The following is a 57,118-nucleotide window of genomic DNA, read 5'->3' on the forward strand; positions in this document are numbered from 1 at the left end:
GCTGGTGATCACCGGCAAGCAGGCCATCGACAGCGACAACAACCAGACCGGGCAGATGCTCGCCGCGCTGACCGGCTACGCCCAGGGCACCTTCGCCTCCAAGGTGGAAGTCGCCGGCGACAAACTCAAGGTCGTCCGCGAGATCGACGGCGGCCTGCAGACCCTGGAGCTGGCCCTGCCGGCCATCGTCACCACCGACCTGCGCCTCAACGAGCCGCGCTACGCCTCGTTGCCGAACATCATGAAGGCCAAGAAGAAGCCGCTGGAGACCGTCAAACCGGCGGATCTGGGCGTATCGGTCGCCTCGACCCTGAAGGTGCTCAAGGTCGAGGCCCCGACCGAGCGCCAGGCGGGGATCAAGGTGGGCTCGGTGGCCGAGCTGGTGGAGAAGCTGAAGAACGAGGCGAAGGTGATCTGAGATGGCAATCCTGGTAATAGCCGAACACGACAACGCGGTCCTGGCGGCCGCGACCCTGAACACCGTCGCCGCGGCCCGGGCCATCGGCGGGGAGATCCATGTGCTGGTGGCCGGCAGCGGCTGCAGTGCCGTCGCCGAGAGCGCCGCGAAGATCGCCGGGGTGGCCAAGGTGCTGGTCGCCGACGACGCGGCCTATGCCCATCGGCTGGCCGAGAACGTCGCGCCGCTGATCGCCAACCTGGCCAAGGGCTACGGCCACGTACTGGCGCCGGCCTCGACCAACGGCAAGAACTACCTGCCGCGGGTCGCCGCGCTGCTCGATGTCGACCAGCTCTCCGAGATCGTCGCGGTGGAAAGCGCCGACACCTTCAAGCGGCCGATCTACGCCGGCAACGCCATCGCCACCGTGCAGTCCACCGCGCCGATCAAGGTGATCAGCGTGCGCACCACCGCCTTCGACGCGGCGGCGGGCGAGGGCGGCAGCGCGTCCATCGAGGCGGTGGCCGGCGCGGGCGAGGCGGGCACCTCGCGCTTCGTCGGCGAGGAGCTGGCCAAGTCCGACCGTCCGGAGCTGACCTCGGCGAAGGTGGTGATCTCCGGCGGGCGCGGCCTGCAGAGCGGGGAGAACTTCCAGCTGCTGTATGCCCTGGCGGACAAGCTGGGGGCGGCGGTGGGTGCCTCGCGCGCCGCGGTGGATGCGGGTTTTGCGCCCAACGACATGCAGGTCGGACAGACCGGCAAGATCGTCGCGCCGGACCTGTACATCGCGGTGGGGATTTCCGGGGCGATCCAGCACCTGGCGGGGATGAAGGACTCGAAGGTGATCGTGGCGATCAACAAGGACGCCGAGGCGCCGATCTTCCAGGTGGCCGACTACGGGCTGGTGGCGGATCTGCTGGAAGCGCTGCCCGAATTGGAGCGGGGGGTAGCTGTGGTTTCGTAGCGGGTGGCATGGCTGGTTATCGAGGGTTTCGATACTCCCTGTTTCGGCCCCCCGGCCGAGTCACTTTTTCTTGCGTGGCCAAGAAAAAAGTAACCAAAAAGAAGGCCACCCCCATCGTCAGGCCCTGCGCTTCGCTCCGGGTTCCCTCACTCCATCGCCGCTCCAGGGGCCCGGCCCGAAGGGCCATCCATGGCCTACGGGCCTTTCGCCGCATCCCTGCGGCTCAACCCCTTGCGCGGCGATTCCGTTCGGCCTGACGAAGGGGGAGTGGGTGCAGTCCTTACCTCCGTGAAAAGCAAAGCGAAGAGCGAGGGAGCCCCGGCACAGCCGGGGCCGGATGAGCGGGCGCGCTTTCTCTTTGCGCGGGCAAAGAGAAAGTGACTCGGCCGGGGGGCCGAAACAGGGAGTCCCGAACCACTCGGCAAACAGCTCGGGCACGGAAACCGAAGACAACGCCGGCTCCATCGGCATCCTGCCCTATTCGCCATCCCCCGGATCGGCAGTCGGCGCCTTCCCGCGAGCTGTCGCCCGGCACTCCAGGCAATAGCCGACGCCATAGATGGAGCGGATCGGGTCGTGTCCGGGCACGGCCTGTTCCAGCTTGCGGCGCAGGTTCTTGACGTGGCTGTCGACGGTGCGGTCGGTCACGATGCGGTGATCCTCGTACAGGTGGTTCATCAGTTGCTCCCGGGTCAGCGCCCGTCCCGGCCGGGCCACCAGAGCGTCGAGCAGGCGGAATTCCACCGGGGTCAGGTCCAGCGGAATGCCGTTGTAGTGCGCCTGGTACGTGGCCGGATCGGTGACCAGCCCCGGCAGCGGCGGCGGTTCGCCGACGCGCCGCAGCACGGCCTTGACCCGCGCCACCAGTTCGCGCGGGCTGAAGGGTTTGCAGAGATAGTCATCGGCGCCCGCTTCCAGGCCGAGCAACCGGTCGATCTCCTCGACCCGCGCGGTGACCATGATCACCGGCACCCGGCTGAAGCCGCGCAGTTCGCGGCAGATGTCCAGGCCGTCGCGGCCGGGTAGCATCAGGTCGAGGATCAGCAGATCGTGGGGCTGGCGGCGCAGCAGCGGGATGACGCGCGATCCGTCGGCGAGCGTTTCGGCCTGGTAGCCGGCGGCGCGCAGGTAGTCGCCGATCAGTGCTGCCAGCTTGGGTTCGTCCTCCACCACCAGGATGCGCCCCTGGCTCATGGCCGCGCCTCCCGTGCCGGCAGGCGGACGGTCAGCCACAGGCCGCCCAGCGTCGAGGCTTGGGCCGACAGGCTGCCGCCATGGGCTTCGGCGATGCCGCGGCAGATCGCCAGTCCCAGGCCGGCGCCGCCGCTGCTGCGACTGCGCGACCCCTCGACCCGGTAGAAGCGCTCGAACAGCCGGGCCCGGAGTCCTCGCAGTGGACCAGGATCGCCTCGCCGCCCTGGCGCTGTCCGCCCAGCCTGACCCGGCCGCCGGGCTCGGTGTAGCGCAGGCTGTTTTCCAGGAGGTTGTGAAAAAGCTGGTTCAGGCGCATCTCGTCCCCCTCCACGGACAACGGGCCGTCCGGCAGTTGCAGTTCCAGGGCGAGCCCCCGTTCGGCGAAGCGGCTCCGGTAGCTGTCGGCCAGGCTTTCCAGCAGCAGGCGCAGGTCCAGCGGCTCGTGGCGATAGGTGGGGCCGCCGACATCGGCCAGGGACAGTTCGAACAGGTCGTCCACCAGCTTGCTCAGCGCGGCGACCTCGGCCTGCAGCGAGCGCAGCGCCGCCGGGTCGGTCGGGCGGATGCCGTCCTCCATGGCCTCCAGCTCGCCGCGCATCACCGCCAGCGGGGTGCGCAGCTCGTGGGAAATGTCGGTCATGAACTCGCGGCGCATGCGTTCGTTGGCGGCCAGCGTCCGGGCCATGCGGTTGAAGGCGCCGGCGAGCTGGCCGGCCTCGTCGTTGGAGCTCACCGGCACCTCGATCGAGTAGTCGCCGGCGGCCAGTTGCCGGGTCGCGCGGGCCACCCGGCGGATTGGGCGCAGCAGCGAGCGGGCGATCCACCAGCCGATCACCGCCGATAGCAGCAGGCAGATGAGCGCGATCGCGATGCTCGACCGTATCTGCCCGGCCTGGAAGCGCTGGTCGCCGGCCGCGCTGACCGTCTCGAAGGGGGTCATGGCCAGCCAGCCGACCGTCTCGCCGTCCACCCGGACGGCGCGCAGCACCGGCTGGCTGGCGTACTGGCTGTAGCCGGCCACGTAGTCTTGCCCGGCATCGAGCAGGGTCAGGCGCAGGAAGGCGCCGGTCAGGTCGGAGATCGGCGGGGGCGGCAGTCCGCTGCTGGCGCCCTTGGGGCGGTCGTCCGGGCGGGTCAGGAAAAACCATTCGTCCGGGTTGCCGTCGAGGAAACGCCAGTCGCCGTGCTCGGCATAGGCACGCTGGAAATTCGGCAGGATGCGTTCCAGGCGCTCGATGGCCTGCTCGTTGAGATAGCCGAGAAAGCCGTGGGCGAAACTCAGGTAGGCGGCCAGCGCCATGCCCAGCACGGCGAACGAACAGAGTGCCTGGACGGTGAGGAACACTTTGGTGGAGAGGCTGATTTTCATCGAGCGATACCTGGCTGGCCGGGCCGTTTCGTCGACAGACCCTAGCGCCGCCCGCCGGACCCCTTCAAGCCCGGCGCCGCAATCTCCACACTCTCTCCACATTTGTCTGTTCCGATGGCGCCCGGTTTCAGTCGTCGGTCCGACTCATGATTCAGCCTTCTTCCTCCCGTAATGCCCCACGCCCGTGGCACCGCTGGCTGGCGCTGCTCCTGCTGCTGTCGGCGGCGGCGGCCTGGTTCTTCCTGTCGCAGCGCCGGGGCGGCATGCCGCCGCCCATGGCCGAGGCCACGCCGGTGCAGGCCGGCACGGCGACCGTGGCCAGCGTGCCGGTGCATCTGGACGCGCTGGGTACGGTCAGCGCCAACTACACGGTGACGGTCACCAGCCGGATCGACGGCACCCTGCAGGCCGTCCACTTCACCGAGGGGCAGCGGGTGAAGCAGGGCCAGTTGCTGGCGGAGATCGACACCCGCACCTACCAGGCCACGCTGGCCCAGTACCGGGGCGAGCTGGCGGAAAACCAGGCGCAACTGGCCAACGCCCGGCTGACCCTGGCGCGTTACCGCCGCCTGTACGCCAGGGATTCCCTGGCTCGCCAGGACCTGGATACGCAGGTCGCCCTGGTCGACCAGTACGCCGGCGCGGTGAAGGCCAGCGAGGCGCAGATCCGCTCGGCGCAGGTGAACGTGGGCTACGGGCGGATCGTCGCGCCCATCGACGGCTACGTCGGCCTGCGCCAGGTGGACCCCGGCAACATGGTGCATGCCAGCGATACCGGCGGCATCGTCACCATCACCCAGACCCAGCCCATCGCGGCGAAGTTCAGCGTTCCCCAGGCCAACCTGCAGGAGGTGCTGCAGCCGCTGCGCCGCGGCGAGACCCTGGCGGTCGAGGCGCTGTCGCAGCAGGGCGACGAGGTGCTGGCCGAGGGCTCGGTGAAGTTCATCAGCAACGAGATCGACACCGCCACCGGCAGCGTGCAGCTCAAGGCGCTGTTCGACAACCCGGACGAGCGGCTCTATCCCAACCAGTTCGTCAACGTGCGGCTGCGCATCGGCACCCTGGAGAACGCCGTGCTGGTGCCGGCCGCGGCGGTGCAGCTCGGCGACGCCGGCAAGTTCGTCTACCTGATCGGCCGGGACGATACCGTCAAACGCCAGACCGTCACGGTCGGGCCGGGCGCCGAGGACGGCCGGGTGGCGATCCTCGCCGGCGTCAGTGCCGGCGACCGGGTCGTCACCCAGGGCATCGACCAGTTGGGCAACGGTTCCAAGGTCAGCGTGGTAGACGCGACCCAGGTGGACATCAGCGTCATCGAGACCGCCAAGCGTCCCGCTGGCATGCCGCCGGGGCCCTGAACATGAATCCGTCGCGTCTTTTCATCCGCCGGCCGATCGCCACCCTGCTGGTCATGCTGGCGGTGCTGCTGAGCGGTCTGCTGGCCTATCGCATCCTGCCCATCGCGGCGCTGCCGCAGGTGGACTACCCGACGATCCAGGTGACCACCCTCTATCCCGGTGCCGGGCCGCAGGTGATGCTCACCGCCGTCACCGCGCCGCTGGAGCGGCAATTGGGGCAGATGTCCGGCCTGAGCCAGATGTACTCGACCAGTTCCGGTGGCGCCTCGGTCATCACCCTGAAGTTCAACCTCGACCTGTCGCTGGACGAGGCCGAGCAGGAGGTGCAGGCGGCGATCAACGCTGCCGACAGCCTGCTGCCCAGCGATCTGCCCAATCCGCCGACCTACAAGAAGGTGAACCCGGCCGACGCGGCGGTGCTGACCCTGGCGGCCAGTTCGGAAAGCCTGCCGCTGATCGAGGTGCAGGACCTGATCAACACGCGCATCGCCCTCAAGCTGTCCCAGGTGTCCGGGGTCGGCCTGGTCAGCCTGGCCGGCGGCCAGCAGTCGGCGATCCGCATCCGCGTCGATCCCGTCGCCCTGGCTGCCCACGGCCTGACGCCGGAGGACGTCTACGCGGTGGTCAACGGCGCCAACGTCAACGGCTCCAAGGGCGGCTTCGACGGCCCCGACCACTCGGTCACCATCGACGCCAACGACCAGTTGCGCAGCGCTGCGGAATACGCCGAGCTGGTGCTGACCTACGAGGACGGCAAGGCGTTGCGCCTGCGCGACGTGGCCAGCCTCGAAGAGGCGCCGGAGAGCCTCTACCAGCGCGCCTGGGCCGGTTCGAAGCAGGCCATCGTCATCAACATCCAGCGCCAGCCCGGTGCCAACGTGATCCAGGTGGTCGACAGCATCAAGGCGCTGCTGCCCGGCCTGCGCGACAGCCTGCCCGGCGCGGTGGAGCTGGAGGTGCTCGCCGACCGCACCCAGACCATCCGCGCCTCCATCGAGGACGTGCAGCTGGAGCTGGTCCTGTCGGTCGCCCTGGTGGTGCTGGTGTCGTTCGTCTTCCTGCGCAACCTGGCCGGTACCCTGATCCCCAGCGTGGCGGTGCCGCTGTCGCTGATCGGCACCTTCGGGGTGATGTACCTGGCCGGCTTCTCGCTGAACAACCTGACGCTGATGGCCCTGACCATCGCCACCGGCTTCGTGATCGACGACGCCATCGTGGTGGTGGAGAACATCCAGCGCCATCTGGAGAACGGCGAGCCGCCGCTGCAGGCGGCGCTCAAGGGCTCGGCGGAGATCGTCTTCACCGTGGTCTCGCTGACCCTCTCGCTGATCGCCGTGCTGATTCCGCTGCTGTTCATGGGCGACGTGGTGGGCCGGCTGTTCCGCGAGTTCTCCATCACCCTGGCGGTGTCGATCCTGGTGTCGATGTTCGTCTCGCTGACCCTCACGCCGATGCTCTGCGCCTACCTGCTGCGGCACATCCCGGCACAGGAGGAGAGCCGCTTCTCGCGCTGGGGCGGGCGGCAGTTCGAGCGCCTGGTGGCTCTCTACGACCGGGCGCTGCGCCGGGTGCTGGCGCACCAGGGCTTCACCCTGCTGGTGGCGCTGTCCACGCTGGCGCTGACGGCGGCGCTCTACCTGTACGTGCCCAAGGGCTTCTTCCCGATCCAGGACACCGGCCAATTGCAGGGCATCACCCAGGCGCCGCAGAACGTCTCGTTCGAGGAAATGAGCCGGCGCCAACAAGCGCTGGCCGAGGTGCTGCGCGCCGATCCGGCGGTCGCCTCGCTGTCCTCCACCGTCGGCGTGGACGGCAGCAACGTCTCCCTCAACATGGGCCGCCTGCAGATCGAACTGAAGCCCTTCGCCGAGCGCGGCGAACGGGCCGACGCGGTGATCGAGCGGCTGCGCCGGGCCGCCGCCCGGGTGACCGGGATCGGCCTGTACCTGACCGCCAGCCAGGACCTGAGCGTCGACGACCAGGTCACCCCCAGCCGCTACCAGCTGACCCTGGACACGCCAGTGCTGGCCGACCTGGAAACCTGGGTGCCGCGCCTGCTGGAGCGGCTCAGGGCGCGCCCCGAACTGCAGGACGTGGTCAGCGGCCTGCAGAACGCCAGCCCGGTCGCCTACCTGCAGATCGACCGGGCGGCGGCGGCCCGCTACGGGATCAGCGCCGCCGACGTGGACACGGCGCTGTACAACGCCTTCGGCCAGCGGCTGATCTCGACCATCTTCACCCAGGCCAACCAGTACCGGGTGGTGCTGGAGGTGGCGCCGGCCTTCCGCCAAGGACCGGCCGACTTCGAGCGGGTCTATCTGGCCGGCAGCGTTACGGGCGACTCCACCGGCGCTGCCTCGACCGGCACCGGCACTGCCATGGTGCGCCTGAGCAACATCGCCCGCATCGGCGAGCGGACCGGCCATCAATCGCTGACCCGCCTGAACCAGACGCCCGCCGTGACCCTGTCGTTCAACCTGGCGCCGGGGCATTCGCTGGAACAGGCGCGCCGGGCGATCGGCGAGGCCTGTGCCGCCATCGGCCTGCCGGAAACCGTCACCCTGCGCTACCAGGGAGCGGCCGACGCCTTCGCCACGGCCACCGGCAACACCCCCTGGCTGATCCTGGCGGCGCTGGTCACCATGTACATAGTGCTCGGCGTGCTCTACGAGAGCTGGATCCATCCGGTCACCATCCTCTCCACCCTGCCGTCGGCCGCCATCGGCGCGTTGCTGGCCCTGCTGGCCAGCGACAGCGAGTTCGGCCTGATCGCCCTGATCGGGGTGATCCTGCTGATCGGCATCGTCAAGAAGAACGCGATCATGCTGATCGACTTCGCCCTCGACCGGCAGCAGCGCGGGCTGGCCGCCGACGAGGCGATCCACCAGGCCTGCCTGCTGCGCTTTAGGCCGATCCTGATGACCACCCTGGCCGCGCTGCTGGGTGCCCTGCCGCTGATGCTGGCCCAGGGCGCCGGAGCCGAACTGCGAAGGCCGCTGGGGCTGGTGATCGTCGGCGGGCTGCTGCTCAGCCAGTTGCTGACCCTGTTCACCACGCCGGTGATCTATCTGCTGTTCGAGCGCCTGGCGCAACGCCGCAGCCGCCGCAGCCGCCGCGACGCGGCGGCCGGTGAGCCGGCATGAACTTCTCCCGCCCCTTCATCCTCCGCCCGGTCGCCACGCTGCTGCTCAGCCTGGCGCTGGTGCTGGCCGGCGCACTGGGCTACCGGCTGCTGCCGGTGGCGCCGCTGCCGCAGGTCGATTTCCCCACCATCATGGTCGAGGCCAGCCTGGCCGGCGCCAGCCCGGAAACCATGGCGGCGACCGTGGCGACGCCGCTGGAGCGGGCCATGGGGCAGATCGCCGGGATCACCGAGATGACCTCGACCAGCTCCCAGGGCTCGACCAACGTGATCGTCCAGTTCGACCTGGACCGCGACATCGACGGCGCGGCGCGGGACGTGCAGGGCGCGATCAATGCGGCGCGCAGCTTGCTGCCCAGCAGCATGAAATCGCTGCCCACCTACCGCAAGGCGAACCCCTCGGACGCGCCCATCCTGATGCTCGCGCTGACCTCGGACCACCTCAGCAGCGGTGAACTGTACGACCTGGCCTCCAGCAAGCTGCAGCAGAAGATCGCCCAGGTGAAGGGCGTCGGCGAAGTCTCCCTGCGTGGCAGCGCCCTGCCGGCGGTGCGCATCGACCTGCAGCCGCAGCAACTGAGCCAGCACGGGATTTCCCTGGAGACGGTGCGCAGCCGCATCGCCGCGGCCACCAGCAACCTGCCCAAGGGTTCCCTGCAGGGCGAGCGGCAGCACTGGTGGATCGACGCCAACGCCCAGTTGAGTCGCGCCGCCGACTACCGCGAGCTGCTGGTCGCCTACCGCGACGGCAAGGCGCTGCGCCTGGGCGACGTGGCGAACGTCTACGACTCGGTGCAGGACCTCTACACCGCCGGCTTCTACGACAACCGCCCCTCGGTGACCATCGGCGTGACCCGCCAGGCCGGGGCGAACATGCTGGAAACCATCGACCGCATCAAGGCGCTGCTGCCGTTGCTGCGCGGCATGCTGGACGGGCAGGCCGAGCTGGAGGTGGCCATCGACCGTTCGCCGAACATCCGCGCCTCGCTGGTGGATACCGAGGAAACCCTGCTGATCGCCATCCTGCTGGTGATCGCGGTGGTGTTCGTGTTCCTGCGCGACGGGCGCGCGCTGCTGATCCCGGCGGCGACCCTGCCGATCTCGCTGATCGGCACCTGCGCGGCGATGTACCTCTTGGACTACAGCCTGGACAACCTGTCGCTGATGGCGCTGATCATCGCCACCGGCTTCGTGGTGGACGACGCCATCGTGGTGCTGGAGAACATCAGCCGCCACCTGGAGGCCGGGCTGTCGCCGCTGCGGGCGGCGCTGCGCGGCACCCGGGAGGTCGGCTTCACCGTGCTGGCGATGACCCTCTCGCTGATCGCCGTGTTCATCCCCCTCCTGCTGATGGGCGGCATCGTCGGCCGGCTGTTCCGCGAGTTCGCCGTCACCCTGTCGGTGGCCCTGCTGATTTCCATGCTGGTGTCGCTGACCCTGACGCCGATGCTCTGCTCCCGCCTGCTGAAGGCGCATGCCGGGACCACGGACAACCCGCTGTATCGTTGGATCGAGCGCCTGCTGGACGCCCTGGCGGCGGCCTATGCGCACAGCCTGGCGTGGGTGATGCGCCACCGCCGGCTGGCGCTGGCGAGCCTGTTGTTGACGGTGGCCGTCAACCTCGGCCTGTTCGCGGTGGTGCAGAAGGGCTTCTTTCCCAACCAGGACACCGGCATGCTGATCGGCCAGTTGCGGGCGGACCAGAACACCTCGTTCCAGTCCCTCGAACCCCGGCTGCTCGCCTTCAGCGAACTGATCCGCCAGGACCCGGACGTGCGGAGCGTGATGGCCTCGACCGGCAGCGGCGGCTTCGGCTCGCGCAACACCGGCACCTTCTTCGTGCGCCTCAAGGACAGCGACCGGCGCAGCGCCTCGGCCATGCAGATCGCCAACCGGCTGAGCGCCAGGACCCGTCACGAGGCCGGCGCCTCGCTGTTTCTGATGCCGGTCGAGGACCTGCGGATCGGCGGGCGCAGCGCCAACGCCCTGTACCAGTACAGCCTGCAGTCGGCAGACCTGGCGAGCCTGCGCGAATGGACGCCCAAGGTCTACGCCACGCTCAAGCGGCTGCCGCAGCTCAGCGGGGTGGACAGCGATTCCCAGACCGGTGGCCAGGAAGTGACGCTGGTCTTCGACCGCCAGCAGGCGATCCGGCACGGGCTGGACGTGGCGGATCTCGACGACTTCCTCAACAACGCCTTCAGCCAGCGGCAGGTGGCGACCCAGTACCGGGAGCTGAACCAGTATTACGCCATCATGGGGCTGGAGGCGGCCTATACCCGCGATCCCGAGGTGCTGGACAGGCTCAAGGTGGTCAATGCCCAGGGCGAGTCCATCCCGCTGTCCCGGCTCGCGCACATTGAGAGCGCCAACGGCTCCCTCTCGGTGGCGCACCAGAACCAGGCGGCGACCAGCACCATCGCCTTCAACCTGGCCGACGGCGTTTCGCTGCAGGCGGCCAAGGCCGCCATCGACCAGGCGCTGGTCGGCATCGGCCTGCCAAGCTCGGTGCACGGCGGCCTGCAGGGCACCGCCCAGGCCTACGAAAGCCTCGCCGCGAGCATGCCCTGGCTGATCCTGGCGGCCCTGGCCGCGGTCTACATCGTGCTGGGCATCCTCTACGAGAGCCTGATCCATCCGCTGACGATCCTTTCCACGCTGCCCTCGGCCGGGGTCGGCGCCCTGTTGCTGCTGATCGCCACCGACACGCCACTGACGGTGATCGCGCTGATCGGCATCCTGCTGCTGATCGGCATCGTCAAGAAGAACGCGATCATGCTGATCGACTTCGCCCTGCTGGCCGAGCGCACCCAGGGCCTGGCGCCGCGGGAGGCGATACTGCTGGCCTGCCGGATGCGCTTTCGGCCGATCCTGATGACCACCCTGGCGGCCTTCTTCGGTGCCCTGCCGATGGTGCTGGAGAGCGGCGGCGACGCCGACCTGCGGCGTCCGCTGGGGCTGACCATCTGCGGCGGGCTGGCGCTCAGCCAGTTGCTGACGCTCTACACCACGCCGCTGGTCTACCTCTACCTCGACCGTCTCGGCCATGCCGTCGCCCATTTCTGGCGCGTGCATGTCCGCCGTCTGCCTGCCTTGTGAGATTCGCCATGGTTTTACCGTCCTTTCTTTCCCGTGTCCGGCCGCTGGCCCTGGCGCTGAGCCTTGGCGGCCTTGGCGGCTGCATGCTCGGGCCGGACTACCGGCGCCCGGCCGTATCCATGCCGGTCGAGTACAAGGAAGCCGCCGGCTGGAAGGCCGCCACACCGCACGACGGCAAGGCGCACGGCGACTGGTGGCAGGCCTTCGGCGATCCGCAGCTCGACGCGCTGCTGGTCCAGGTGGAGGTCTCCAACCCGAACGTGGCGCAGTACCTGGCCCAGTACGCCAAGGCGCGGGCTCTGACCGGGGAGGCGCGGGCGGACCTCTTTCCCTCCCTGAGCGGCAGCGCCGGCATGACCCGCAGCGGTTCGGGCGGCGGCTCCTACCTCACCTCCAGCACGGGCTCCTCCTCCTCCAGCAGCGGCACCCAGAGCAGCCGCAGCGTGTCGGGCATCAGTAACAACTATTCCACGCAGCTCAGCCTGAGCTGGGAGCCGGATCTGTGGGGCAAGCTGCGCCGCACCCTGGAGGAGAATCGCACCAGCGCCGAAGCCAGCGCCGCCGAGCTGGCCGACGCCACCCTGAGCGCGCAGTCCAGCCTGGCGCAGAATTACTTCCAGTTGCGGGTGCTGGACGAGCGCATCCGGCTCTACGACGTCAACATCCGCTCGTACCAGCGCTACCTGCAGGTGGTCCGCGACCAGTACGAAGAGGGCCAGACCTCGCGGGCCACGCTCGCCCAGGCCGAAACGCAACTGGAGTCGGCCCGCGCCTCGTCCCTGGACCTGCAATGGCAGCGGGCCCAGTACGAGCACGCCATCGCCATCCTGATCGGCAAGGCGCCGGCGGAATTCTCCCTGCCGGTGGCGGAACACTTCGACTACCGGATTCCGCAGACCTCGGCCGGCGTGGCGTCGAGCCTGCTGGAGCGGCGTCCGGACGTCGCCGCGGCCGAGCGCGAGGTGGCGGCGGCGAATGCCGCCATCGGCGTCGCCCTGAGCGGCTATTTTCCCGACCTGACCCTGAGCGCCAGCGGCGGTTTCCAGAGCTCCAGCACCCAGAAGCTGTTCACCGTGGCGAACCGCTTCTGGTCCATCGGGCCCTCGTTCAGCCAGACGCTGTTCGACTTCGGCGCCACCGGTGCCCAGGTCGACCAGGCCCGCGCCGCTTACGACGCCACCGTGGCGAGCTACCGACAGACGGTGCTGGATGCCCTGGGCGAGGTGGAGGACTGCCTGGTCGAGCTGCGCACCCTGGAAACCGAACTGGCCGCCCGGCGCCGGGCGGCGGATGCGGCCAGGGAGTCCGAACGGGTCACCTACGACCAGTACCGGGAAGGGATGATCGACTATCTGGACGTGGCGACCACCCAGAACACCAGCCTGAGCGAGCAACAGAGCGTGCTGCAACTGGTCGCCACGCAACTGGTGACCAGCGTGCAGCTGATCGTGGCGCTGGGCGGCGGCTGGCAGAGCGGAACGGAGGGGCTGGCCGAGGCGCGTTGAACGTATCGCCGTGCGGTTCCGGTCGGCGGAACGGCCCCGTTGCCGATAATTTCGTCATGGCCCCATCGAATATACTCCGATTGGACCAAGGGAGCGGGCAAGGGAAGCGGTCGGCGGATGGCGGCGGGAAAACGGGAATGGATTCGTTTGGTTTTTTATTGGGGAAGGCCCGGCCCGTGGCTGGCGGTGCTTCCTCCCGAGGTCGGACAATCCATGACGGCGATGAATCCAAGGAATGCGTGGAACAGGCGGATGCTCTGCTGCGTCCTGGCCGGTCTGCTGGCCGCCTGCTCGTCGACGGAGCCGGAGCGGGCCCGCCAGGGCGAGCGCCCGAAACAGGTCCTCTCCCTGGCGCCCTGGGAGGCCAAGATGTTGCCGGTGGTTTCCCGGAGCCTGTCGCCCGGTCCGGTCGCGAGCCGCGCGATCGATATTCCCGGCCTGCGGCCAGTGTTCCTGATTGGCGACGACAGCCTCTCCAAGAGCTGGCTGAAGCTGTGGAAGGACAAATTGCGGCGGCTGAAGGCGCTCGGTCTGGTGGTGAACGTCGCTACGCCCGAGGGGCTCCTGGAGTTGCGCCAGCTGGCGGAGGGACTGCGGCTGATCCCGGTGACCGGCGACGATCTGGCGGGCCTGCTGGAGTTTTCCCACTACCCGGTGCTGGTCACCTCCACCTTCCTCGAACAATGACCGTCGTCCTCGCCGGCTGAACGGCGAGGCGCCCCGCCTGGCAGGGGGCTTTCCCTGCCGGGCGGGGCCGCTTCTTCGCTGCGTCGGACTCACGCGACCTCTTCGTAGGGCAGGCCGACATAGTTCTCGGCGATGGTCACGCGGCCGGCTTCGGAGTTGAGGTAGTACTCGCGGTCGGCCAGTTGCATGCGCTTGTCGAAGGCGTCGTTGCCTTCGAAATCGTGCAGCAGGTTGGTCATGAACCAGCTGAAGCGCTCGCCCTTCCAGACCCGGCGCAGGGCCAGCTCGGAGTACTTCTCCAGCAGGTCGGTGCGGTCCTCTTGGTAGACCTTGACCAGGATGCGGAACAGGTAGCAGACGTCGCTGCCGGCCAGGTTCAGGCCCTTGGCGCCGGTCGGCGGGACGATGTGCGCCGCGTCGCCGACCAGGAACAGCCGGCCGTACTGCATGGGTTCGACCACATAGCTGCGCAGCGGCGCGATGCTCTTTTCCAGCGACGGCCCGGTGACCAGCTTGTTCGCCACGTCGCCCGGCAGGCGCCGCTTGAGTTCGCCCCAGAAGCGCTCGTCGGACCAGTCCTCGATCTTCTCGCTCAGCGGCACCTGCAGGTAGTAGCGGCTGCGCGTCGTCGAGCGCTGGCTGCAGAGCACGAAGCCCAGGTCGGTGTGCGCGTAGATCAGTTCTTCGTGGACCGGCGGCGTGTCGGACAGCAGGCCGAGCCAGCCGAACGGATAGACGCGCTCGTAGTGCGACAGCACCTCGGCCGGGATGGTCTTGCGCGACACGCCGTGGAAGCCGTCGCAGCCGGCGATGTAGTCGCAGTCGAGGCGGTGGGTCTGGCCGTCCTTCTCGTAGGTGACGTAGGGCGTTCCGTCCTTGAGGTCGAACAACTGCACGTTTTCCGCCTCGTAGACGATCGGCGCGCCGCTGGCCTGGCGCGCGTCCATCAGGTCGCGGGTGACCTCGGTCTGGCCGTAGACCATCACCGTCTTGCCGCCGGACAGCGCCTTGAGGTCCAGGCGAATGCGCCGGCCCGAGCAGACCAGCTCGATCCCTTCGTGGACCAGGCCTTCACGGTCCATGCGCTCGGCCACGCCGGCCTCGCGCAGCAGGTCGACCACGCCCTGCTCGAGCACGCCGGCGCGGATGCGGCCGAGCACGTAGTCGGGGGTTTGACGCTCGAGGATCACGTTGTCGATGCCGGCCTTGTGCAGCAGCTGGCCGAGGAGCAGGCCGGACGGACCGGCGCCGATGATTGCCACTTGAGTTTTCATTTTTATTGTCTCTCTGGTTGGGCCGGCCTGTCTGTACAGGGCCGGATTCGCTGAAGGCCTCTGTATTTTTGTTCAATGGATTCGCCAAAATAAGGTGATTTAGGCAGTATTATCGGTACTTTTAGATGATTCGTTCGGTTGTCGAACAAAAGGAGTTCGCGCCCATGAAGTCGATCGCGCCCGATATCCCGGTGTTCAAGCTGTACGGCGAGTCGCTGGCCTGGCCGACGCCGGACCTGCTGCATTGCGAGTCGATTCCGCAGCGCAGCAGCCTGCACCACTGGGAGATCAAGCCGCACCGCCACGCCGATCTGTTCCAGCTGCTCTATGTCCAAGAGGGCGAGGCGCTGGCCGCGGTGGAGAACCAGCGCCTGCGCCTGGCCGAGGCGGCGATCCAGGTGGTGCCGCCGCTCTGCGTGCACGGCTTCCAGTTTTCCGAGGACATCCAGGGCTACGTGCTGACCCTGGCCGCGCCCCTGGTGGCGCATCTGGAGGAGCTCTTGGGGCACAACCTCGGCTTGCAGGGCGGCTTCGCCTGCTACCCGGTGGGGGCGGACCGCGCCTACCTGGATCTGCTGTTCGAGAGGCTCTTTCGCGAGTACCGGGGCCACGAGCCGGCGCGCGAGCTGCAACTGCAGGCGCTGGTCAACCTGCTGATGGTCTGGCTGGGCCGCCACGAGCGCCGGCGCGCCACCCCGCTCGGCGCCAGCGAGCGCAATCGCCAGCACCTGACGCGCTTCATGCGGCTGGTCGAGCAGCATTACCGCGAGCACCTGTCGGTGGACGCGTTCGCGCATCGCGTCGGGCTCTCCGGCGTCCATCTGAACAGCCTGTGCCGCCAACTGGTCGGGCAGAGCGCCTTGCAGGTGATCCACCAGCGCCTGCTGCTGGAGGCCAAGCGCAACCTGATCTACACCGCGATGACCGTCAACGAGCTCTCCGATGCGCTCGGCTTCAGCGATCCGGCCTACTTTTCGCGGTTCTTCCGCCGTCTTGCGGGGCAGTCGCCGAAGGCCTTCCGCCAGAGCGCGGCGGCCGGGGGCGCGCCGACGCCGCATCGGGACGATGAGGGGTGAGGGGGCGTCACGACGGTTTGGAGACGGACGGGAGGAGGGAAAAGACCGTGGCCCGTTCCGCGCCGGGCCGGCTCGGCTTAGCGGTAGACCTTGTGCAGCAGCTCGATCAGCTGCTGGCGCTCCTCCGCGCTGAGCGCCGCGGTGGCCTCCAGGTCGCTCTGCGCGGCCACCTCCTTGAGCTGCCTGAGCAGCGTCTCGCCCGCCTTGCTGAGGAAGATCCCGTAGGAGCGCTTGTCCGGCTTGCAGCGCACCCGCACCGCCAGCCCGCGACTTTCCAGCTTGTTCAGCAGGACCACCGCCTGGGGCGGTTCGATGGCCAGGGCGCGGGCCAGGTCGGCCTGCATCAGGCCGGGGTTCTGTTCGATGATCGCCAGGGCGGTGAACTGCGCCGGACGCAGGTCGAAGGCGCCGAGGCGGCTGACCAGGTGCTGGAAGACCTTGAGCTGGGCGCGGCGCAGGGCGTAGCCGATCAGCTCGTCGAGGGAGCTGTCCAGCGGGCTGTCGGCCGGCTGGGGGGCGGCCGGCGGAGCGGCGGCCGGGGTGGGGCTGGACTTGCTGGACATGGACGCGCTCGGTTCCCGATTAGTTAATCTGCATAAAAATTCTGCAATGCCCGCCGGAAACTATCCAGAGGCAATCTTTCGCGTGCGCCGCCTCTTGCCCAAAGGGACAGGCAGGTGCTGAATGCACCGATGTCCCGTCGCCGAGGGGGATTCCGCCGGAAAATGCGCCGATGGCGCGGCCCCGGAGCCGCGCAACTATCCTGAAACCAGCGCTGGGCGAAGCGGTCCGCCAGGTTCCGGCGGCGCTTCGCAGGCTTCGTGGCCGGCCCGACGCGGCCGGTTCAGCTTCTACTTGGAGAGTCAGTCGATGATTTACGAAGGGAAAGCCATCAGGGTCCAGGCCCTCGGGGATGGCATCGTCGAGATGCAGTTCGACCTCGAGGGCGATTCCGTCAACAAGTTCAACCGCCTCACGCTGAACGAGTTCCGCCAGGCGGTGGATGCGCTGCGGGCGGACGCCTCGATCCGCGGCGTGCTGGTCGCCAGCGGCAAGGGCATGTTCATCGTCGGCGCCGACATCACCGAGTTCATCGAACTGTTCCGCGCCCCCGAGGAGGAGCTGCGCGGCTGGTGCCTGGAGATCAACCGGGTCTTCTCGGATTTCGAGGACCTGCCGGTGCCGACCGTGGTCGCGATCAACGGCGTGGCCCTCGGCGGCGGTTTCGAGATGTGCCTGGCCTGCGACTTCCGAGTGATGGGCGAGTCGGCCACGGTGGGGCTGCCGGAGGTCAAGCTGGGGATCAACCCGGGCTTCGGCGGCACCGTGCGCCTGCCGCGGCTGATCGGCAGCGACAACGCCATCGAGTGGATCGCCGCCGGCAAGGAGAACCGCGCCGCCGAGGCGCTGAAGGTCGGCGCGGTGGATGCCGTGGTGGCCGACGACCGGCTGCGCGAGGCGGCCCTCGACCTGCTGCGCCGGGCGGTCGCCGGCGAGCTGGACTTCCGCGGCCGCCGCCAGCCGAAGCTGGAGCCGCTCAAGCTCGGCAACATCGAGCAGATGATGGCCTTCGAGAGCGCCAAGGCCTACGTGGCCGCCCAGGCCGGCCCGCACTACCCGGCGCCCCTGGCCGCGGTGAAGACCATCCAGAAGGCCGCCAACGCCGGCCGCGAGGCGGCGCTGGAGATCGAGGTCGGCGGCTTCGTCAAGCTGGCCGGGACGTCGGTGGCGCAGAGCCTGGTCGGGCTGTTCCTCAACGAGCAGGAACTCAAGCGCAAGATCAGGAAGTACGACAAGGCCGCCCGTGCGGTGAAGCAGGCGGCGGTGCTCGGCGCCGGCATCATGGGCGGCGGCATCGCCTACCAGTCGGCGCTCAAGGGCACGCCGATCCTGATGAAGGACATCCGCGAGGAGTCGATCCGCCTGGGCCTGGCCGAGGCCGACAAGCTGCTCGCCAAGCGGGTGGAGAAGGGGCGCCTGAGTGTGGCGCAGATGGCCGAGGTGCTCAACGGCATCCGCCCGACCCTCTCCTACGGCGATTTCCGCTCGGTCGACCTGGTCGTCGAGGCGGTGGTCGAGAAGCTCGAGGTCAAGCAGGCGGTGCTCGCCGAGGTGGAGGCGCAGGTGGCGGAGGAGGCGGTGATCGCCTCCAACACCTCGACCATCTCGATCAGCCGGCTGGCCGACTCGCTCGAGCGTCCGGAGCGCTTCTGCGGCATGCACTTCTTCAACCCGGTGCCGCTGATGCCGCTGGTCGAGGTGATCCGCGGCGAGCGCACCGGCGAGCAGGCGATCGCCACCACCGTCGCCTACGCCCGCAAGATGGGCAAGACCCCCATCGTGGTCAACGACTGCCCGGGCTTCCTGGTCAACCGGGTGCTCTTCCCGTACCTCTCCGGCTTCACCGGGCTGTTGGCCGCCAGCATCGACTTCCAGCGCATCGACCGGGTGATGGAGGCATTCGGCTGGCCGATGGGGCCGGCCTACCTGCTCGACGTGGTCGGCATCGACACCGCCGTGCATGCGCGCAACGTGCTCGCCGAGGGTTATCCCGAGCGCATGAAGGAGCAGGGCGCCACCGCCATCGACGTGCTGCTCGGCGCCGGACGGCTGGGCCAGAAGAGCGGCGCCGGCTTCTACGCCTACGAGCGCGACGGCAGTCCCAAGCCGAAGAAGCTCGAGGACCCGCAGGTCGCGGAGCTGCTCCGTCCGCTGGTGGGCGAGGCGCGCGAGCTGAGCGACGAGGAGATCGTCAACCGCCTGATGCTGCCGCTGTGCCTGGAAACGGTGCGCTGCCTGGAGGAAGGTGTCGTCGAGTCGGCCGCCGAGGCGGACATGGGCCTGATCTACGGCGTCGGCTTCCCACCCTTCCGCGGCGGCGCGCTGCGCTACATCGACACCCTGGGCGTCGCCCGCTTCGTCGAGCTGGCCGACCGTCACGCCGAGCTGGGCCCGCTGTACCGTCCGACCGAAAAGCTGCGCGACATGGCCCGCCAGGGCCAGTCGTTCTTTGCCTGAGCGAGGGAGAGCCGAGTCATGAGTCTGAATCCGAAAGACGCCGTCATCGTCGACTTCGCCCGCACGCCGATGGGCCGTTCCAAGGGCGGCATGCACCGCCACACCCGTGCCGAGAACCTTTCGGCGCATCTGATCACCCAGCTGCTGGCGCGCAACCCGCAGGTCGACCCGGCGGAGGTCGAGGACGTGATCTGGGGCTGCGTCAACCAGACCCTGGAGCAGGGCTGGAACATCGCGCGGATGGCCGCGCTGCTGACGCCGATTCCGCACGCCAGCGGCGCGCAGACCGTCAACCGCCTGTGCGGTTCCTCGATGAGCGCGCTGCACAGCGCGGTGCAGGCGATCCAGACCGGCAACGGCGAGGTGTTCGTGGTCGGCGGCGTCGAGCACATGGGGCACCTGCCGATGACCCACGGGGTCGATCCCAACCCGCGGCTGTCCCTGCAGGTGGCCAAGGCCGCCGGGATGATGGGGCTGACCGCCGAGATGCTGGCGATGATGCACGGCGTGACCCGCGAGCAGCAGGACGCCTTCGCCCTGCGCTCGCACCAGCGGGCGCACCGCGCCACGGTCGAGGGCCACTTCGCCGACGAGATCGTCCCCATCGAGGGCCATGACGAGCACGGCCTGCTGCGGGTCTTCGGGCAGGACGAGACGATCCGCCCGGACACCACCCTGGAGAGCCTGGCCAGGCTCAAGCCGGTGTTCAACCCGAAGAGCGGCACCGTCACCGCGGGCAGCTCCTCGCAGATCACCGACGGAGCTTCCTGCATGATCGTGATGTCCGCCCGGCGCGCCCGCGACTTGGGCATCCAGCCGCTGGCGGTGGTGCGAGCCATGGCGGTGGCCGGGGTGGACCCGTCGATCATGGGCTACGGCCCGGTGCCGGCCACCCACAAGGCGCTGGAGCGGGCCGGCCTGGCCCTGGCCGACATCGACTTCGTCGAGCTCAACGAAGCCTTCGCCGCCCAGGCCATCCCGGTGCTCAAGGACCTCAAGCTGCTCGACGCCCTGGACGACAAGGTCAACCTGCACGGCGGCGCCATCGCCCTGGGGCATCCTTTCGGCTGTTCCGGCGTGCGAATTTCCGGCACCCTGCTGAACATCATGCGGCAGAAGGGCGGCACCCTCGGCCTGGCGACCATGTGCATCGGCCTCGGCCAGGGCATCGCCACGGTGTTCGAGCGTCTCTGACGCTGTCCGCGACCGGGGACCCGTGCCTCGGTCGCCTCTCTCCGCGCCCCTTGGGCGCATTCGTCTCGCGAGGTCGCCATGACTGTGCAACCCGGTCTCTACCGGCATTACAAGGGGGCCGAATACCGCGTGCTCGGCATGGCCCGGCATTCCGAAACCGAGGAGGAGCTGGTGGTCTACCAGGCCCTGTACGGCGACTTCGGGCTGTGGGTCCGACCGCTGGCGATGTTCGCCGGAAGCGTCGAAGTTGACGGCCGCCAGATGCCGCGCTTTGCTTTGATTCGAGCGGAAACCCCGTCTTTTCCGGCCATCTGAGCCACAAGTACGGCCGTCCCGCCCTTGACCGCGTGTCGGCCACCACTATATATAGCGCCGAGCTAGAGCCTTGCGGTCGGTTCGATGAGTCAATTTCGACGTCCGAGGCCCTGATACTGCGTTGCCGCTCCTCGCCATAGCCTGGCTATGACCCGTCACAGCGCCTTGTCTTGGAACCTCGTTCGGCCGAACTTGCGTTCTCGATCGCCGACCCGGCAGGCCGACAGAGGCTCCCCGCTTTCATCTTTTTTCGAATTAGGAATACTCCGATCCATGGGTAAATCGCTGGTCATCGTGGAATCCCCGGCCAAGGCCAAGACCATCAACAAGTACCTGGGCAGCCAGTACGTGGTGAAGTCGAGCATCGGCCACATCCGTGACCTGCCCACCAGCGGCTCGGCCAGTACCGCCAAGGAGCCGGCCAAGCGCGGCAAGAGCGCGGCCGCGGCCGAGGCGCCGGCGCTGTCGCCCAAGGAGAAGGCCAAGCGCCAGCTGTTCGTGCGCATGGGCGTCGACCCCGAGCACGGCTGGAAGGCTCGCTACGAGATCCTGCCGGGCAAGGAAAAGGTGGTCGACGAGCTGCGCCGTCTGGCTCAGGAAGCCGACACCATCTATCTCGCCACCGACTTGGACCGCGAGGGGGAGGCCATCGCCTGGCACCTGCGCGAATCCATCGGCGGCGACGACAGCCGCTACAAGCGCGTGGTGTTCAACGAGATCACCCAGAAGGCGATCCAGGAAGCCTTCGCCCAGCCCGGCGAGCTGGACATCAACCGGGTCAACGCGCAGCAGGCGCGGCGCTTCCTCGACCGGGTGGTCGGCTACATGGTTTCGCCGCTGCTCTGGCAGAAGATCGCCCGCGGCTTGTCCGCCGGCCGCGTGCAGTCGGTGGCGGTGAAGCTGATCGCCGAGCGCGAGCGGGAAATCCGCGCCTTCATCCCGGAGGAGTTCTGGGAGATCCATGCCGACCTGGGCACCGCCAAGGGCGCCCAGGTGCGCTTCGAGGTGGCCAGGGAGAACGGCGAGGCCTTCCGCCCGCTCAACGAGGCCCAGGCGCTGGCCGCGCTGGAGAAGCTCAAAATCTCCGGCTACACGGTGCTCAAGCGCGAGGACAAGCCGACCCGCAGCAAGCCCTCGGCGCCCTTCATCACCTCGACCCTGCAGCAGGCGGCGAGCAATCGCCTGGGCTTCTCGGTGAAGAAGACCATGATGATGGCCCAGCGCCTGTACGAGGCCGGCTACATCACCTACATGCGGACCGATTCGACCAACCTCTCGACCGATGCCCTGGAGATGGCCCGCGGTTTCATCGAGAGCGAGTTCGGTGCGAAATACCTGCCGGCCACGGCGAACATCTACACCAGCAAGGAGGGCGCCCAGGAAGCCCACGAGGCGATCCGCCCCTCCGACGTCAACCTCCGGCCGACCCAGCTGTCCGGCATGGAGCGCGACGCCGAGCGGCTCTACGAGCTGATCTGGCGCCAGTTCGTCGCCTGCCAGATGCCGCCGGCCGAATACCTGTCGACCAACGTCGGCGTCCAGGCCGGCGCCTTCGAACTGCGCGCCAAGGGCCGCATCCTCAAGTTCGACGGCTACACCCGCGTGCTGCCGCAGCTGGTCAAACCCGGCGAGGACGACGTGCTGCCGGAAATGGGCGAGGGCGAGCGCCTCGACCTGCTCAAGCTCGATCCCAGCCAGCACTTCACCAAGCCGCCGGCGCGCTACAGCGAGGCCAGCCTGGTCAAGGAGATGGAGAAGCGCGGGATCGGCCGGCCGTCGACCTATGCCGCGATCATCTCCACCATCCAGGAGCGCGGCTACGTGACCCTGCAGAACCGCCGCTTCCATTCGGAGAAGATGGGCGACATCGTCACCGAGCGACTCGCCGAAAGCTTCGCCAACCTGATGGACTACGGTTTCACCGCCAGCATGGAGGAGCATCTGGACGACGTCGCCCAAGGCGAGCGCGACTGGAAGCACCTGCTCGACGAGTTCTATGGCGATTTTCGCAAGAAACTCGAGGTCGCCGAGTCCAGCGAATCGGGCATGCGCGCCAACCAGCCGACCCTGACCGACATTCCCTGCCGCGAATGCGGCCGGCCGATGATGATCCGCACCGCCTCGACCGGCGTTTTCCTCGGCTGCTCGGGCTACAGCCTGCCGCCCAAGGAGCGCTGCAAGTCGACCCTCAACCTGGTTCCCGGCGACGAGATCGCTGCGGACGACGAGGGCGAGTCCGAGTCGCTGCTGCTGCGCAACAAGCACCGCTGCCCGAAGTGCGGCACCGCGATGGATGCCTATCTGCTCGACGAGCAGCACAAGCTGCACATCTGCGGCAACAATCCGGACTGCTCCGGCTACGAGATCGAGAAAGGCCAGTACCGCATCAAGGGCTACGAGGGTCCGAGCCTGGAGTGCGACAAGTGCGGCAGCCAGATGCAGCTCAAGACCGGCCGCTTCGGCAAGTTCTTCGGCTGCACCAACGCCGCCTGCAAGAACACCCGCAAGCTGCTGAAGAGCGGCGAGGCGGCGCCGCCGAAGATGGATGCGGTGAAGATGCCGGAACTGCGCTGCGAGAAGGTCGACGACGTCTACGTGCTGCGCGACGGCGCCTCCGGCCTGTTCCTCGCCGCCAGCCAGTTCCCGAAGAACCGCGAAACCCGTGCGCCGCTGGTCCTGGAGCTGCTCCCGCACCGGGACGAGATCGATCCGAAGTACCACTTCCTGCTGGAGGCGCCGGCCAAGGACCCGGAAGGCCGCCCGGCGGTGATCCGCTACAGCCGCAAGACCAAGGAGCAGTACGTGCAGAGCGAGGTCGAGGGCAAGCCCAGCGGTTGGCGCGCTTTCTACCAGGAAGGCCGCTGGCAGGTCGAGGACAAGCGCTGATCCTGGCCGTTCGCCTCATTTCCCGCCTGCAGGGCACCCGCCGTCGGGGACGACGGGTGCCGTCCGCGCGGCGGGTCCATACTTGCACCCCGGCCCGGCATATAGTGGCTGTCTCGATCCGGAGGGCGCCGTCATGGCCCACGAGTTGTATACCCGTACCAACCAGAAACTCTATTTTGCCGGCCTGGCGCTGGCATCCCTGCGCCAGGCGGAGGAAAGCCGGGCGCTGAATGCCCAGGCGCAGGCCTTGGCGGAGCGCGAGGCGGTGCTCTTCCACCTGTATGGCGGCCTGCTCGGGTTGTGCCATGAGATCGTCGGTTTCTATCGCCTGCCCGAGGCCGGAGCGCTGCAGGTCGAGCGCTTCCTGAATGCCGAACTGTTGAGCGCGGCCCCCAGTCCGGAATTGGCGGAGCTGGTGGAGCTGGCCGGCCAGTCGGAAACCTGGCTGGCGCAGCTGCTGGCCGAATACGCCCGGCTGTTCCTGCCGCCGCAGGCGCCCAAGAGGGCCAAGGCCGATCCTCGGCTGCCGCTGATCGAGGCGGTCAGCCTGGATGAGGAGGAAGAGGCACCGGCCCTGAGCGCCGCGCAGCTGGAGGCATGGCGCCAGCAGCTCAAGGAGCTGGCGCTGCGTTTTCGCGAGTCCCTGACCGAGTGCTGAACCCGGCGGGAAGCGCGCGAGGCGGGGCTGCCGAGAGGCGTCCGCAGGCGTGCCCAGGGATGCCCGGGGCCGACTGTTACATTACAATGCGCGGTCTTCCCCAAGAGCAGAGCCCAATGCCTACGTCCTTTCTCGAAATTGTCGAACTGCCCGATGGGCGCATCGCTTTGCGTCGCGCCGATGACGAAGAAGAGCTGGTCGTCCTCGACTTTTCCGAAAGCGCGAAGACCTTCCTGCAGGGCCACCACATCGAGGTGGCCAAGGCCATGCTGAACGTGGGCGTGCAGATGGCCGGGCGCCTGGCCGAGGGCGACTTCGAGAGCGACGGGCAGCCGCGGATTCTGCACTGAATACGGGGGCACCCGCGGGCGGACGCCTGCCGGTCCGCCGTTCTTCCTAGCGGCGTATCACGCCGACACTCAATCCTTCGATGGTCAGGTCCTGCTCGTTCAGATCGATCTCGAGCGGAGCGAACTCGGGATTTTCGGCGATCAGCCAGACCTTGTCTCCTTCGCGCTTGAAGCGCTTCACCGTGACCTCGTCGTTGAGGCGCGCCACCACGATCTGGCCGTTGTGTGCCTCGCGGCAGGTGTGCACGGCCAGCAGGTCGCCGTCGTAGATGCCGATGCCCTTCATGCTCATGCCGCGCACCCGCAGCAGGTAGTCGGCGCGAGGGTGGAAGAAGTCGGGACTGATCCTGCAGGTCTCCTCGATGTGCTGCTGGGCGAGGATCGGTGCGCCGGCCGCGACCCGGCCGACGATGGGTAGGCTGGCCGGTTCGCCGTCGGCTTCGCTGCCGGGGATGCGGATGCCGCGGGAGGCGCCCGGGGTCATTTCGATCGCGCCCTTGCGCGCCATCGCCTTGAGGTGCTCTTCTGCCGCATTGGGCGATTTGAAGCCGAGCTCCCTGGCGATCTCCGCCCGGGTCGGTGGGTAGCCGTTATCTTCCAGGCAGCGCTTGATGACGGCGAGGATTTCGACTTGGCGAGGCGTCAGTTTGGACATGGGGGCTGCTCTGTATTTTTATCCAGGTCCTGGGATTGTATACAGCAAGGCCCGGCTTGCAACCTCCCGGCGCGGCGACGGGGCGATCCCGCGCAGTCCGGCGTTCGAATTGCAATACAATGACGGGTAAAAAATGACAGGGTTGTCACCCGGCGGAGGATGCATGCCCCACTCGGAAACCGTCGAGCGCATCTTGGATGCAGCGGAGCAGCTGTTCGCGGAGCGGGGGTTCGCCGAAACCTCGTTGCGGCTGATCACCAGCAAGGCCGATGTCAATCTGGCGGCGGTGAACTATCACTTCGGCTCGAAGAGCGCGCTCATCGAGGCGGTCTTTTCCCGGGTGCTCGGCCCGTTCTGCGCCAGTCTGGAGCGCGAGCTGGACCGTCGCCAGGCCAGTCCGGAAGGCGGCATGGGCCTGGAGGAGCTGCTGGAGGTCACCATCGAGCAAGTGCAGTCGGCCCGTTTGTGCAGCGGTGGCGACCTGGCCACCTTCATGCGCCTGCTCGGCCTGGCCTTGAGCCAGGAGCACGGGCATCTGCGGCGTTACCTCGAGGATATGTACGGCAAGCTCTTCCGGCGCTACCTGCTCCTGCTGCAGGAGGCGGTGCCGCGGATTCCGCCGCTGGAGCTGTTCTGGCGCACCCATTTCATGCTCGGTGCGGCGATCTTCAGCCTGTCCGGGATCGATACGCTGCGTGCCTTCGCCGAGGAGCGCTTCGGCGTGCAGACCTCCAGCGAACAGGCGATGCGCCTGCTGGTGCCCTTTCTGGCCGCCGGCATGCGGGCGGAGAGCGCCCTGCGCGACCCGCAACTGGCCGTTGCCCAGCCCAGGCCGCGCGCCAAGGTGGCGGTATCCGCGGCCTGTGTGGCCCGTCCCGTCCTGCCCGATGCGGACGAATAGGCGGCGTCGCCCCGATCGGCTAAGCTAGCCGCCCATGCGACCTCTCGATTTTCTCCATATCTCCCTGGCGGACCAGGCGCTGTACGGCTTTGCCGACGGCCAACTGGTCCTGCGTCTGGCGGTTTCCACCGCCCTGAACGGCCCCGGCGAGCAGTCCGGCTCCGGCTGCACGCCGCGCGGGCTGCATCGGGTGCGGGCGAGGATCGGCGAGGGGTTGCCCGCAGGAGCGGTGCTGCGTGGGCGACGTTGGACCGGCGAGATCTGGACGCCGCAGCTGCACGAGGCCTTTCCCGGGCGCGACTGGATCCTCACCCGGATTCTCTGGCTGAGCGGTTGCGAAGTCGGGCGAAACCGGCTCGGCGCGGTCGACACCTTCCGCCGCTACATCTACCTCCATGGCACGCCCGACAGCGAGCCCATGGGAGTACCGCGTTCCCACGGCTGCGTGCGCCTGCGCAACGCCGACCTGCTGGAGCTCTACCCGCGCGTGCCTCTGCACTGCCGCGTGCGGATCGAAGAAGCGCCGTGCCCCGGCTGGGCGATGGCCGATCTCACTTAAGGATTTTCCATGCAAGGCTCTTTGATGCTGGACATCGCCGGCACCTGGCTGACCGCCGAGGATCGCCGCCTGCTGCGCCAGCCCGAGGTGGGCGGCCTGATCCTGTTCGCCCGCAATATCGAGCACCCCGTCCAGGTTCGCGAACTCTGCGCGGCGATCCGTGCCGTGCGTCCCGATCTGCTGCTCGCCGTGGACCAAGAGGGCGGCCGCGTGCAGCGCCTGCGCCAGGGCTTCGTCCGTCTGCCGGCGATGGGCGCGCTGGCCGGCCACGACGAGGCCGAGCGGCTGGCCGAGGCGTGCGGCTGGCTGATGGCCAGCGAGGTGCTGGCGGCGGGGCTCGACTTCAGCTTCGCCCCGGTGCTGGACCTCGACCACGGGCGCAGCGCGGTGATCGGCTCGCGCGCCTTCGGCGGCGATCCGCTGACGGTCGTCCAACTGGCCGGGGCCTTCATCCGCGGCATGCATGCCGCCGGCATGGCCGCCACCGGCAAGCATTTCCCGGGACATGGCTGGGCGGAGGCGGACTCCCATGTGGCCATCCCCACCGACGAGCGCAGTCTCGAAGCGATCCGCGGCCAGGATCTGCTGCCCTTCCAGCGCCTTGGCGGGCAGCTGGACGCGCTGATGCCGGCGCACGTCATCTACCCGCAGGTGGATGCGCAGCCGGCCGGCTTTTCCCGCCGCTGGCTGCAGGACATCCTGCACGGCGAGCTGGGCTTCGACGGGGTGGTGTTCAGCGACGACCTGTCGATGGCCGGTGCCCAGGTGGCTGGCGATGCGGCGGCGCGGATCGAGGCGGCGCTCGCCGCCGGCTGCGACATGGGGCTGGTGTGCAACGACCGGGCGGCGGCCGAGCTGGCGCTGTCCGCCCTGCAGCGCCTCGGCGCGAAGCCGGCGCCCCGCCTGGCGCGGATGCGCCGGCGGGCCTTCCCGGGGCTCGACTACAAGCAAAACCCACGCTGGCTGTGCGCGCTCGAGAGTCTGCGCGAGGCCCGGCTGATCGATTGAGGAGATAAGATGACGGTCCATGCGATCATCGGCGGCACCGGCCTGACCCAGCTGGAAGGGCTGGGCATTCGCCAGTCCCTGCCGCTGGAGACGCCCTACGGCGCCCCTTCCGCAGACATCCTGCGCGGCGAGTACGCCGGCCGCGAGGTCCTGTTCCTGGCGCGCCACGGCCATCCGCACCGGATCCCGCCGCACCAGGTCAACTACCGGGCGAACCTCTGGGCCCTGCGCCAGGCCGGGGCCGAGGCGATCCTCGCGGTGAACGCCGTCGGCGGTATCCACGCGGCGATGGGTACCGGACACTTCTGCGTGCCGCACCAACTGGTCGACTACACCTACGGCCGCGCCCACACCTACTTCGAGGGCGAGCTGGAGGCGGTCACCCATGTGGACTTCAGCCATCCCTACGACGAGGGGCTGCGCCAGCGGCTGATCGCGGCGCTGCTGGCCGAGGGCTGCGCCTTCAGCGGGCACGGGGTCTATGCGTGCACCCAGGGGCCGCGCCTGGAAACCGCCGCGGAAATCGTCCGTCTGGAGCGGGACGGCTGCGACATCGTCGGCATGACCGGCATGCCCGAGGCGGCGCTGGCCCGCGAGCTGGGGCTGCCTTACGCCTGTCTGGCGCTGGTGGTGAATCCGGCGGCCGGCAAGAGCAGCGCGCTGATCACCATGGCCGACATCGAGCACGCCCTGGGCGAGGGCATGGGCAAGGCCAAGGCGGTGCTGGGGCGCGTGCTGGCAGCCTGAATCGGCGCGGCGTGCAAATGAAAAGGACCGCCGCGGCGGTCCTTTTTCGTTTGCGGGGGGATCGTCAGAGCGGGTTCACCCGGATCAGCAGGCCCAGGTTGCCGTGATCGAGAAAGGTCAGCTGTCCGGCGGACAGGCGGCTCGTCTGTTTCAGGCGCTCGCTGCCGGCGAGAAAGCCGGTGTTGTCGAAGCGATTGATCCAGAACTCCGCCGCGACATCCAGGTAGCGGCCCTGGGTCAGGCTCAGCGTGCCCTCGATGGGGAAGTGACCGTGACGCTCCTTGCCGACGCTCAGCGCCATCCGGTTCGGCGCAGCGCCCAGCTGTTGTTGCCAGGCCTGGTGCAGCAGCACCTGGTACCCCTCGGCAGCGGACAGCTTGGCCGCCTGCTCCTCCAGGGCCGGTGTCCGGCGGTTGGTGTCGTTGAGGGCCTGCGCCCCGGCCGCCCAGTTCTCCGCCGGCGGCTGGCCGGCCGGCAGCGGATCGCCGGGTTGGCGGAACAGGATCAGTTCGACCTGATAGAGCCCCTCGGCAAACGTGGACGAGGCGAGCAGGGCGAACAGTAGGGGAAGTAGGCGTAGCGCACGCATGGAGTCTGTCCTTAAGCGGATGGCGGAGTCAGGCGCTCGAGCAGCGCCTCCAAGGTATTGAAGCGTTCTTCCGGGCGCTCCATCGGCACCTGGAACTTGAGCAGGGTGGCGCCTTCGAACTTGTAACGGTTCGGCTGGCCCTGGATCAGCTTGATCAGCACCAGCGGATCGACGCAGGTGTGGGCGGCGAACTCGAGGCGCCCGCCCTGCGGCCCGGCGTCGATCTTGGCGATGCCGAGCCGTTCCGCCTGCAGTTTCAGGCGGGTCAGGCGCATCAGGTGCTTGGTCGGCTCCGGCAGGAGGCCGAAGCGGTCGATCATTTCCACCTGCAGCTCCTTGAGTTCCTCCTCGTCGGCGGCCGAGGCGATGCGCTTGTAGAGGATCAGGCGGGCGTGCACGTCCGGCAGATAGTCCTCGGGGATCAACACCGGTACCCGCAGGTTGATCTCCGGGCCACCGCCCAAGGGCTGCTCGAGGTTGGGCTGTTCGCCCTTGCGGATGGCCTTGACCGCACGTTCGAGCATTTCCATGTAGAGGGTGAAGCCGACGGCTTGGATCTGCCCGCTCTGGCCCTCGCCGAGCAGCTCGCCGGCGCCGCGGATCTCCAGGTCGTGGGTAGCCAGGACGAAACCGGCGCCGAGGTCTTGGGCGTCGGCGATGGCCTCCAGGCGCTTCTGCGCGTCCTCGGTCATCTGCTTGCGCGGCGGGGTGAGCAGGTAGGCATAGGCCTGGTGGTGGCTGCGCCCGACCCGCCCGCGCAACTGGTGCAGCTGGGCCAGGCCGAACTTGTCGGCGCGCTCGATGACGATGGTGTTGGCGCTGGGCACGTCGATGCCGGTCTCGATGATGGTCGAAGCCACCAGCACGTTGAAGCGCTTGTGGTAGAAGTCGCTCATCACTTGTTCCAGCTCGCGCTCGCGCATCTGTCCGTGGCCGATGGCGATGCGCGCCTCCGGCACCAGCTCGGCCAGTTCGCGGGCGCATTTCTCGATGGTCTTCACCTCGTTGTGCAGGTAGTAGACCTGGCCGCCGCGTAGCAATTCGCGCAGCAGCGCCTCCTTGATCACCGCGTTCTGCTGCTCCATGACGAAGGTCCGCACCGACAGCCGGCGCGCCGGCGGGGTGGCGATGATCGACAGGTCGCGCATGCCCGCCACCGCCATGTTCAGGGTGCGCGGGATCGGCGTGGCGGTCAGGGTGAGGATGTCCACCTCGCTGCGCAGGGCCTTGAGCTGTTCCTTCTGGCGCACGCCGAAGCGATGTTCCTCGTCGATGATCGCCAGGCCCAGGTTCTTGAACTTGACGTCGTCCTGGAGGAGCTTGTGGGTGCCGATGACGATGTCGATCTTGCCCTCGGCCAGGGCGGCGATGGCGCCTTCGACTTCCTTGGCCGACTTGAAGCGGCTCATCACCTCGACCTTCACCGGCCAGTCGGCGAAGCGGTCGCGGAAGCTGTTGTAGTGCTGCTGGGCGAGCAGGGTGGTCGGCACCAGCACCGCTACCTGCCGGCCGCCGTGCACGGCGATGAAGGCGGCGCGCATGGCCACCTCGGTCTTGCCGAAGCCGACGTCGCCGCAGACCAGGCGGTCCATCGGCCGGGGCGCCAGCATGTCGGCGCGTACCGCGTCGATGGTGGCCTGCTGGTCCGGGGTTTCCTCGAAGGGGAAGCTGGCGCTGAAGGTCGCGTAGTCGGCGGCCGGGTCCTTGAAGGCGAAGCCTTCGCGGGCGGCGCGGCGGGCATAGATGTCGAGCAGTTCGGCGGCGACGTCGCGGACCTGATCGGCGGCCTTGCGCTTGGCCTTCTGCCATTGTTCCGAGCCGAGCCGGTGCAGCGGGGCGAGGGCATCGTCGCTGCCGGTATAGCGGGCGATCAGGTGCAGGTTGGCCACAGGCACGTAGAGCTTGGCCTCCTCGGCGTATTCCAGCATGAGGAACTCGGCGGCCTGGCCCTCGACCTCCAGGGTGACCAGTCCGCGGTAGCGGCCGACGCCGTGGTCGATGTGCACCACCGGCGAGCCTTCGTGCAGCTCGGTGAGGTGCTTGATGACGTTGTCGCCGCCGTCGCGGGTCTTTTCCCGGCGCCGGCGCTGCATCACCCGCTGGCCGAACAGCTGGCTTTCCGCTACCAGCGCCAGGGCCGGCTGGTCGAGCAGCAGGCCCTCGTCCAGCGGGGCGACGGCGATGGCCAGGCGTTCGCCGCTCTCCGCGAAGGCCGGCCAGCCGTCGACGCCGCGCGGCTTGAGGCCGAGGCGCGCCAGCAGCTCCAGCAGCACCTCGCGGCGCCCGGCCGATTCGGCGGTGAACAGCACGCGGCCCGGGAACGCGTCGAGAAAGCCCGCCAGGGCCGCCAGCGGCTGGCTGGCCTTGGCGTCGATGGCCAGTGCCGGCAGAGGGCGCGTGGGCAGGCGTTCGCGGCCGACACCGGGCTCGAGATCCTCTGCCGAGACGACCACCCGTGGCCAGTCCTTCAGGCGGGCGAAGCAGTCTTCGACCGGCAGGAACAGTTCGCCGGGCGGCAGCAGAGGGCGTTCCGGATCGTGGCGGCGTTCTTCGTAACGGTTGCGCACGTCGTTCCAGAACTGTTCGGCGGCCTGTTCGATGCCGGGCAGGGAAAACACCTGGGTATCGGCCGGCAGGTAGTCGAGGAGCGTGGCGGTTTCCTCGAAGAACAGCGGAATGTAGTACTCGATGCCGGCCGGGGTGATGCCGCTGGAGAGGTCCTGGTAGATCGGGCAGCGGCGGAAGTCGACGTCGAAGCGATCGCGGAAGCGGGCGCGGAAGACGGCGACCGCCTCCTTCTGCAGCGGGAATTCGCGGGCCGGCAGCAGGCGGATCGACTCGACCTTGTCGATCGAGCGCTGGGTTTCCGGCTCGAAGGTGCGCAGGGTCTCGATCTCGTCGTCGAACAGGTCGATACGGTAGGGCCGCTCGCTGCCCATCGGAAAGAGGTCGATCAGCGCGCCGCGCACGGCGAATTCGCCGTGTTCGTAGACGGTTTCCACGCAGCGGTAGCCGGCCGCCTCCAGGCGCTGGCGCATCTGCTCCACGTCGAGCCGCTGGCCGACGTCCAGTACCAGGCTGCTGCCCAGCAGGAAGGATTTCGGCGCCAGGCGGTGCAGGGCGGAGGTGATCGGCACCACCAGCACGCCGTGGCTCAGCTCCGGCAGGCGGTAGAGACTGGCGATACGCTGGGAGACGATGTCCTGGTGGGGCGAGAACAGGTCGTAGGGCAGGGTTTCCCAGTCCGGGAACTGCAGCACCGGAAGCGTCGGGGCGAAGAAGCGCAGCTCCTGTTCCAGGCGTTCGGCACTCAGGCTGTCGGCGGTCAGCAGCAGGGTGAAGCGCTGGGCGGCATTGGCAGCCTCGGCGATCGCCAGCGACGGCGCCGCGCCTTGCAGGTTGCCCCAGTGTTGTTTGCCGGAGGCGGCCGGCAGGCTCGGAAGACGCAGTACAGACACGGGGAGGCGTGGCTCCGGGGGAGAATTGATATCCGGTCGATTGTAACTATCCGCGCGCTTTGCTGTCAGTGTTTCGTCCGCTGCAGATTGCCGACCCGTGTTGGCGTCGTCATAATGTAGCCATTTTTGTCAGCCCCTACATGTGGAAGGTATCACCCGTGAGTCAGAAGCCCGACCAGTGTCTTGGTGAATGGATTGATCGTGAGGCTCTCGCTGAGGCGATGATCCCGCTGATTGGCCAGCTCTATCGCAACAGCAATGTGGTGACCTCGATCTTCGGCCGCAGCCTGATCAACCGATCCGTGATTGCGATCCTCAAGGCCCACCGTTTCGCCCGTCACCGCCAGAGCGACGAATGCGAGCTGTCGGTGCACGATACCTTCCCGATCCTCAAGGCCATGAGCGAGCTGAAGCTCGGTGCCGCCTCGGTCGATCTGGGCAAGATGGTCGGCAAGTACAAGGAGGGCGCCGCCGGTCGTTCCGTCGAGCAGTTCGTCCGCGACGAGCTGGCCGACGTGGTCGGCAAGCAGAGCACCCAGCAGCACAAGGGCGTCGACGTGGTGCTGTACGGCTTCGGCCGCATCGGTCGCCTGCTGGCGCGCATCCTGATCCAGAAGACCGGCGGCGGCGACGGCCTGCGCCTGCGTGCCATCGTCGTGCGCAAGGGCGCCGACAACGACCTGGCCAAGCGCGCCAGCCTGCTGCGTCGCGACTCGGTGCATGGCCCGTTCGACGGTACCATCACCATGGACGAGGAGAACAACACCATCCTCGCCAACGGCAACCTGATCCAGGTGATCTACTCCAACGATCCGACCACCGTCGACTACACCCAGTACGGCATCCAGGATGCCATCGTGGTGGACAACACCGGCAAGTGGCGCGATGCCGAGGGGCTCGGCCAGCACCTGAAGTGCCCGGGTGCCGCCCGCGTGGTGCTGACCGCTCCGGGCAAGGGCGCGCTGAAGAACATCGTGCACGGTATCAACCATCGCGAGATCACCGACGAGGACAAGATCGTCTCCGCGGCGTCCTGCACCACCAACGCCATCGTGCCGGTGCTGAAGGCGGTGAACGACAAGTTCGGCATTGCCAACGGTCACGTGGAGACCGTGCACTCTTACACCAACGACCAGAATCTGATCGACAACTTCCACAAGGGCAGCCGCCGTGGCCGCAGTGCCCCGCTGAACATGGTGATCACCGAGACCGGCGCGGCCATCGCGGCAGCCAAGGCTCTGCCGGAACTGAAAGGCAAACTGACCGGCAACGCGATCCGTGTGCCGACGCCGAACGTCTCCATGGCGATCCTCAATCTGAACCTGGAGAAGCCCACCACGCGCGACGAGATCAACGAGTATCTGCGCCAGGTGGCGATGTTCTCCGACCTGCACAAGCAGATCGACTTCGTCAACTCGTCCGAGGTGGTGTCCACCGACTTCGTCGGCTCCCGCCATGCTGGCGTGGTGGACGCCGAAGCAACCATCTGCACCGACAATCGTGTCGTGCTCTACGTCTGGTACGACAACGAGTTCGGCTACAGCTGCCAGGTGGTACGCGTGCTGGAGGAGATGGCAGGAGTCAATCCGCTGGCCTTCCCGCGCTGATCGTTGCACCGACCGCCAAAACGGGAGCCCCAGGGCTCCCGTTTTAGTTTTCTGTTCCAGATCTTCCGCGACCGCTTGCAGCGCTGTGCAGGGCATGGACGGGAGATTTCCTTTCAAGAAAACATAAAAAAAACAAGCCCTTGGGTGGTCATCATTCGGGGGCATCCTTATAATCGGGCGGATTTTTTTCCTGGATTCGGAGACTGCAAAGCGCTGGGACGGTTGCGGTTCGCCGTCGATTGCCCCTTTTCTGTGTCTTTTTCGAGTCTTGCAATATTTTTGAAATCAGTGGGTTAGGCCTAAAACCTATGATCAGAATCAAACGAGGGCTCGACTTGCCCATAACCGGTGAGCCGGTGCAGCGCATAGAAGCTGCGAGACCGGCTCGCAGTGTGGCTGTGATAGGCTTCGACTATCACGGCATGAAGCCAACCATGAATGTGCAGGTCGGCGACCGGGTCAAGCTCGGCCAAGTCCTGTTCGGCGACAAGAAGAACCCGGGTGTCCAGTACACCGCTCCGGGGGCCGGTGTCGTCGCTGCCATCCACCGCGGGGCCCAGCGTGTCCTGCAGTCGGTGGTCATCGATCTGGACGGCGACGAAGAGGAAATCTTCGCCCAGTACGCGCCGGAGCAACTGGAGAGCCTGAGCGGCGAGCAGGTGCGCGAGAACCTGCTGCGTTCCGGCCTGTGGACTGCGCTGCGTGCCCGGCCGTTCAGTCGCGTGCCGGCGGTCGACGCGACGCCCAGCTCGATCTTCGTCACCGCGGTCGATACCCACCCGTTGGCGGCGAATCCGCTGATGATCATCACCGAGCAGGCGGCGGACTTCGAGAACGGCCTCAAGGTGCTCGGCAATCTGGCCAAGATCTACCTGTGCAAGGCCGACCGCGTCGCCTTGCCCGGCGAGCAACTGGCCAAGGTGCAGGCCGAAGCCTTCACCGGCCCGCATCCGGCCGGTCTGGCCGGTACCCACATCCATTTCCTCGATCCGGTCAGTGCCAGCAAGAGCGTCTGGACCATCAACTACCAGGACGTGATCGCGGTCGGCAAGCTGTTCACCAGCGGCCGGCTGTCGGTCGAGCGCGTCGTCGCCTTGGGAGGCCCGGTGGTCGAGCGTCCGCGCCTGCTGCGTACCCGTCTGGGTGCCAGTCTCGACGAGCTGACCGCCGGCGAGCTGCAGCCCGGCTACAACCGCGTGGTGTCCGGCTCGCTGCTCGGTGGGCGCAGTGCCCATGGCGCCTTCGCTTATCTGGGGCGCTATCACCTGCAGGTGTCCTGCCTGAAGGAGGGCGACGAGCGGGAAATGCTGCACTACCTGCGCGCCGGCACGGAGAAGCATTCGCTGCTCAACGTCTTCGTCTCCACGCTGGCGGAAGACAAGCGCTTTGCCTTCTCCACCTCCACCAACGGCAGCCCGCGTGCCATGGTGCCGGTCGGCAACTACGAGGAGGTGATGCCGCTGGACATCCTGCCGACGCAGTTGCTGCGCAGCCTGATCGTTGGCGACACCGAGATGGCCCAGAAGCTCGGTGCCCTGGAGCTGGACGAAGAAGATCTGGCCCTGTGCAGCTATGTCTGCGCCGGCAAGTACGAGTACGGCCCGATTCTCCGGGACAACCTCGCCCGTATCGAGAAGGAGGGTTGATTGATGGGAATCCGAGCGTTTCTCGACAAGATCGAGCACAATTTCGAGAAGGGCGGCAGGTTCGAGAAGTGGTACGCCCTCTACGAGGCGGTCGACACCTTTCTCTACCGTCCGGCCAGCGTGACCAAGACCACCGCCCATGTGCGCGACGGCATCGATCTCAAGCGGATGATGATCCTGGTCTGGCTCTGCACCTTTCCGGCGATGTTCTTCGGTATGTGGAATACCGGCTACCAGGCCAACCTGATTTTTGCCAAGAGCCCCGAGCTGCTGGCGGCCCAGGACGGCTGGCGCTTCGCCCTGACCGGCGCCCTGGCCGGGTTCGACCCGAACCGCCTGTGGGACTGCTTCGTCCAGGGGGCAGCCTACTTCCTGCCGATCTATGCGGTGACCTTCATCGTCGGCGGTTTCTGGGAAGTGCTGTTCGCCTCGGTGCGCAAGCATGAGATCAACGAGGGCTTCTTCGTCACCTCCGTGCTGTTCGCCCTCATCCTGCCGCCGAGCATTCCGCTCTGGCAGGTGGCGCTGGGCATCAGCTTCGGCGTGGTGATCGGCAAGGAAGTGTTCGGCGGTACCGGCAAGAACTTCCTCAACCCGGCGCTGGTCGGCCGGGCCTTCCTGTTCTTCGCCTACCCGGCGCAGATGTCCGGCGATGCGGTGTGGACCGCAGTCGACGGTTATGCCGGTGCTACCGCCCTGAGTCTGGCGGCTGCCGGCGGCATCGATAGCGTGGTGGCCACCGGTGCCGGTTGGATGGATGCCTTCCTGGGCACCGTGCACGGTTCCATCGGCGAAACCAGCACCCTGGCGATCTTCATCGGCGGAGCCGTGCTGCTGGCGACCAAGATCGCCGCCTGGCGCATCGTCGCCGGTGTGATGGCCGGCATGATTGCCCTGAGCACGTTGTTCAACCTGATCGGTTCCGACACCAATCCGATGTTCGCCATGCCCTGGTACTGGCACCTGGTGGTCGGCGGCTTCGCCTTCGGCATGCTGTTCATGGCCACCGACCCGGTCTCGGCGTCCATGACCAATACCGGCAAGTGGGTGTTCGGCATCCTCATCGGGGTGATGGTCGTAATGATCCGGGTGGTCAACCCGGCCTTCCCCGAAGGCATGATGCTGGCGATCCTGTTCGGCAACCTGTGTGCGCCGCTGATCGACCATTTCGTTGTTCAGGCCAACATCAAGCGGAGGCTGGCACGCAATGTCTAATCAGAAAGAATCCACCGTCCGCACGCTGGCGGTGGCCCTGGTGGTCTGCCTAGTGTGCTCGGTGTTCGTCGCCGGCGCCGCCGTGGCGCTGAAGTCGACCCAGATCGAGAACAAGGAGCTGGACAAGCAGCGCAGCATCCTGGCCATCGCCGGGCTGGGCGATGCGGACCTGTCCGGCAAGCAGGTCAAGGCGCTGTACAAGGAACGCATCGTCGCCAAGGTGGTGGACCTGGAGTCCGGCACCTTCAGCGATGCGCAGGACGTAAATACCTTCGATCCGCTCAAGGCGGCCAAGGACCCCAAACTGTCCGACGCCCTGCCGGGCGAGCAGGACATCGCCTCGATCAAGCGGCGCGAGCGTTTCACCACCGTTTATCTGGTGGAAAAGGATGGCCAGCTCGACACCCTGATCCTGCCGGTGCGCGGCTACGGCCTGTGGTCGACCCTGTACGGCTTCATGGCGCTCAAGGGCGACCTGAATACCGTGGTCGGCATGGGCTTCTACCAGCACGCCGAGACCCCCGGTCTGGGCGGCGAAGTGGACAATCCGAAATGGAAAGCCCTGTGGCCGGGCAAGACCCTGTTCGACGAGGACGGCAAGCTGGCCGTGGATATCGTCAAGGGCAACGTCGATTCGCAAAGTCCGAAAGCAACCCATCAGGTCGATGGCCTGGCTGGCGCGACCCTGACCAGCAACGGCGTCGAGAACCTGCTGCGCTTCTGGCTCGGCCAGAAGGGCTTCGGTCCGTTTATCGCTAACCTGCGCAATGGGGGGGCCTGAGCATGGCGCAACCGACCATCAAGGAAGTCCTGTTAAATCCGGTCTTCAACAACAACCCCATCGGCCTGCAGATCCTCGGCATCTGTTCGGCGCTGGCGGTCACCTCGAACCTGAAGACCGCGCTGGTGATGGCCATCGGGCTGACCCTGGTGACGGCCTGTTCGAGCATGTTCATCTCGATGATCCGCAGCCAGATCCCCAGCTCGATCCGCATGATCGTGCAGATGGTGATCATCGCCTCGCTGGTGATCGTGGTCGACCAGTTGCTCAAGGCCTTCGCCTACGGGCTGTCCAAGCAGCTCTCGGTGTTCGTCGGCCTGATCATCACCAACTGCATCGTGATGGGGCGTGCCGAGGCTTTCGCCATGCAGAACCCGCCGGCCCTGTCGTTCTACGACGGTATCGGCAATGGCCTGGGCTACAGCGTCATGCTGATCGTGCTGGGCGTTTTTCGTGAGCTGTTCGGCGCCGGCAAGCTGTTCGGCTTCACCATCATTCCGGTGGTCAACGACGGCGGCTGGTATCAGCCCAACGGGCTGCTGCTGCTGCCGCCCTCGGCCTTCTTCCTCATCGGCCTGATCGTCTGGGGGCTGCGCACCTGGCGGAAGGATCAGGCCGAGCAGCCGGCCTATCGCTTGGCCCCGCAGGTCTCGAACAAGGAGGCTTACTAAATGGAGCACTACATCAGTCTGTTCGTGAAGTCCGTGTTCATCGAGAACATGGCTTTGGCGTTCTTCCTCGGCATGTGCACCTTCATTGCCATTTCCAAGAAGGTGGAGACCGCCATCGGTCTCGGCATCGCGGTCGTGGTGGTCCAGGCCATCACCGTGCCGGCCAACAACCTGCTCTATGCCTATCTGCTCAAGGAGGGGGCGCTGGCCTGGGCCGGCCTGCCCGATATCGATCTCAGCTTCCTCGGCTTTCTGAGCTACATCGGGGTGATCGCTGCCATCGTGCAGATCCTTGAGATGCTCCTGGACAAGTACGTACCCTCGCTCTACAACGCGCTGGGCGTGTACTTGCCGCTGATCACGGTGAACTGCGCCATCATGGCCGGCTCGCTGTTCATGGTCGAGCGCGACTACAACTTCCCGGAAAGCGTGGTCTACGGCGTCGGCTCGGGTTTCTCCTGGGCGCTGGCCATCGCCTTGCTCGCCGGTATCCGCGAGAAGCTGAAGTACAGCGATGTGCCCGAAGGGCTGCAGGGACTGGGGATCACCTTCATCACCATTGGCCTGATGTCCCTGGGCTTCATGTCTTTCTCCGGCGTACAGCTGTAAGGACGGGATGAGCAGATGAGTTACGAAATATTCCTCGCCATCGGCATGTTCACCGCCATCGTGCTGGCGCTGGTGGTGATCATCCTCGCCGCCCGCGCCAAGCTGGTGTCCAGCGGCGACGTGAGCATCGAGATCAACGGCGAGCGCACCATTACCGTACCGGCCGGCGGCAAGCTGCTGCAGACCCTGGCGGCCAACAACATCTTCCTGTCCTCCGCCTGCGGCGGCGGCGGCACCTGCGCGCAGTGCAAGTGCGTCGTCGAGTCGGGCGGCGGCGAGATGCTGCCCACCGAGGAGTCGCACTTCACCCGTCGCCAGGCCAAGGAAGGCTGGCGCCTGTCCTGCCAGACCCCGGTCAAGCAGAACATGCAGATCGAGGTGCCGGAAGAAGTCTTCGGCGTGAAGAAGTGGGAGTGCACCGTCGAGTCCAATCCCAACGTCGCCACCTTCATCAAGGAGCTGACCCTGCGCTTGCCGGAAGGCGAGAGCGTGGACTTCCGCGCCGGCGGCTACGTCCAGCTGGAGTGCCCGCCGCACGTGGTCAACTACAAGGACTTCGACATCCAGGAGGAGTACCGCGGCGACTGGGACAAGTTCAACATGTGGCGCTTCGTCTCCAAGGTGGACGAGACGACGGTCCGCGCCTATTCCATGGCGAACTACCCGGAAGAGAGGGGCCTCGTCAAGTTCAACATCCGCATCGCTTCGCCGCCGCCGAACCGCGACGACATCCCGCCGGGCAAGATGTCTTCGTACGTGTTCAACCTCAAGCCGGGCGACAAGATCACCGTGTACGGCCCCTTCGGCGAGTTCTTCGCCCGGGACACCGACAACGAGATGGTATTCATCGGCGGTGGTGCCGGCATGGCGCCGATGCGTTCGCATATCTTCGACCAGCTCAAGCGCCTGAAATCCACGCGCAAGATGAGCTTCTGGTACGGCGCGCGCTCGATGCGCGAGGCCTTCTACGTCGAGGAGTACGACCAGCTGCAGGCGGAGAACCCGAACTTCCAGTGGCACCTGGCGCTGTCCGACCCGCAGCCCGAGGACAACTGGAGCGGGTTGACCGGCTTCATCCACAACGTGCTCTACGAGAACTACCTGAAGGACCATCCGGCGCCCGAGGACTGCGAGTTCTACATGTGCGGCCCGCCGATGATGAACGCGGCGGTGATCAAGATGCTGCTCGAGTTGGGCGTCGAGCGGGAGAACATCCTGCTCGACGACTTCGGCGGTTAGCGTGGTCTCCGCACTGCTGAAGTCCGCCATCGTGGTCGCCCTGGCGGCCGCGATGGCGGGCTGCGGGGGCTCCGAGCAGGTGGAAAGCTTCGGCGGACCGACCATGGGCAGCACCTACTCGGTGAAGTTCGTGCAGCACCGGGGCACGCCCGCTCAGGACGCGCTGCAGCGGGAAACCGAGGCGATCCTGGCGGATCTCGACCGGCAGCTTTCCACTTACCGTGCCGACTCGGATATCGAGCGCTTCAATGCCTTGCCGGCCGGTAGCTGTGCGCCGATGCCCGCCACCGTGCGCGAGCTGGTGGCGGCTGGCGAACAGCTTTCCGTGGAAAGCGAGGGGGCGCTGGACCTGACCGTCGGCCCCCTGCTCGATCTCTGGGGCTTCGGCCCGCACGGCCATGGCGAGCGGGTACCGGATGCCGGGGCGATCGCCGAAGCCCGTCAGCGCGTGGGATACCGGCATCTGCGTATCGACGGCGAACAGCTGTGCAAGGACGCTCCGGTACAGGTGGATTTCAACAGCATTGCGGCCGGCTACGCGGTCGATCGGGTCGCCGCCCGCCTCGAGGCGCTGGGGGTCGACAGCTACCTGGTGGAAATCACCGGCGAACTCAAGGCCAAGGGGCACAAGCCCGACGGCACGTCCTGGCGGATCGCCATCGAGGCGCCCCACGACAACGAGCGGGTCGCGCAGAAAATCATCGCCCTCGACGGCTACGCGGTTTCCACCTCGGGCGACTACCGCAACTTCTTCGAGCAGGGCGGCAGGCGTTACTCCCATACGGTGGACCCCCAGACCGGCGCACCGATCACCCATCGGTTGGCCGCGGCGACGGTCGTCGACCCTTCCGCCCTCCGGGCGGATGGTCTGTCCACCATACTGATGGTGCTCGGCGACGAGCGCGGCCTGGCCTTCGCGGAGCGGCAGGGGATTGCCGCCTTCCTGGTGATTCACGAGGGACAGGGATTCGTCACCAAGAGCACCACGGCCTTCGACCGGTTGTTCGGTGCAGGAGACAAGCAATGACCTGGCTACTGGTTTTTCTCGTCATGTTGCTGGTGGTGCTGGGTATGTCCATCGGCGTGATCATGGGGCGCAAGCCTATCGCCGGCTCCTGCGGCGGCATCGCCAACCTGGGGATCGAGAAGGATGACTGCCCCATCTGCGGCGGCGATCAGGACAAGTGCGAGGAAGCGAATGCCGGAGGTGACAAGGCGGCCAGGCCCGCTCTGGGTTACGACGCCAACAAGGATTAGCCGATCCGTGGCAAGGAGGGAATACCCAAAAGGCCTATAGCGGCAGTACTGGTGTTGGAGTATCCAGTCAGGCTCGAACGAATTCGTCAACCGCGCCGGGGGCGCCCCGCTGCGTTTTCAGGAGTAAGTATGGCTGTATATAACTACGATGTGGTGGTAATCGGCACCGGCCCCGCTGGCGAAGGGGCGGCGATGAATGCGGTGAAAGCCGGGCGCAAGGTGGCGGTGGTGGATGAGCGCCCCCAGGTCGGCGGCAACTGCACCCACCTCGGAACCATTCCCTCCAAAGCGCTGCGCCACTCGGTGCGGCAGATCATGCAGTACAACAACAACCCGCTGTTCCGCCAGATCGGCGAGCCGCGCTGGTTCTCCTTCGCCGACGTCCTGAAGAGTGCCGAGCAGGTCATCAGCAAACAGGTTTCCTCGCGCACCGGCTACTACGCGCGCAACCGCATCGATACCTTCTTCGGTACCGCGAGCTTCTGCGACGAGCACACCATCGAGGTCGTCCACCTCAACGGCATGACGGAGAAACTGGTGGCCAAGCAGTTCGTCATCGCCACCGGTTCGCGCCCCTACCGTCCGGCCGACGTCGACTTCACCCACCCGCGCATCTACGACAGCGACACCATCCTCAGCCTCGGCCACACCCCGCGCCGGCTGATCATCTACGGGGCAGGGGTCATCGGCTGCGAGTACGCCTCGATCTTCAGTGGCCTGGGCGTGCTGGTCGACCTCATCGACAACCGCGACCAACTGCTCAGCTTCCTCGACGACGAAATCTCCGACTCGCTCAGCTACCACCTGCGCAACAACAACGTGCTGATCCGCCACAACGAGGAGTACGAGCGCGTCGAGGGGCTGGACAACGGGGTGATCCTGCACCTCAAGTCCGGCAAGAAGATCAAGGCCGACGCCTTCCTGTGGAGCAACGGCCGTACCGGCAACACCGACAAGCTGGGTCTGGAGAACATCGGTCTCAAGGCCAACAGCCGCGGGCAGATCCAGGTCGACGAGCACTACCGTACGGACATCGGCAACATCTACGCGGCCGGCGACGTGATCGGCTGGCCGAGCCTGGCCAGCGCCGCCTACGACCAAGGCCGTTCGGCGGCGGGCAGCATCACGGAAAACGACAGCTGGCGCTTCGTCGACGACGTGCCGACCGGCATCTACACCATTCCGGAGATCAGTTCGGTCGGCAAGACCGAGCGCGAGCTGACCCAGGCGAAGGTGCCCTACGAGGTCGGCAAGGCCTTCTTCAAGGGCATGGCCCGGGCGCAGATCGCCGTCGAGAAGGCGGGCATGCTGAAGATCCTCTTCCACCGCGAGACCCTGGAAATCCTCGGCGTGCACTGCTTCGGCTATCAGGCCTCGGAGATCGTCCACATCGGCCAGGCGATCATGAACCAGAAGGGCGAGGCGAACACCCTCAAGTACTTCATCAACACCACCTTCAACTACCCGACCATGGCCGAGGCCTATCGGGTGGCGGCGTACGACGGCCTCAACCGGCTTTTTTGAGAGGCTCCGACCGGTGGCCTGAGCCGGTCGGAGGGGGCGAGTTCAACCTTTCCCAAGGGTGGCAATGGCCAAACCGGGAAAGTCTGTAATCAGGCTGTCCACTCCGAAATCGGCGAGCCGGCGCATCAGCGCCGGTTCGTTCACCGTCCATACCGATACCTGCAGACCCATCTGCCGTGCTCTCTCCAGGCGTTCCGGGGTGCACAGCGTCCAGTTCAGGGCGAGCAGCTCGCAGCCGTGGTTGCGAGCGATCTTCAGCGGATCGAGCCAGGCATATTCGGCGACCAGGCCGCGCGACAGGCGAGGCGTCAGCCGCCGCAGGGCGCGCAGGACTTCCCGCGAACTCGAGGTCACGGTGACCCGCTCGAACAGGCCGTAGCGCTCCACCAGTTCCTGGATGGCCGTCACGGTGCGTGCCGCACGGACCCGCGAGGCGCTCTTCACTTCCAGCTGCCAGTGTTCGAAGTCGCACTTCTCGAAGAGTTCGGCGAGGCGCGGGATGGGGCAGGGCTGTATCCAGCCCGGGCCGCCCAGGCGGGCGTCGATGCTCGCCAGTTCGTCGGCATCCTGTTCGCTGACCTTGCCACGGCGGCCGGTGGTGCGCTTCAGGGTCGGGTCGTGGATGACCATCAGTTCGCCGTCGCGAGACAGGTGCAGATCGAGTTCGCAGCGTCGCACGCCATGCTCGAGGCAGCGCTGGAAGCCGACCAGGGTGTTTTCCGGGGCTTCGCCCTTGGCGCCGCGATGGCCGTAGATGAGGGTCACGATTGTTCCTTCCGGAGCGATTTCGCTCTGCGTGGTTGAAGGGGGGCGAACGCCTGTCGGGAGCACGCCCGCAGGTCGTGCGCGAGGCCCCGCCGGCCTCGGCTCCTGGGGTAATTTCCGGTGCCATCCGTCGCCGCGATACGGTAGTATGCGCGGCGATTTCCTGTCGACATGGCGTCTCCCATGGCCAACTGCCGGCCCTGAGTGTAACAGCTAGGATCGGCTCTCCGCCCCGCCAGGGGGCGCTTCTCTTCCGCCGGCGATAACGACTCTCCGCTATGTTCAGACCGCTGTCCGTCTTCATCGGCATGCGTTACACGGGTGCCAAGCGTCGCAACCATTTCGTCTCCTTCATTTCGTTGACCTCGATGACCGGACTGGCACTCGGCGTGCTGGTGATGATCCTGGTGCTGTCGGTGATGAACGGCTTCGATCACGAGATGCGCACCCGGGTGCTCGGCATGGTTCCCCACGCGACCGTCGAAAGTCCGGTGCCGATCGACGACTGGCGCAGTCTGGCGGCGCGGGCGCAGGTCCATCCCCAGGTCGTCGCGGTGGCGCCCTTCACCCAGATGCAGGGGCTTCTGACCCACAACGGTCAGGTGCAGAAGGTGCTGATCAACGCCATCGACCCCCTGCTCGAACCGCAGGTGTCGATCATCGGCGACTTCTTTCGCCAGGGTAGCCTGGCCGCGCTGCGGCCGGGCGAGTTCGACATCCTCATCGGCGACAGGGCGGCTGCCAAGCTGGGGGTCGGCATCGGCGACCGAGTCACCTTCGTCGCCCCCGAGGTGACGGTCACCCCGGCCGGGATGTTCCCGCGGATGAAGCGCTTCACCGTGCAGGGGATCTTCCATGTCGGTGCCGGCGAGCTGGATGGCTCCGTGGCCATGACCCATCTCGACGACCTGGCGCGCCTGCATCGCTGGAAGCCCGGTCAGGTCCAGGGGCTGCGGCTCAAGCTCGTCGACCTGTTCCAGGCGCCGCGCACCGCTTGGAGTATCGCCGCGCACCTGGGCGGCGAGGATTTTTACGCCCGCGACTGGACGCGCAGCCATGGCAACCTGTATCAGGCGATCCGCATGGAAAAGACCATGATCGGCCTGCTGCTGCTGCTGATCGTCGCGGTGGCGGCGTTCAACATCATTTCCACGCTGGTCATGGTGGTCACCGACAAGAAGGGTGACATCGCGATTCTGCGTACCCTGGGCGCCACGCCGGGACAGATCATGGCGACCTTCATGGTCCAGGGGACGGTGATCGGCGTGATCGGCACCCTGATCGGCGGTGCCCTGGGCATTCTCGCCGCGCTCAATATCGGCAGCTGGATCGCGGCCCTCGAACAACTGCTGGGCCACAAGTTCCTCAGCGCGGACGTCTATTTCATCGACTACCTGCCTTCGCAGCTGATGGGCGAGGACGTGGCGCTGGTCTGCGGCGCAGCCCTGCTGCTGAGTTTCCTCGCCACCCTGTATCCGGCTTGGCGCGCCGCGCGCACCCAGCCTGCGGAGGCCTTGCGTTATGAGTGACCCTGCCATGAAAGATCGAGCCGTTCTCAGTTGCCGCAACCTGGGCAAGCGCTATGAGGAGGGTCCGCAGTCGGTGGTGGTGCTTTCCGGCCTGGGGCTGGAGTTGCATCCGGGCGAGCGGGTGGCCATCGTCGGCAGCTCGGGCTCCGGCAAGAGCACCCTGCTCAACCTGCTCGGCGGCCTGGACACGCCCAGCGAGGGCAGCGTCTGGCTGGCCGGCGAGGAGCTTTCGGCGCTCAACGAGAAGGAGCGGGGCTTGCTGCGCAACCGTGCGCTGGGCTTCGTCTACCAGTTCCATCATCTGCTGCCGGAGTTCACCGCCCTGGAGAACGTCTGCATGCCGCTCCTGATCGCCCGCGTGGCGATCCCCGAGGCGCGTCAGCGAGCCGCCACGCTGCTCGAGCGGGTCGGTCTGGGGCATCGCCTCAACCACAAGCCGGCGGAGCTTTCCGGCGGCGAGCGCCAGCGCGTGGCGATCGCCCGCGCCCTGGCCAATCGGCCGGGCCTGGTGCTGCTCGACGAGCCGACCGGCAACCTCGATCAGCACACCGCCCAGGGCATCCAGGAGCTGATGCTGGAGCTCAGTACCTCTCTGCGCACGGCCTTTCTGGTGGTGACCCACGATCTTCAGCTGGCCCGGCAGATGGACCGGGTGTTGCGTCTCGAAGACGGTCGACTGGTCGCGGAGTGAGCATGTTTCGTCCCCTGGCGGTTTTCATCGGTGCCCGCTACACCCGGGCCAAGCGGCGCAACCACTACATCTCCTTCATTTCGCTGACCTCGATGATCGGCCTCGCCCTCGGCGTGCTGGCGATGATCGTGGTGCTTTCGGTGATGAACGGTTTCCAGAAGGAGATGAGTTTGCGAATCCTCGGCATGGTGCCGCATGCCGCCATCGCGGGTGTGCAGCCGCTGGACGACTGGCGCGCCCTGGCCAGGACGGTGCAGGAGCACCCGGAGGTGCGGGCTGCGGCGCCGCTCACCGAACTGGAGGGGATGCTCTCCTACAAAGGGGCGATGCAGCCGATCCAGATCCAGGGCGTCGACCCGCAGGAGGAGCCGAAGGTCTCCATCGTCGCCGCCCATCTGCAGGAGGGGCGTCTGGCCGACCTGGCGCCCGGCGAGTTCGGCGTGGTCATCGGCGAGATCACCGCGCGGCGCTTCGGCCTGCAGGTCGGCGACAAGCTGACCTTGATCATCCCCGAGCTGAACGACAGCTCGGGCAGCATCACCCCCCGCATGCAGCGTCTCAACGTGGTCGGGGTGTTCAAGATCGGCGCCGAGCTGGACGGCTCGCTGGCGCTGATCCACGCCGCCGACGCGGCGCAGCTGATGCGCTGGCAGCCCGGACAGGTGCAGAGCGTACGCCTGGCGCTGAAGGATCTGTACCAAGCGCCGCAGGTGGCGGCGGGGATCGTTGGGGAGCTTGGTGCGGGCTATCGCGCCGTCGACTGGACCCAGACCCAAGGCAGCCTGTTCAGCGCCATGAAGATGGAGAAGACCATGATCGGCCTGCTGTTGCTGCTGATCGTCGCGGTGGCGGCGTTCAACATCGTCGCCACGCTGATCATGGTGGTTGCCGACAAGGGAGCAGATATCGCCATCTTGCGCACATTGGGCGCCACGCCGGGACAGATCATGGCGATCTTCATGGTCCAGGGCACGGTGATCGGGGCGCTCGGCACCTTGGCCGGGGCCGTGCTGGGGGTGATCGCGGCGTTGAACGTCAGCGCGCTGATCGCCTGGCTGGAGTCGGTCAGCGGCCGGCAGATCCTCAGTTCGGACATCTATTTCGTCAGTTACCTGCCGTCCGACCTGCAGGCGCTGGATGTGGCGCTGGTCTGCACGGCGGCCTTCGTGCTGAGCTTTCTCGCCACCCTCTATCCGTCCTGGCGGGCCGCCCGCACCCAGCCGGCCGAGGCCCTGCGCTACGAGTGAGCGGACCGTGCCGCGCAGGCTTGCGCCGCGCGGCTGTTTCAGAGTGCGGGTTTGCGTCGTCTTTCCTGGCGTTTCCGCCAGTTGTGGCGGACCCACCAGCGCCAGAACAGCATGGTCGCGAAGTAGCCGACGATGCCGAGCACGATTCCGGTGATGAACGAGCCGACCAGAATCGGCTCCCACAGGGTGACCAGCCGCTCGCTGATCCAGTCCATGGTCAGCTCGCTGGGTAGCGTCAGCGGCGGTATGTTCAGGGCCCAGCTGCCGACCTTGTAGGTGCAGTAGAACACCGGCGGCATGGTGAGGGGATTGGTCAGCCAGACCAGGCCGATGGAAATCGGCAGGTTGGCCCGCAGCGGGATGGCCAGGCTGGCAGCGAGGAGCATCTGCATCGGGAGCGGGATGAAGGCGCTGAACAGGCCGGCGAGCATGGCCCGCGACACCGAGCGGCGGTTCAGATGCCAGAGGTTGGGGTCGTGGATCAAGCTTCCCAAAAAGCGCAGGGACTTGTGTTCCCTGATGCTATCCGGATGTGGCATGTAGCGCTTAAAGATGCGACGGGGCATGGCGACACTCGGCAGTTTGAAGCGCCAGTATTATCACATATTGATGATGGCCTGCTGCAGGTATCGCCTACCGGCAAGCCGCCGCTCGTCTCGATGGACTGCACGAATTACGGAGTCGTCTCGAATGCTGCGCACAGGGATGTTGGCGCTCGCGGCAGGCCTGCTCGTCCTGCGTTTTCTTCCGGCCCTGCCGCCCTGGTGGCTGTGGTCGGTGTTGCTGCTGGGCGGACTGGCCTGCCTGTGGTTTCGCCGTTATCCGCCGGCGCTTTTCCTCCTCGGTCTGGGCTGGGCCTGCCTGTCGGCGCACTGGGCGCTGGAGGGACGCCTGCCTGCCGAACTCGACGGGCGCACCCTGTGGCTGGAGGGGCAGGTAGTCGGCCTGCCGGAGAGGGCCGACGGCACGCTGCGCTTCCAGCTGGAAGAGGTGTGGTCCCGGCGGGCCGAGTTGCCCCGGCGGCTGCGTCTGGCCTGGCATGGGGGGCCGGAAATCCGCGCCGGCGAGCGGTGGCGCCTGGCCGTTGCCCTCAAGCGTCCGCGCGGTCTGGTCAATCCCCAGGGATTCGATTACGAGGCCTGGCTGCTGGCGCAGCGTATCGGTGCCAGCGGTACGGTGAAGGCGGGGGAGCGCCTCGGTCCGCCGGGCGTTGCCGACGGCTGGCGCGACGAACTGCGCCAGCGCCTGCGACAGGTCGATGCCTACGGCCGCGCGGGTGCTATCGCCGCACTGGTGGTGGGCGATGCCTCCGGGCTGAGCGCGGCGGACTGGCGCCTGCTGCAGGATACCGGCACCGTGCATCTGATGGTGATCTCCGGCCAGCATGTCGCCCTGCTCGCCGGCCTGGTCTATGGGTTGGTCGCTTGGCTGGCGCGTCACGGCCTGTGGCCGCGGCGTCTGCCCTGGCTGCCTTGGGCCTGTGGCCTGGCCTTCGCCGCGGCTTTGGGCTATGGCTGGCTGGCCGGTTTCGGGGTGCCGGTGCAGCGTGCCTGCGCGATGGTCGCGGTGGTGCTGCTCTGGCGCCTGCGCTTCCGCCATCTGGGGCTCTGGCTGCCCCTGCTGCTGGCGTTGGACGGGGTGCTGCTGCTCGAGCCGCTGGCCAGCCTGCAGCCTGGGTTCTGGCTGTCGTTCGCCGCAGTGGCGATCCTTGCCCTGGCGTTCGGCGGCCGCCTGGGGGCCTGGTCGTGGGCGCAGACCTGGTGGCGGGCCCAGTGGACCATCGCGCTGGGGCTGTTGCCGCTGCTGCTGGCCCTGGGGCTGCCGATCAGTCTCAGCGGTCCGCTGGCCAACTTGGTCGCGGGGCCCTGGGTCGGCCTTGCGGTGGTACCGCTGGCGTTGCTCGGAACCCTGCTGTTGCCCCTGCCGGTACTGGGCGAGGTCCTTCTCCAGATGGCCGGTGCCTTGTTGGCGGCACTTTTCTGGCTGCTCGGCGAGATGGCTGCCATCGTGCCGGCCTGGCTTCCCCAGACGGTGCCATTCTGGGCCTGGCTGCTGGCAGGGTTGGGGACCCTGCTGATTCTCCTGCCGGCCGGGGTGCCGCTGCGCGCCCTGGGGCTGGCGCTGCTGCTGCCCTTGGGCTTTCCGCCCGAGGAGCGGGTTCCGCCCGGTCGGGCCGATATCTGGCTGCTGGACGTCGGCCAGGGGCTGGCCGTGCTCCTGCGCACCCGCGAGCATGCCCTGCTCTACGACGCCGGGCCGCGCGTCGACGATTTCGACCTGGGCGAGCGGGTGGTGCTGCCTTCGCTGCGCAGTCTTGGCGTGACCCGCCTGGATGGCCTGCTGCTCAGCCATGCCGACGGCGACCATGCCGGCGGTGCCCTGGCTGTGCAGAATGGTCTGCCGCTGGGGGAGGTCGTCTCCGGCGAGGCACAGGCACTGCCGGCGGCGCTCGCCGCCCGCCCTTGTGCCAGCCGGGAGTGGCAATGGGACGGCGTGCGTTTCGCCACCTGGCGCTGGGGGGCTGCGCAGGACGGCAATCAGGCATCCTGCGTGCTGCTGGTGAAGGCCGGCGGCGAGCGCCTGCTGCTGACCGGCGATATCGACGTCGCGGCCGAGAGGGCGCTGCTCGACAGTCATCCCGAGTGGCGCGCCGACTGGCTGCTGGCACCGCACCACGGCAGCCGCGGCTCGTCTTCCCGGGCCCTGCTCGAAGCCTTGGCGCCGCGCGCGATGCTGATCTCACGCAGCTGGAACAATGCCTTCGGCCACCCGCACCCGGAGGTCGTGGCGCGCTACCGGGACCTGCCGGCAGCGATCTACGACACCGCCCGTCAGGGCGCCCTGCAGTTCCGCCTGGGGGACTGGGGCCGGGCACGTGGGCTACGCGAAGAGCCCCGCTTCTGGCGGGAAAAATGAGAACGGCGGCCGTCGGCGAGCGGGTACGCCTGTGCTAGAGTTGCGCCACTTTTTTCAAGGGGATTCGCCACCGTGTGGGAGCTTGTCAAAGCGGGCGGCTGGATAATGCTGCCGATCATTCTCTGCTCCATCGTTGCCCTCGCCATCATCGTCGAGCGCCTCTGGACCCTGCGGCCGAGCCGGATCACCCCGGCGCACCTGCTCGGACAGGTCTGGCGCTGGATCCAGGACAAGCAGCTGAACAGCGACAAGCTCAAGGAGTTGCGTGCGGATTCCCCGCTGGGGCAGATCCTCGCGGCGGGGCTGGCCAACTCCAAGCATGGCCGGGAGGTCATGAAGGAATGCATCGAGGAAGCGGCGGCCCGCGTCATTCACGACCTGGAGCGCTATCTCAATGCCCTCGGCACCATTGCCGGCATCGCGCCGCTGCTCGGCCTGCTCGGTACCGTGCTGGGCATGATCGAGATCTTCGGCAGCTTCATGGGCTCCGGCATGGCCAATGCCTCGCAGCTCGCCGGCGGTATCGCCACGGCGTTGATCACCACCGCCGCCGGTCTGTTCGTGGCGATCCCCGCGCTGTTTTTCCACCGCTACCTGCAGCGTCGTGTCGACGAGCTGGTGGTCGGCATGGAGCAGGAGGCGATCAAGCTGGTGGAGGTGCTGCAGGGCGATCGCGAAGTCGACCTCAACGGGGGCAAGGTGTGAAGTTCCGGCGCAAACTGCGGGAGAATGTCGAGATCAATCTGGCTTCCCTGATCGATGTCGTGTTCATCCTGCTGCTGTTCTTCGTGGTCACCACGACCTTCACCCGCGAAACCCAGCTCAAGGTCGATCTGCCGGAGGCCGTCAGCGGCACGCCGCCCGAGGGCGCCGAGCCGAAGCGGTTGGAGGTGCTGATCGACGTCGACGGCAGCTACTCGCTGAACGGCCAGGCGCTGATCAGCAGCGACCTGGACAGCCTGATGCGGGCCCTGCAGAAGGAGTCGGGCGGCGACAACAGTCTGCCGCTGGTCATCAGTGCCGATGGCAAGACCCCCCATCAGGCGGTCATCACCGCCATGGATGCCGCCGGCAAGCTCGGTTTCTCCCGCCTGCGTATCACCACGGCCGAGGCTCAGGCGGCGCCCTGATGGTCTGCGCCGACCGTCTGCTCGACGCCTGGTACCGCGACCATCCCGCCCTGGTCTTGCTGCGCCCGCTGGAAGCGCTGTTCCGCCGCGTGGTGCGGCGGCGCTGGGAGCGCTTTCTGCGCGGCGAGGGCGATATCTACCGGGCGCCGGTGCCCATCGTGGTGGTCGGCAACATCACTGTCGGCGGCACCGGCAAGACCCCGCTGATTCTCTGGCTGATCGAGGCCTGCCGACGCCGTGGTCTGCGGGTCGGGGTGGTCAGTCGCGGCTACGGCGCCAAGCCGCCGTACCTGCCCTGGCGGGTCGCCGCCGAGCAGTCGGCCGAGCAGGCCGGCGACGAGCCGCTGCTGATCGTCCAGCGCAGCGGCGTGCCGCTGGCGATCGACCCGGATCGTCCGCGGGCCGTGCGGGCGTTGCTCGAGGCCCAGGCCCTCGATCTCATCCTCTGCGACGACGGTCTGCAGCACTACCGGCTGGCCCGCGACCTGGAACTGGTCTTGATCGACGCCTCGCGCGGTCTTGGCAATCGCCACTGCCTGCCGGCCGGCCCCCTGCGCGAGCCGGTCGAACGGCTGGCCGGCGTGGACGCGGTGCTCCACAACGGCGCCGGCGAGGATCCGCCGGGCGGCTACGGCTTTACCCTCCAGCCCAGCGCCCTGGTTCATCTGGCCAGCGGCGAACGCCGGCCGCTGGACCACTTTCCGCCCGGTACGGCCCTGCATGCGCTGGCCGGCATCGGCAATCCCCGGCGTTTCTTCGCCACGCTCGAGGCGCTACACTGGCGGCCGATTCCGCACGCCTTCGCCGACCACGCCCGCTACCGCGCGGAGCAGCTGCGTTTCAGCCCTGCGCTGCCGGTGGTGATGACGGAAAAGGATGCGGTGAAATGCCGTGCCTTCGCTCCTGCCGATTGCTGGTATCTGGCTGTCGATGCCGTGCCTTCGCCAGCCTTCGCCGACTGGTTCGATGCGGCCCTAGACCGCCTGCTGGCGTCGCGCTGAGCGCCCGGCATCGGTCAGGCGCGTGCCGCCGGCTTTCCATTGCCCTCCCAGGATTTCACCATGGACCCGAAACTACTCGACATTCTCGCCTGCCCGATCTGCAAGGGGCCGCTGAAGCTGGCCGACGACAAGTCCGAGCTGATCTGCAAAGCCGACGCCCTGGCCTTCCCGGTACGCGACGGCATCCCGGTGATGCTGGAAGGCGAGGCCCGTACCCTCAACGTCGACGAGCGTCTGGACAAATGAGCAACGCCTTCAGCGTGGTGATCCCGGCCCGCTATGCCTCCAGCCGGCTGCCGGGCAAGCCATTGCAGGACATTGCCGGCAAGCCGATGATCCGGCATGTCTGGGAGCAGGCTTGCCGGAGCGGGGCCGAGCGGGTGGTGGTGGCCACCGACGATGCGCGCATCGAGGCGGCCTGCCGGGGCTTCGGTGCCGAAGTGCTGCTGACCCGCATCGAGCACAATTCCGGGACCGACCGGCTGGCCGAGGTGGCCGACCGGCTCGGGCTGGCCGACGATGCCATCGTGGTCAACGTGCAGGGCGACGAGCCGCTGATTCCACCGGCAATCATCGATCAGGTGGCGGAAAACCTGGCGGCCCACCCGGAGGCAGCCATCGCCACCCTGGCCGAGCCGATCGACAGCACCGAGGCCCTGTTCAATCCCAACGTGGTGAAGGTCGCCAGCGACGTCCACGGCCTGGCCCTGACCTTCAGCCGCGCGCCGCTGCCCTGGGCACGGGACGCCTTCGCCGCCAGCCGCGAACAGCTGCCGGCCGGTGTGCCCTACCGCCGGCACATCGGCATCTATGCCTATCGTGCGGGCTTTCTCCGCGACTTCGTCGCCTGGGGCCCATGCTGGCTGGAAAACGTCGAAAGCCTGGAGCAGCTGCGTGCACTCTGGCATGGCGTACGCATCCATGTGGCCGACGCCCTGGAGGCGCCGCCGGCCGGTGTGGACACCCCGGAAGACCTGGAGCGCGTGCGGCGCCTGCTGGGGGCCTGATGCGCATCCTGTTCGTCTGTCTCGGCAACATCTGCCGCTCGCCCACCGCCGAGGGAGTGTTCCGCCAGCGGGTGCGCGCGGCCGGGCTGGAGGAGCGCATTCACATCGACTCGGCCGGCACCGGCGACTGGCATGTCGGCAAGGCGCCGGATGTCCGTACCCGCCAGGCGGCCCGCCTGCGTGGCTACGATCTGGATGCCCTGCGCGCCCGCCAGGTCTGTCGGGAGGACTTCTCCCGCTTCGACCTGATTCTCGCCATGGACCGCAGCAACCTGCGGGACCTGCAGGCCATGCGCCCGGGAAATTCCCAGGCGGAGCTGGACCTTTACCTGCGTCGCTACGCGCTGGAGGAGGATGAGGTCCCGGATCCCTATTACGGTGGCGAAGAGGGCTTCGAGCGGGTGCTCGATCTGCTCGAGCGCGCCAGTGACGAACTGCTCGCCGAGATCCGGAGGCATCTGTGAGCCTGCAGCTACAGGAAGACATTTCCCTCAAGTCATTCAACACCTTCGCTCTCGAGGCGCGGGCCCGGCTGTTCGCTGAGGCCCATGATGAAGCCGAGGTGCGTGAGGCGCTGGCATTGGCCGCCGCGCGCGGCCTGCCGCTGCTGGTGCTGGGCGGCGGCAGCAACCTGCTGCTGACCCGCGATGTCGAGGCGCTGGTGCTGCGCATGGCCAGCCGTGGCGTGCGAGTGCTGGCCGATGATGGCGAGCGGGTGCTGATCGAGGCAGAGGCGGGCGAGCCCTGGCATCCCTTCGTGCTGCATACCCTGGAACTGGGGCTGGCGGGGCTGGAGAACCTCAGCCTGATTCCCGGCACCGTGGGGGCTGCGCCGATGCAGAACATCGGTGCCTATGGCGTGGAGATCAAGGACGTGTGTGCCGGTCTGGTCGCTCTCGACCGGCAGAGCGGCGAGCTGCGCGAGTTCGGCCGCGAGGAGTGCGCTTTCGGCTACCGCGACAGTGTGTTCAAGCGCCAGGCCGGGCGCTGGCTGATCCTGAGTGTGCGTTTCGCGCTGCAGCGTGCGCCGCAGTTGCATCTGGACTACGGTCCGGTGCGCCAGTGGCTGGCGGAACAGGGCGTGGTATCGCCGACGCCTCTGGACGTCAGCCGGGCGATCTGCGCCATCCGCCGGGAGAGGCTCCCCGACCCCGCCGTACTGGGCAATGCCGGCAGCTTCTTCAAGAATCCGCTGGTCTCCGCCGAACAGGCCGAGCGCCTGCGCGTCGAATATCCGGATCTGATTGCCTATCCGCAGGGCAATGGCACGGTGAAGCTGGCAGCCGGCTGGCTGCTCGAGCGGGCCGGCTGGAAAGGGTATCGCGACGGCGATGCCGGCGTACATCGCTTGCAGGCGCTGGTGCTGGTCAACCATGGCCGGGCCAGCGGCAGGCAGCTGCTGGGACTGGCCGAACGCATCTGTGAAGACATCGAGAGGCGCTTCGGCGTGCATCTGGAGATCGAGCCCGGCGTGATTTGAGCACGGGGCTCGGGTGGCGCTCGGCACCGCTCACGAAAACGAAAAAGGGGATGCAGCGCATCCCCTTTTTCGTTGCGGACCGGCCCGAAAGCCGGTCCAAGGTTTTCGGCCTCAGTTGGCCGTCTGATCATCCTGCTTGTCGGCCGGCTTCGGCCTTCTGCTTTCGTCCTTGGCTTCGGCTTCCGAGGTCGCCTCACCAGCTTCCTCGCTCGGAGGCTCGGCCGCCGCCGCTTTGCTTTCCGCTTCGGGCGCGATTTCCGCCTCGATCGACTGCTCGGCTGTCGGCTGGAGGTCGAGCATTTGCTGCTCTTTCCGAACCTCGGAGTGTTCGTCCAGCAGTTGGGCCGGTTGTTCGAACGGAATGTCGACCGCTTCCTCTACGGCGACGGGCGCCTGGATTTCCGGCTGGGCCAGTTCGAACGGGGCCTCGACCGGCTCCGAAGTGGCGGCGGGAGGTGCAGGCTCGGGCTGAACCTGCTCGCTCGGCGCGTCGATCGGTTCTGCTGTCGCGGGGAGGGCTTCGTTTACAGCCGGGAACTGCTCAAGCGGGACCTCGATCCTTTCCGGCGCGGCTTCTGCCTGTGCAGCGGTTTCGGCGGCGGGTTCAGCTTCGGCCTGCATCTCGATGGCCGGCGCTTCCGTAGCGATGGGCGTTTCCAAGGCCAGTGTGGCTTCAGCCTGCCTGGCTTGCGCCTCGGCGGCCTCGCGTTGGCGACGACGGACCTCGCGCGGGTCGTTGGCGGCGCGGGCCGTGCTGCGTGGCGCTTCGGCCTGCGTCTCGGCGACCGGGGCGGACTCCGCGGCTGGCAGCGGGGATGCTTGCGGCGCTTCGCTCACGCTGGCTACCGGCTCCTCGACCTTGACGGGTTGCGGCTGCTCGACCGGTAAAGCGACCGTCGGAGCCTCTGCTGGTCGGACCTCGACGTCGGGAGTGGCGGCAACGCTCTCGCTGGGCGCTTCGCTTTCCAGGGCGGCGGGCTGCTGGGTGGGCGGAGCGATGTTGGCGGGGACTTCCGTGGCGAGTCCCTCATCAGCCTGGCTCTGCGCAGCGATGGCAACGGCGGCCGTGGCGACGACTGCCGCAGCGGTTGCGGCTTCGCTTTCTTCGCCGCCCTCGATCTCGTTGCCCTGGCTGTCGCGCTGGCGCTCGCGACGATTGCTGCGGCGACGCTGGCCGCGGGAGCGGCGGCGGGGGCGCTCCTCGCCGCTGGTCTCCAGCTCTTCTTCCTGCTCCTGGACTTCCTCGCTGGGCAGAGCTTCTTCCTCGAGAGCCTTCAGCTCGACCGGCGGGCGTTCTTCCCGCAGCTGACGCTCTTCCCGCTGGGGTTGCTCCTCACGCGGGGGGCGGGCAGGGCGCTCTTCCCGCAGCTGACGCTCTTCCCGTTGGGGCTGCTCCTCGCGCGGCGGACGGGCAGGACGCTCCTCCCGCGGGCTTTCCTGGACGTCGAGCGGTTCGCGCAGCTCGCGGCGGCGCTCCTCGCGGGGCGGACGCTCGCGACGGCCCTCCCGGGGCTCGCGCGGTTCACGTGACTCCCGCGGCTCGTGGGCTTCCACGGTTTCGGCGGGCTGGCGTTCCTCGCGCGGAGCGCGCTCTTCGCGGGGCGGACGCTCGCGACGGCCTTCTCGCAGCTCGCGCGGTTCCCGTGGCTCACGGGTTTCCACGATTTCGACGGGCTGGCGCTCTTCGCGCGCGGGGCGCTCCTCGCGGGGCAGGCGCGGTACGCGCTCTTCGCGAACTTGGCGTTCCTCGCGCGGCTTGCGCTCCTCGTCGCGGCCGTTGCGGCCCTCGCGGCGGCGGTTCTGCTGGCGGCTGCTGCGGCGTTCTTCGCTGCTGCGCGAGAGGCGTTCCTCGACCAGTTTTTCGGCCGCGACGGGTTTGACGGTCTCCTTGCCGGCGAACAGGCTGACCAGCGATTTCACCAGTCCTTTGAACAGATTGAGTTCCAAGGCCGGGTAAGGGGCTGCTACCGGCGCTGCCGGCAGCTCGGCCGGGACCGGCACCAGGGCATTGCGTTGCGGTGCGGTCTTGACCGCCGCCTCCTGGCGCACCAGGGTGCGGGTGGAGCTGACCAGTTGGACCTCTTCCACTTCCGCCGGGGTCATTTCATAGCTCGACTGAGCGCTTTGCACCTCGGGGCTGTCGTCGCGCAGGCGCTGCACTTCGAAGTGCGGCGTTTCCAAGTGATCGCTCGGCAGGATGACGATGCGCACGCGGCTACGCAGCTCGATCTTGGTGATGGAGTTGCGCTTCTCGTTGAGCAGGAAGGCGGCGACCGGGATCGGCACCTGGGCGCGGACCTCGGCGGTACGGTCCTTCAGGGCCTCTTCCTCGATCAGGCGCAGGATCGCCAGGGATAGCGACTCGACGTCGCGGATGATGCCCTGTCCGTTGCAGCGCGG

Annotated in this window: 48 protein-coding genes and 1 pseudogene (1 of these 49 cut by a window edge); 39 read left to right on the plus strand and 10 right to left on the minus strand. The window is 67.4% G+C overall.

Going from position 1 to position 57,118, the window contains the following annotated elements:
* On the plus strand, positions 1–418 hold a 418-nt coding region (locus tag BMY22_RS10975), incomplete at its 5' end, for an electron transfer flavoprotein subunit beta/FixA family protein (protein ID WP_143068472.1).
* A 1-nt stretch (position 419) separates the two neighbouring features.
* Positions 420–1,361: an electron transfer flavoprotein subunit alpha/FixB family protein gene (locus tag BMY22_RS10980; RefSeq protein ID WP_090621930.1), complete on the plus strand. Its 942-nt coding sequence runs from the start codon at positions 420–422 to the stop codon at positions 1,359–1,361.
* Between the two features lie 477 nt (positions 1,362–1,838).
* On the opposite strand, the gene BMY22_RS10990 is transcribed toward BMY22_RS10980, so the two are convergent.
* Both BMY22_RS10990 and BMY22_RS10995 read right to left on the minus strand, forming a co-directional pair.
* On the minus strand, positions 1,839–2,555 hold the full coding sequence (locus BMY22_RS10990) for a response regulator (RefSeq protein WP_090621931.1): 717 nt from the start codon (positions 2,553–2,555) through the stop codon (positions 1,839–1,841).
* Positions 2,552–3,924: pseudogene (locus tag BMY22_RS10995) on the minus strand (HAMP domain-containing protein). The gene BMY22_RS10990 and the pseudogene BMY22_RS10995 overlap by 4 nt, the downstream one beginning before the upstream one ends.
* A gap of 146 nt (positions 3,925–4,070) precedes the next feature.
* Between BMY22_RS10995 and BMY22_RS11000 the strand changes: the two are divergent.
* The 5 genes from BMY22_RS11000 to BMY22_RS11020 all read left to right on the plus strand — a co-directional run bounded on the left by BMY22_RS11000 (position 4,071) and on the right by BMY22_RS11020 (position 13,715).
* On the plus strand, positions 4,071–5,282 hold the full coding sequence (locus tag BMY22_RS11000; RefSeq protein WP_090621933.1) for an MdtA/MuxA family multidrug efflux RND transporter periplasmic adaptor subunit: 1,212 nt from the start codon (positions 4,071–4,073) through the stop codon (positions 5,280–5,282).
* 2 nt (positions 5,283–5,284) lie between these two features.
* A complete protein-coding gene (locus BMY22_RS11005; protein ID WP_090621934.1) occupies positions 5,285–8,425 on the plus strand; it encodes an efflux RND transporter permease subunit in 3,141 nt (1,046 codons plus the stop codon).
* Positions 8,422–11,523, plus strand: a complete 3,102-nt coding sequence (locus tag BMY22_RS11010; protein ID WP_090621936.1) for an efflux RND transporter permease subunit — start codon at positions 8,422–8,424, stop codon at positions 11,521–11,523. The genes BMY22_RS11005 and BMY22_RS11010 overlap by 4 nt, the downstream gene beginning before the upstream one ends.
* Before the next feature lie 8 nt (positions 11,524–11,531).
* A complete protein-coding gene (locus BMY22_RS11015; RefSeq protein WP_090621937.1) occupies positions 11,532–13,028 on the plus strand; it encodes an efflux transporter outer membrane subunit in 1,497 nt (498 codons plus the stop codon).
* A 252-nt stretch (positions 13,029–13,280) separates the two neighbouring features.
* Positions 13,281–13,715 (plus strand): integrating conjugative element protein, encoded by a 435-nt coding sequence (locus tag BMY22_RS11020; protein WP_244158855.1) that lies wholly within the window; start codon positions 13,281–13,283, stop codon positions 13,713–13,715.
* Between the two features lie 89 nt (positions 13,716–13,804).
* Here BMY22_RS11020 and pobA read toward each other — a convergent pair whose 3' ends face one another.
* Entirely contained in the window at positions 13,805–14,989 is a 1,185-nt protein-coding gene (gene pobA, locus BMY22_RS11025; protein WP_090621940.1) for a 4-hydroxybenzoate 3-monooxygenase, read from the minus strand.
* Positions 14,990–15,153: 164 nt separating this feature from the next.
* On the opposite strand from pobA, the gene BMY22_RS11030 reads away from it, so the two are divergent.
* Positions 15,154–16,065, plus strand: a complete 912-nt coding sequence (locus BMY22_RS11030) for a helix-turn-helix domain-containing protein (RefSeq protein WP_090621942.1) — start codon at positions 15,154–15,156, stop codon at positions 16,063–16,065.
* A gap of 77 nt (positions 16,066–16,142) precedes the next feature.
* Here BMY22_RS11030 and BMY22_RS11035 read toward each other — a convergent pair whose 3' ends face one another.
* The gene (locus BMY22_RS11035) at positions 16,143–16,628 is read right to left on the minus strand and encodes a MarR family winged helix-turn-helix transcriptional regulator (RefSeq protein ID WP_090621944.1); all 486 of its coding nucleotides are present in this window, start codon (positions 16,626–16,628) and stop codon (positions 16,143–16,145) included.
* Between the two features lie 307 nt (positions 16,629–16,935).
* Between BMY22_RS11035 and fadB the strand changes: the two genes are divergently transcribed.
* The 6 genes from fadB to BMY22_RS11065 all read left to right on the plus strand — a co-directional run bounded on the left by fadB (position 16,936) and on the right by BMY22_RS11065 (position 24,486).
* Positions 16,936–19,083, plus strand: a complete 2,148-nt coding sequence (gene fadB, locus BMY22_RS11040; RefSeq protein ID WP_090621945.1) for a fatty acid oxidation complex subunit alpha FadB — start codon at positions 16,936–16,938, stop codon at positions 19,081–19,083.
* Positions 19,084–19,101: 18 nt separating this feature from the next.
* Positions 19,102–20,277 (plus strand): acetyl-CoA C-acyltransferase FadA, encoded by a 1,176-nt coding sequence (fadA, locus tag BMY22_RS11045; RefSeq protein WP_090621947.1) that lies wholly within the window; start codon positions 19,102–19,104, stop codon positions 20,275–20,277.
* Between the two features lie 78 nt (positions 20,278–20,355).
* Entirely contained in the window at positions 20,356–20,592 is a 237-nt protein-coding gene (locus BMY22_RS11050; RefSeq protein WP_090621948.1) for a DUF1653 domain-containing protein, read from the plus strand.
* A gap of 273 nt (positions 20,593–20,865) precedes the next feature.
* The gene (topA, locus tag BMY22_RS11055) at positions 20,866–23,478 is read left to right on the plus strand and encodes a type I DNA topoisomerase (RefSeq protein ID WP_090621949.1); all 2,613 of its coding nucleotides are present in this window, start codon (positions 20,866–20,868) and stop codon (positions 23,476–23,478) included.
* Positions 23,479–23,611: 133 nt separating this feature from the next.
* Positions 23,612–24,136 (plus strand): DUF6586 family protein, encoded by a 525-nt coding sequence (locus BMY22_RS11060; RefSeq protein WP_090621950.1) that lies wholly within the window; start codon positions 23,612–23,614, stop codon positions 24,134–24,136.
* Positions 24,137–24,252: 116 nt separating this feature from the next.
* Positions 24,253–24,486 (plus strand): hypothetical protein, encoded by a 234-nt coding sequence (locus BMY22_RS11065; protein ID WP_090621952.1) that lies wholly within the window; start codon positions 24,253–24,255, stop codon positions 24,484–24,486.
* A gap of 46 nt (positions 24,487–24,532) precedes the next feature.
* Here BMY22_RS11065 and lexA read toward each other — a convergent pair whose 3' ends face one another.
* Entirely contained in the window at positions 24,533–25,141 is a 609-nt protein-coding gene (gene lexA / locus BMY22_RS11070) for a transcriptional repressor LexA (protein ID WP_090621954.1), read from the minus strand.
* A 163-nt stretch (positions 25,142–25,304) separates the two neighbouring features.
* Here lexA and BMY22_RS11075 point away from each other — a divergent pair, with 163 nt between their 5' ends.
* Genes BMY22_RS11075 through BMY22_RS11090 form a run of 4 tightly spaced genes read left to right on the plus strand, consistent with a single transcriptional unit; the run spans position 25,305 to position 28,356 of the window.
* Positions 25,305–26,042, plus strand: coding sequence for a TetR/AcrR family transcriptional regulator (locus BMY22_RS11075; protein WP_090621955.1), 738 nt, complete (start codon positions 25,305–25,307; stop codon positions 26,040–26,042).
* 34 nt (positions 26,043–26,076) lie between these two features.
* On the plus strand, positions 26,077–26,601 hold the full coding sequence (locus tag BMY22_RS11080) for a L,D-transpeptidase (RefSeq protein ID WP_090621957.1): 525 nt from the start codon (positions 26,077–26,079) through the stop codon (positions 26,599–26,601).
* Between the two features lie 9 nt (positions 26,602–26,610).
* Positions 26,611–27,609 carry a beta-N-acetylhexosaminidase gene (gene nagZ, locus BMY22_RS11085; RefSeq protein ID WP_090621958.1) on the plus strand — a complete coding sequence of 333 codons (999 nt, stop codon included), beginning with the start codon at positions 26,611–26,613 and terminating at the stop codon, positions 27,607–27,609.
* A gap of 9 nt (positions 27,610–27,618) precedes the next feature.
* Complete coding sequence (locus BMY22_RS11090) at positions 27,619–28,356, plus strand: S-methyl-5'-thioinosine phosphorylase (protein ID WP_090621960.1); 738 nt, start codon at positions 27,619–27,621, stop codon at positions 28,354–28,356.
* Between the two features lie 64 nt (positions 28,357–28,420).
* On the opposite strand, the gene BMY22_RS11095 is transcribed toward BMY22_RS11090, so the two are convergent.
* Both BMY22_RS11095 and mfd read right to left on the minus strand, forming a co-directional pair.
* Positions 28,421–28,945: a CsiV family protein gene (locus tag BMY22_RS11095; RefSeq protein ID WP_090621962.1), complete on the minus strand. Its 525-nt coding sequence runs from the start codon at positions 28,943–28,945 to the stop codon at positions 28,421–28,423.
* A gap of 11 nt (positions 28,946–28,956) precedes the next feature.
* Positions 28,957–32,403, minus strand: a complete 3,447-nt coding sequence (gene mfd / locus BMY22_RS11100; protein ID WP_090621963.1) for a transcription-repair coupling factor — start codon at positions 32,401–32,403, stop codon at positions 28,957–28,959.
* A gap of 140 nt (positions 32,404–32,543) precedes the next feature.
* Between mfd and BMY22_RS11105 the strand changes: the two genes are divergently transcribed.
* The 10 genes from BMY22_RS11105 (at position 32,544) to sthA (ending at position 42,952) form a co-directional block, all read left to right on the plus strand.
* Entirely contained in the window at positions 32,544–34,010 is a 1,467-nt protein-coding gene (locus BMY22_RS11105; RefSeq protein ID WP_090621965.1) for a glyceraldehyde-3-phosphate dehydrogenase, read from the plus strand.
* Between the two features lie 308 nt (positions 34,011–34,318).
* Positions 34,319–35,656: a Na(+)-translocating NADH-quinone reductase subunit A gene (locus tag BMY22_RS11110; RefSeq protein ID WP_090621966.1), complete on the plus strand. Its 1,338-nt coding sequence runs from the start codon at positions 34,319–34,321 to the stop codon at positions 35,654–35,656.
* A gap of 3 nt (positions 35,657–35,659) precedes the next feature.
* Positions 35,660–36,871 (plus strand): NADH:ubiquinone reductase (Na(+)-transporting) subunit B, encoded by a 1,212-nt coding sequence (locus BMY22_RS11115; RefSeq protein ID WP_090621968.1) that lies wholly within the window; start codon positions 35,660–35,662, stop codon positions 36,869–36,871.
* The gene (locus BMY22_RS11120) at positions 36,864–37,652 is read left to right on the plus strand and encodes a Na(+)-translocating NADH-quinone reductase subunit C (protein WP_090621970.1); all 789 of its coding nucleotides are present in this window, start codon (positions 36,864–36,866) and stop codon (positions 37,650–37,652) included. Before BMY22_RS11115 ends, BMY22_RS11120 begins: the two co-directional genes overlap by 8 nt.
* Complete coding sequence (locus BMY22_RS11125; protein WP_170849297.1) at positions 37,649–38,323, plus strand: NADH:ubiquinone reductase (Na(+)-transporting) subunit D; 675 nt, start codon at positions 37,649–37,651, stop codon at positions 38,321–38,323. The genes BMY22_RS11120 and BMY22_RS11125 overlap by 4 nt, the downstream gene beginning before the upstream one ends.
* Positions 38,324–38,932, plus strand: coding sequence for an NADH:ubiquinone reductase (Na(+)-transporting) subunit E (nqrE, locus tag BMY22_RS11130; RefSeq protein ID WP_090621973.1), 609 nt, complete (start codon positions 38,324–38,326; stop codon positions 38,930–38,932). It abuts the gene before it with no gap.
* A gap of 15 nt (positions 38,933–38,947) precedes the next feature.
* The gene (gene nqrF / locus BMY22_RS11135) at positions 38,948–40,171 is read left to right on the plus strand and encodes an NADH:ubiquinone reductase (Na(+)-transporting) subunit F (RefSeq protein WP_090621975.1); all 1,224 of its coding nucleotides are present in this window, start codon (positions 38,948–38,950) and stop codon (positions 40,169–40,171) included.
* 52 nt (positions 40,172–40,223) lie between these two features.
* Positions 40,224–41,198 carry an FAD:protein FMN transferase gene (locus tag BMY22_RS11140; RefSeq protein ID WP_208599267.1) on the plus strand — a complete coding sequence of 325 codons (975 nt, stop codon included), beginning with the start codon at positions 40,224–40,226 and terminating at the stop codon, positions 41,196–41,198.
* Positions 41,195–41,428: a (Na+)-NQR maturation NqrM gene (gene nqrM / locus BMY22_RS11145; RefSeq protein WP_090621977.1), complete on the plus strand. Its 234-nt coding sequence runs from the start codon at positions 41,195–41,197 to the stop codon at positions 41,426–41,428. The genes BMY22_RS11140 and nqrM overlap by 4 nt, the downstream gene beginning before the upstream one ends.
* Positions 41,429–41,557: 129 nt before the next feature.
* Complete coding sequence (sthA, locus tag BMY22_RS11150; protein ID WP_090621978.1) at positions 41,558–42,952, plus strand: Si-specific NAD(P)(+) transhydrogenase; 1,395 nt, start codon at positions 41,558–41,560, stop codon at positions 42,950–42,952.
* Positions 42,953–42,994: 42 nt separating this feature from the next.
* Here the strand turns inward: sthA and BMY22_RS11155 are convergent, their stop codons facing one another.
* A complete protein-coding gene (locus tag BMY22_RS11155) occupies positions 42,995–43,717 on the minus strand; it encodes a glycerophosphodiester phosphodiesterase (protein WP_090621980.1) in 723 nt (240 codons plus the stop codon).
* A 278-nt stretch (positions 43,718–43,995) separates the two neighbouring features.
* On the opposite strand from BMY22_RS11155, the gene BMY22_RS11160 reads away from it, so the two are divergent.
* Genes BMY22_RS11160 through BMY22_RS11170 form a run of 3 tightly spaced genes read left to right on the plus strand, consistent with a single transcriptional unit; the run spans position 43,996 to position 47,184 of the window.
* The gene (locus BMY22_RS11160) at positions 43,996–45,246 is read left to right on the plus strand and encodes a lipoprotein-releasing ABC transporter permease subunit (RefSeq protein WP_090621981.1); all 1,251 of its coding nucleotides are present in this window, start codon (positions 43,996–43,998) and stop codon (positions 45,244–45,246) included.
* Positions 45,239–45,937 (plus strand): lipoprotein-releasing ABC transporter ATP-binding protein LolD, encoded by a 699-nt coding sequence (gene lolD, locus BMY22_RS11165; protein ID WP_090621983.1) that lies wholly within the window; start codon positions 45,239–45,241, stop codon positions 45,935–45,937. The genes BMY22_RS11160 and lolD overlap by 8 nt, the downstream gene beginning before the upstream one ends.
* Before the next feature lie 2 nt (positions 45,938–45,939).
* Positions 45,940–47,184, plus strand: coding sequence for a lipoprotein-releasing ABC transporter permease subunit (locus BMY22_RS11170; protein WP_090621984.1), 1,245 nt, complete (start codon positions 45,940–45,942; stop codon positions 47,182–47,184).
* 38 nt (positions 47,185–47,222) lie between these two features.
* Here the strand turns inward: BMY22_RS11170 and BMY22_RS11175 are convergent, their stop codons facing one another.
* Complete coding sequence (locus BMY22_RS11175; RefSeq protein ID WP_090621986.1) at positions 47,223–47,750, minus strand: DUF2062 domain-containing protein; 528 nt, start codon at positions 47,748–47,750, stop codon at positions 47,223–47,225.
* A 139-nt stretch (positions 47,751–47,889) separates the two neighbouring features.
* On the opposite strand from BMY22_RS11175, the gene BMY22_RS11180 reads away from it, so the two are divergent.
* From BMY22_RS11180 to murB, 8 genes are all read left to right on the plus strand, one after another.
* On the plus strand, positions 47,890–50,100 hold the full coding sequence (locus tag BMY22_RS11180) for a DNA internalization-related competence protein ComEC/Rec2 (protein ID WP_090622034.1): 2,211 nt from the start codon (positions 47,890–47,892) through the stop codon (positions 50,098–50,100).
* Between the two features lie 72 nt (positions 50,101–50,172).
* Positions 50,173–50,805 (plus strand): MotA/TolQ/ExbB proton channel family protein, encoded by a 633-nt coding sequence (locus BMY22_RS11185; protein ID WP_090621987.1) that lies wholly within the window; start codon positions 50,173–50,175, stop codon positions 50,803–50,805.
* A complete protein-coding gene (locus tag BMY22_RS11190) occupies positions 50,802–51,230 on the plus strand; it encodes an ExbD/TolR family protein (protein ID WP_090621989.1) in 429 nt (142 codons plus the stop codon). Before BMY22_RS11185 ends, BMY22_RS11190 begins: the two co-directional genes overlap by 4 nt.
* Positions 51,230–52,231 carry a tetraacyldisaccharide 4'-kinase gene (lpxK, locus tag BMY22_RS11195; protein WP_090621990.1) on the plus strand — a complete coding sequence of 334 codons (1,002 nt, stop codon included), beginning with the start codon at positions 51,230–51,232 and terminating at the stop codon, positions 52,229–52,231. The genes BMY22_RS11190 and lpxK overlap by 1 nt, the downstream gene beginning before the upstream one ends.
* 60 nt (positions 52,232–52,291) lie before the next feature.
* Complete coding sequence (locus tag BMY22_RS11200) at positions 52,292–52,477, plus strand: Trm112 family protein (RefSeq protein WP_039805419.1); 186 nt, start codon at positions 52,292–52,294, stop codon at positions 52,475–52,477.
* The gene (gene kdsB, locus BMY22_RS11205; protein WP_090621992.1) at positions 52,474–53,238 is read left to right on the plus strand and encodes a 3-deoxy-manno-octulosonate cytidylyltransferase; all 765 of its coding nucleotides are present in this window, start codon (positions 52,474–52,476) and stop codon (positions 53,236–53,238) included. Before BMY22_RS11200 ends, kdsB begins: the two co-directional genes overlap by 4 nt.
* On the plus strand, positions 53,238–53,702 hold the full coding sequence (locus BMY22_RS11210; protein ID WP_090621993.1) for a low molecular weight protein-tyrosine-phosphatase: 465 nt from the start codon (positions 53,238–53,240) through the stop codon (positions 53,700–53,702). The genes kdsB and BMY22_RS11210 overlap by 1 nt, the downstream gene beginning before the upstream one ends.
* Positions 53,699–54,718, plus strand: coding sequence for a UDP-N-acetylmuramate dehydrogenase (gene murB, locus BMY22_RS11215; protein ID WP_090621995.1), 1,020 nt, complete (start codon positions 53,699–53,701; stop codon positions 54,716–54,718). The genes BMY22_RS11210 and murB overlap by 4 nt, the downstream gene beginning before the upstream one ends.
* Before the next feature lie 111 nt (positions 54,719–54,829).
* Here murB and rne read toward each other — a convergent pair whose 3' ends face one another.
* Positions 54,830–57,118, minus strand: the 3' portion of a protein-coding gene (gene rne, locus BMY22_RS11220; RefSeq protein WP_090622036.1) for a ribonuclease E. The gene runs 1,203 nt beyond the window's last position; the window shows 2,289 of its 3,492 coding nt (coding positions 1,204–3,492); the start codon falls outside the window, past its right edge; its stop codon occupies positions 54,830–54,832.

The organism is Azotobacter beijerinckii (genome assembly GCF_900110885.1).
Lineage (GTDB): Bacteria > Pseudomonadota > Gammaproteobacteria > Pseudomonadales > Pseudomonadaceae > Azotobacter > Azotobacter beijerinckii.

Bases quoted from the DNA above. Each gene is read 5' to 3' on its own strand.
- BMY22_RS11170 (WP_090621984.1), top strand. From the start codon at position 45,940: ATGTTTCGTCCCCTGGCGGTTTTCATCGGTGCCCGCTACACCCGGGCC.
- BMY22_RS11000 (WP_090621933.1), top strand. From the start codon at position 4,071: ATGATTCAGCCTTCTTCCTCCCGTAATGCCCCACGCCCGTGGCACCGC.
- BMY22_RS11090 (WP_090621960.1), top strand. From the start codon at position 27,619: ATGACGGTCCATGCGATCATCGGCGGCACCGGCCTGACCCAGCTGGAA.
- BMY22_RS11180 (WP_090622034.1), top strand. From the start codon at position 47,890: ATGTTGGCGCTCGCGGCAGGCCTGCTCGTCCTGCGTTTTCTTCCGGCC.
- BMY22_RS11030 (WP_090621942.1), top strand. From the start codon at position 15,154: ATGAAGTCGATCGCGCCCGATATCCCGGTGTTCAAGCTGTACGGCGAG.
- BMY22_RS10980 (WP_090621930.1), top strand. From the start codon at position 420: ATGGCAATCCTGGTAATAGCCGAACACGACAACGCGGTCCTGGCGGCC.
- BMY22_RS10990 (WP_090621931.1), bottom strand. From the start codon at position 2,555: ATGAGCCAGGGGCGCATCCTGGTGGTGGAGGACGAACCCAAGCTGGCA.
- BMY22_RS11075 (WP_090621955.1), top strand. From the start codon at position 25,305: ATGCCCCACTCGGAAACCGTCGAGCGCATCTTGGATGCAGCGGAGCAG.
- kdsB (WP_090621992.1), top strand. From the start codon at position 52,474: ATGAGCAACGCCTTCAGCGTGGTGATCCCGGCCCGCTATGCCTCCAGC.
- BMY22_RS11140 (WP_208599267.1), top strand. From the start codon at position 40,224: ATGGCGGGCTGCGGGGGCTCCGAGCAGGTGGAAAGCTTCGGCGGACCG.
- BMY22_RS11060 (WP_090621950.1), top strand. From the start codon at position 23,612: ATGGCCCACGAGTTGTATACCCGTACCAACCAGAAACTCTATTTTGCC.
- nqrM (WP_090621977.1), top strand. From the start codon at position 41,195: ATGACCTGGCTACTGGTTTTTCTCGTCATGTTGCTGGTGGTGCTGGGT.
- BMY22_RS11065 (WP_090621952.1), top strand. From the start codon at position 24,253: ATGCCTACGTCCTTTCTCGAAATTGTCGAACTGCCCGATGGGCGCATC.
- pobA (WP_090621940.1), bottom strand. From the start codon at position 14,989: ATGAAAACTCAAGTGGCAATCATCGGCGCCGGTCCGTCCGGCCTGCTC.
- BMY22_RS11120 (WP_090621970.1), top strand. From the start codon at position 36,864: ATGTCTAATCAGAAAGAATCCACCGTCCGCACGCTGGCGGTGGCCCTG.
- BMY22_RS11080 (WP_090621957.1), top strand. From the start codon at position 26,077: ATGCGACCTCTCGATTTTCTCCATATCTCCCTGGCGGACCAGGCGCTG.
- BMY22_RS11005 (WP_090621934.1), top strand. From the start codon at position 5,285: ATGAATCCGTCGCGTCTTTTCATCCGCCGGCCGATCGCCACCCTGCTG.
- BMY22_RS11105 (WP_090621965.1), top strand. From the start codon at position 32,544: ATGTGGAAGGTATCACCCGTGAGTCAGAAGCCCGACCAGTGTCTTGGT.
- fadB (WP_090621945.1), top strand. From the start codon at position 16,936: ATGATTTACGAAGGGAAAGCCATCAGGGTCCAGGCCCTCGGGGATGGC.
- BMY22_RS11035 (WP_090621944.1), bottom strand. From the start codon at position 16,628: ATGTCCAGCAAGTCCAGCCCCACCCCGGCCGCCGCTCCGCCGGCCGCC.
- nqrF (WP_090621975.1), top strand. From the start codon at position 38,948: ATGAGTTACGAAATATTCCTCGCCATCGGCATGTTCACCGCCATCGTG.
- BMY22_RS11200 (WP_039805419.1), top strand. From the start codon at position 52,292: ATGGACCCGAAACTACTCGACATTCTCGCCTGCCCGATCTGCAAGGGG.
- BMY22_RS11095 (WP_090621962.1), bottom strand. From the start codon at position 28,945: ATGCGTGCGCTACGCCTACTTCCCCTACTGTTCGCCCTGCTCGCCTCG.
- BMY22_RS11115 (WP_090621968.1), top strand. From the start codon at position 35,660: ATGGGAATCCGAGCGTTTCTCGACAAGATCGAGCACAATTTCGAGAAG.
- BMY22_RS11210 (WP_090621993.1), top strand. From the start codon at position 53,238: ATGCGCATCCTGTTCGTCTGTCTCGGCAACATCTGCCGCTCGCCCACC.
- lexA (WP_090621954.1), bottom strand. From the start codon at position 25,141: ATGTCCAAACTGACGCCTCGCCAAGTCGAAATCCTCGCCGTCATCAAG.
- lpxK (WP_090621990.1), top strand. From the start codon at position 51,230: ATGGTCTGCGCCGACCGTCTGCTCGACGCCTGGTACCGCGACCATCCC.
- BMY22_RS11110 (WP_090621966.1), top strand. From the start codon at position 34,319: ATGATCAGAATCAAACGAGGGCTCGACTTGCCCATAACCGGTGAGCCG.
- lolD (WP_090621983.1), top strand. From the start codon at position 45,239: ATGAGTGACCCTGCCATGAAAGATCGAGCCGTTCTCAGTTGCCGCAAC.
- fadA (WP_090621947.1), top strand. From the start codon at position 19,102: ATGAGTCTGAATCCGAAAGACGCCGTCATCGTCGACTTCGCCCGCACG.
- BMY22_RS11010 (WP_090621936.1), top strand. From the start codon at position 8,422: ATGAACTTCTCCCGCCCCTTCATCCTCCGCCCGGTCGCCACGCTGCTG.
- BMY22_RS11175 (WP_090621986.1), bottom strand. From the start codon at position 47,750: ATGCCCCGTCGCATCTTTAAGCGCTACATGCCACATCCGGATAGCATC.
- topA (WP_090621949.1), top strand. From the start codon at position 20,866: ATGGGTAAATCGCTGGTCATCGTGGAATCCCCGGCCAAGGCCAAGACC.
- BMY22_RS11160 (WP_090621981.1), top strand. From the start codon at position 43,996: ATGTTCAGACCGCTGTCCGTCTTCATCGGCATGCGTTACACGGGTGCC.
- BMY22_RS11020 (WP_244158855.1), top strand. From the start codon at position 13,281: ATGCTCTGCTGCGTCCTGGCCGGTCTGCTGGCCGCCTGCTCGTCGACG.
- BMY22_RS11050 (WP_090621948.1), top strand. From the start codon at position 20,356: ATGACTGTGCAACCCGGTCTCTACCGGCATTACAAGGGGGCCGAATAC.
- nqrE (WP_090621973.1), top strand. From the start codon at position 38,324: ATGGAGCACTACATCAGTCTGTTCGTGAAGTCCGTGTTCATCGAGAAC.
- nagZ (WP_090621958.1), top strand. From the start codon at position 26,611: ATGCAAGGCTCTTTGATGCTGGACATCGCCGGCACCTGGCTGACCGCC.
- BMY22_RS11015 (WP_090621937.1), top strand. From the start codon at position 11,532: ATGGTTTTACCGTCCTTTCTTTCCCGTGTCCGGCCGCTGGCCCTGGCG.
- sthA (WP_090621978.1), top strand. From the start codon at position 41,558: ATGGCTGTATATAACTACGATGTGGTGGTAATCGGCACCGGCCCCGCT.